This window comes from Bradyrhizobium sp. URHA0013, from assembly GCF_000518345.1.
Classification (GTDB): Bacteria; Pseudomonadota; Alphaproteobacteria; order Rhizobiales; family Xanthobacteraceae; genus Bradyrhizobium.
On record NZ_KI912426.1, the window covers coordinates 57,473 to 114,355 of the forward strand.

53 protein-coding genes (2 of these 53 only partly in view) are annotated in these 56,883 nt (G+C 64.7%); 34 read left to right on the plus strand and 19 right to left on the minus strand.

Annotated elements, in window-relative coordinates:
- The 8 genes from N551_RS0120860 to N551_RS0120895 form a co-directional block, all read left to right on the plus strand.
- Positions 1–2,315: the 3' portion of an efflux RND transporter permease subunit gene (locus N551_RS0120860; protein ID WP_027568524.1), read on the plus strand. Its footprint begins 823 nt before the window's first position; the window shows 2,315 of its 3,138 coding nt (coding positions 824–3,138); its start codon lies beyond the left edge, outside the window; its stop codon occupies positions 2,313–2,315.
- Between the two features lie 35 nt (positions 2,316–2,350).
- Positions 2,351–2,950 (plus strand): TetR/AcrR family transcriptional regulator, encoded by a 600-nt coding sequence (locus N551_RS0120865; RefSeq protein ID WP_027568525.1) that lies wholly within the window; start codon positions 2,351–2,353, stop codon positions 2,948–2,950.
- Between the two features lie 178 nt (positions 2,951–3,128).
- Positions 3,129–3,752 (plus strand): flavin reductase family protein, encoded by a 624-nt coding sequence (locus N551_RS0120870; protein ID WP_027516354.1) that lies wholly within the window; start codon positions 3,129–3,131, stop codon positions 3,750–3,752.
- A 218-nt stretch (positions 3,753–3,970) separates the two neighbouring features.
- Entirely contained in the window at positions 3,971–6,238 is a 2,268-nt protein-coding gene (locus N551_RS0120875) for an acyl-CoA dehydrogenase (RefSeq protein WP_027568526.1), read from the plus strand.
- Entirely contained in the window at positions 6,238–7,521 is a 1,284-nt protein-coding gene (locus N551_RS0120880; protein ID WP_027568527.1) for an acetyl-CoA C-acetyltransferase, read from the plus strand. Before N551_RS0120875 ends, N551_RS0120880 begins: the two co-directional genes overlap by 1 nt.
- Position 7,522: 1 nt before the next feature.
- Positions 7,523–9,619: a 3-hydroxyacyl-CoA dehydrogenase NAD-binding domain-containing protein gene (locus N551_RS0120885; RefSeq protein WP_027568528.1), complete on the plus strand. Its 2,097-nt coding sequence runs from the start codon at positions 7,523–7,525 to the stop codon at positions 9,617–9,619.
- Between the two features lie 51 nt (positions 9,620–9,670).
- Complete coding sequence (locus N551_RS0120890; RefSeq protein ID WP_027568529.1) at positions 9,671–10,081, plus strand: acyl-CoA thioesterase; 411 nt, start codon at positions 9,671–9,673, stop codon at positions 10,079–10,081.
- A 222-nt stretch (positions 10,082–10,303) separates the two neighbouring features.
- Entirely contained in the window at positions 10,304–10,495 is a 192-nt protein-coding gene (locus N551_RS0120895; protein WP_007595173.1) for a hypothetical protein, read from the plus strand.
- A gap of 225 nt (positions 10,496–10,720) precedes the next feature.
- Here N551_RS0120895 and N551_RS0120900 read toward each other — a convergent pair whose 3' ends face one another.
- Positions 10,721–11,116 (minus strand): nuclear transport factor 2 family protein, encoded by a 396-nt coding sequence (locus N551_RS0120900; protein ID WP_027568530.1) that lies wholly within the window; start codon positions 11,114–11,116, stop codon positions 10,721–10,723.
- A gap of 363 nt (positions 11,117–11,479) precedes the next feature.
- Positions 11,480–11,956, minus strand: a complete 477-nt coding sequence (locus N551_RS0120905) for a nuclear transport factor 2 family protein (protein ID WP_027568531.1) — start codon at positions 11,954–11,956, stop codon at positions 11,480–11,482.
- Positions 11,957–12,110: 154 nt separating this feature from the next.
- Here N551_RS0120905 and N551_RS0120910 point away from each other — a divergent pair, with 154 nt between their 5' ends.
- Positions 12,111–12,785, plus strand: coding sequence for an HAD family phosphatase (locus N551_RS0120910; RefSeq protein WP_027568532.1), 675 nt, complete (start codon positions 12,111–12,113; stop codon positions 12,783–12,785).
- Between the two features lie 90 nt (positions 12,786–12,875).
- Positions 12,876–13,718 (plus strand): DeoR/GlpR family DNA-binding transcription regulator, encoded by an 843-nt coding sequence (locus N551_RS0120915; protein ID WP_027568533.1) that lies wholly within the window; start codon positions 12,876–12,878, stop codon positions 13,716–13,718.
- A 2-nt stretch (positions 13,719–13,720) separates the two neighbouring features.
- Here N551_RS0120915 and N551_RS0120920 read toward each other — a convergent pair whose 3' ends face one another.
- Both N551_RS0120920 and N551_RS0120925 read right to left on the minus strand, forming a co-directional pair.
- Positions 13,721–14,146, minus strand: a complete 426-nt coding sequence (locus N551_RS0120920) for a type II toxin-antitoxin system VapC family toxin (RefSeq protein ID WP_027568534.1) — start codon at positions 14,144–14,146, stop codon at positions 13,721–13,723.
- Positions 14,143–14,424, minus strand: coding sequence for a type II toxin-antitoxin system Phd/YefM family antitoxin (locus N551_RS0120925; RefSeq protein ID WP_027568535.1), 282 nt, complete (start codon positions 14,422–14,424; stop codon positions 14,143–14,145). The genes N551_RS0120920 and N551_RS0120925 overlap by 4 nt, the downstream gene beginning before the upstream one ends.
- A 230-nt stretch (positions 14,425–14,654) precedes the next feature.
- Here N551_RS0120925 and glpD point away from each other — a divergent pair, with 230 nt between their 5' ends.
- From glpD to N551_RS0120960, 7 genes are all read left to right on the plus strand, one after another.
- Positions 14,655–16,205 (plus strand): glycerol-3-phosphate dehydrogenase, encoded by a 1,551-nt coding sequence (gene glpD / locus N551_RS0120930; RefSeq protein WP_027568536.1) that lies wholly within the window; start codon positions 14,655–14,657, stop codon positions 16,203–16,205.
- Positions 16,202–17,341, plus strand: a complete 1,140-nt coding sequence (locus N551_RS0120935) for an ABC transporter ATP-binding protein (RefSeq protein ID WP_027568537.1) — start codon at positions 16,202–16,204, stop codon at positions 17,339–17,341. Before glpD ends, N551_RS0120935 begins: the two co-directional genes overlap by 4 nt.
- Positions 17,342–17,353: 12 nt before the next feature.
- A complete protein-coding gene (locus N551_RS0120940; RefSeq protein WP_027568538.1) occupies positions 17,354–18,439 on the plus strand; it encodes an ABC transporter ATP-binding protein in 1,086 nt (361 codons plus the stop codon).
- A complete protein-coding gene (locus tag N551_RS0120945) occupies positions 18,439–19,341 on the plus strand; it encodes a carbohydrate ABC transporter permease (RefSeq protein ID WP_007595151.1) in 903 nt (300 codons plus the stop codon). The genes N551_RS0120940 and N551_RS0120945 overlap by 1 nt, the downstream gene beginning before the upstream one ends.
- Positions 19,341–20,147: a carbohydrate ABC transporter permease gene (locus N551_RS0120950; protein ID WP_018454979.1), complete on the plus strand. Its 807-nt coding sequence runs from the start codon at positions 19,341–19,343 to the stop codon at positions 20,145–20,147. Before N551_RS0120945 ends, N551_RS0120950 begins: the two co-directional genes overlap by 1 nt.
- 67 nt (positions 20,148–20,214) lie before the next feature.
- Positions 20,215–20,544: a DUF2160 domain-containing protein gene (locus tag N551_RS0120955; RefSeq protein ID WP_027568539.1), complete on the plus strand. Its 330-nt coding sequence runs from the start codon at positions 20,215–20,217 to the stop codon at positions 20,542–20,544.
- Positions 20,545–20,671: 127 nt separating this feature from the next.
- Positions 20,672–22,414: an ABC transporter substrate-binding protein gene (locus N551_RS0120960; protein ID WP_035962951.1), complete on the plus strand. Its 1,743-nt coding sequence runs from the start codon at positions 20,672–20,674 to the stop codon at positions 22,412–22,414.
- A 187-nt stretch (positions 22,415–22,601) separates the two neighbouring features.
- Here the strand turns inward: N551_RS0120960 and N551_RS0120965 are convergent, their stop codons facing one another.
- The 3 genes from N551_RS0120965 to N551_RS0120980 form a co-directional block, all read right to left on the minus strand.
- On the minus strand, positions 22,602–23,702 hold the full coding sequence (locus N551_RS0120965) for an alkene reductase (RefSeq protein ID WP_027568541.1): 1,101 nt from the start codon (positions 23,700–23,702) through the stop codon (positions 22,602–22,604).
- A 183-nt stretch (positions 23,703–23,885) separates the two neighbouring features.
- A complete protein-coding gene (locus N551_RS0120970; protein WP_027568542.1) occupies positions 23,886–24,389 on the minus strand; it encodes a DUF1993 family protein in 504 nt (167 codons plus the stop codon).
- A 266-nt stretch (positions 24,390–24,655) separates the two neighbouring features.
- On the minus strand, positions 24,656–25,957 hold the full coding sequence (locus N551_RS0120980; protein ID WP_027568544.1) for a lytic murein transglycosylase: 1,302 nt from the start codon (positions 25,955–25,957) through the stop codon (positions 24,656–24,658).
- A 186-nt stretch (positions 25,958–26,143) separates the two neighbouring features.
- On the opposite strand from N551_RS0120980, the gene htpX reads away from it, so the two are divergent.
- A complete protein-coding gene (htpX, locus tag N551_RS0120985) occupies positions 26,144–27,076 on the plus strand; it encodes a zinc metalloprotease HtpX (RefSeq protein WP_027568545.1) in 933 nt (310 codons plus the stop codon).
- A 134-nt stretch (positions 27,077–27,210) separates the two neighbouring features.
- On the plus strand, positions 27,211–27,852 hold the full coding sequence (locus N551_RS0120990) for a tetratricopeptide repeat protein (protein ID WP_027568546.1): 642 nt from the start codon (positions 27,211–27,213) through the stop codon (positions 27,850–27,852).
- Between the two features lie 194 nt (positions 27,853–28,046).
- On the opposite strand, the gene N551_RS0120995 is transcribed toward N551_RS0120990, so the two are convergent.
- Together N551_RS0120995 and N551_RS0121000 are read right to left on the minus strand one after the other, a co-directional pair.
- Positions 28,047–28,388, minus strand: a complete 342-nt coding sequence (locus tag N551_RS0120995; protein WP_027568547.1) for a hypothetical protein — start codon at positions 28,386–28,388, stop codon at positions 28,047–28,049.
- Positions 28,389–28,551: 163 nt separating this feature from the next.
- A complete protein-coding gene (locus N551_RS0121000) occupies positions 28,552–29,358 on the minus strand; it encodes a hypothetical protein (RefSeq protein WP_027568548.1) in 807 nt (268 codons plus the stop codon).
- A gap of 229 nt (positions 29,359–29,587) precedes the next feature.
- Here N551_RS0121000 and N551_RS38950 point away from each other — a divergent pair, with 229 nt between their 5' ends.
- Complete coding sequence (locus N551_RS38950; protein ID WP_007607017.1) at positions 29,588–29,881, plus strand: antibiotic biosynthesis monooxygenase; 294 nt, start codon at positions 29,588–29,590, stop codon at positions 29,879–29,881.
- Between the two features lie 139 nt (positions 29,882–30,020).
- Here N551_RS38950 and N551_RS0121010 read toward each other — a convergent pair whose 3' ends face one another.
- Positions 30,021–31,466, minus strand: coding sequence for a short-chain fatty acyl-CoA regulator family protein (locus N551_RS0121010; protein WP_027568549.1), 1,446 nt, complete (start codon positions 31,464–31,466; stop codon positions 30,021–30,023).
- Between the two features lie 229 nt (positions 31,467–31,695).
- Between N551_RS0121010 and N551_RS0121015 the strand changes: the two genes are divergently transcribed.
- The 3 genes from N551_RS0121015 to N551_RS0121025 all read left to right on the plus strand — a co-directional run bounded on the left by N551_RS0121015 (position 31,696) and on the right by N551_RS0121025 (position 34,318).
- Positions 31,696–33,327, plus strand: a complete 1,632-nt coding sequence (locus N551_RS0121015) for an isocitrate lyase (protein ID WP_027568550.1) — start codon at positions 31,696–31,698, stop codon at positions 33,325–33,327.
- A gap of 30 nt (positions 33,328–33,357) precedes the next feature.
- Entirely contained in the window at positions 33,358–33,564 is a 207-nt protein-coding gene (locus N551_RS0121020; RefSeq protein ID WP_007595122.1) for a hypothetical protein, read from the plus strand.
- Between the two features lie 199 nt (positions 33,565–33,763).
- The gene (locus N551_RS0121025) at positions 33,764–34,318 is read left to right on the plus strand and encodes a hypothetical protein (protein ID WP_027568551.1); all 555 of its coding nucleotides are present in this window, start codon (positions 33,764–33,766) and stop codon (positions 34,316–34,318) included.
- Between the two features lie 128 nt (positions 34,319–34,446).
- On the opposite strand, the gene N551_RS0121030 is transcribed toward N551_RS0121025, so the two are convergent.
- Positions 34,447–35,328, minus strand: a complete 882-nt coding sequence (locus N551_RS0121030) for a metallophosphoesterase (RefSeq protein WP_027568552.1) — start codon at positions 35,326–35,328, stop codon at positions 34,447–34,449.
- A gap of 80 nt (positions 35,329–35,408) precedes the next feature.
- On the opposite strand from N551_RS0121030, the gene N551_RS0121035 reads away from it, so the two are divergent.
- The 5 genes from N551_RS0121035 to N551_RS0121055 all read left to right on the plus strand — a co-directional run bounded on the left by N551_RS0121035 (position 35,409) and on the right by N551_RS0121055 (position 39,398).
- Positions 35,409–35,900 (plus strand): NUDIX domain-containing protein, encoded by a 492-nt coding sequence (locus N551_RS0121035; RefSeq protein ID WP_027568553.1) that lies wholly within the window; start codon positions 35,409–35,411, stop codon positions 35,898–35,900.
- 62 nt (positions 35,901–35,962) lie between these two features.
- Positions 35,963–36,910, plus strand: coding sequence for a glycosyltransferase family 2 protein (locus N551_RS0121040; RefSeq protein ID WP_027568554.1), 948 nt, complete (start codon positions 35,963–35,965; stop codon positions 36,908–36,910).
- A gap of 67 nt (positions 36,911–36,977) precedes the next feature.
- Positions 36,978–37,493 (plus strand): GNAT family N-acetyltransferase, encoded by a 516-nt coding sequence (locus N551_RS0121045; RefSeq protein ID WP_027568555.1) that lies wholly within the window; start codon positions 36,978–36,980, stop codon positions 37,491–37,493.
- A 37-nt stretch (positions 37,494–37,530) separates the two neighbouring features.
- Positions 37,531–38,208: a methyltransferase domain-containing protein gene (locus N551_RS0121050; protein WP_027568556.1), complete on the plus strand. Its 678-nt coding sequence runs from the start codon at positions 37,531–37,533 to the stop codon at positions 38,206–38,208.
- 32 nt (positions 38,209–38,240) lie between these two features.
- Positions 38,241–39,398 (plus strand): hypothetical protein, encoded by a 1,158-nt coding sequence (locus tag N551_RS0121055; protein WP_245287832.1) that lies wholly within the window; start codon positions 38,241–38,243, stop codon positions 39,396–39,398.
- A 22-nt stretch (positions 39,399–39,420) separates the two neighbouring features.
- On the opposite strand, the gene N551_RS0121060 is transcribed toward N551_RS0121055, so the two are convergent.
- The 7 genes from N551_RS0121060 to N551_RS0121090 form a co-directional block, all read right to left on the minus strand.
- Entirely contained in the window at positions 39,421–41,781 is a 2,361-nt protein-coding gene (locus N551_RS0121060; protein ID WP_027568558.1) for a TonB-dependent receptor, read from the minus strand.
- A gap of 149 nt (positions 41,782–41,930) precedes the next feature.
- Positions 41,931–42,335, minus strand: a complete 405-nt coding sequence (locus tag N551_RS0121065) for a DUF2946 domain-containing protein (RefSeq protein ID WP_027568559.1) — start codon at positions 42,333–42,335, stop codon at positions 41,931–41,933.
- A gap of 228 nt (positions 42,336–42,563) precedes the next feature.
- Positions 42,564–43,490, minus strand: coding sequence for an alpha/beta fold hydrolase (locus N551_RS0121070; RefSeq protein ID WP_245287833.1), 927 nt, complete (start codon positions 43,488–43,490; stop codon positions 42,564–42,566).
- Between the two features lie 369 nt (positions 43,491–43,859).
- On the minus strand, positions 43,860–45,923 hold the full coding sequence (locus tag N551_RS0121075) for a membrane protein (protein ID WP_027568561.1): 2,064 nt from the start codon (positions 45,921–45,923) through the stop codon (positions 43,860–43,862).
- A gap of 7 nt (positions 45,924–45,930) precedes the next feature.
- Positions 45,931–48,744: a DUF4159 domain-containing protein gene (locus tag N551_RS0121080; protein ID WP_027568562.1), complete on the minus strand. Its 2,814-nt coding sequence runs from the start codon at positions 48,742–48,744 to the stop codon at positions 45,931–45,933.
- The gene (locus N551_RS0121085) at positions 48,741–49,685 is read right to left on the minus strand and encodes a DUF58 domain-containing protein (RefSeq protein WP_027568563.1); all 945 of its coding nucleotides are present in this window, start codon (positions 49,683–49,685) and stop codon (positions 48,741–48,743) included. The genes N551_RS0121080 and N551_RS0121085 overlap by 4 nt, the downstream gene beginning before the upstream one ends.
- Positions 49,685–50,683 (minus strand): MoxR family ATPase, encoded by a 999-nt coding sequence (locus tag N551_RS0121090; protein ID WP_027516392.1) that lies wholly within the window; start codon positions 50,681–50,683, stop codon positions 49,685–49,687. The genes N551_RS0121085 and N551_RS0121090 overlap by 1 nt, the downstream gene beginning before the upstream one ends.
- A 280-nt stretch (positions 50,684–50,963) precedes the next feature.
- Here N551_RS0121090 and N551_RS0121095 point away from each other — a divergent pair, with 280 nt between their 5' ends.
- Genes N551_RS0121095 through N551_RS0121115 form a run of 5 tightly spaced genes read left to right on the plus strand, consistent with a single transcriptional unit; the run spans position 50,964 to position 54,533 of the window.
- Entirely contained in the window at positions 50,964–51,575 is a 612-nt protein-coding gene (locus N551_RS0121095; protein ID WP_027568564.1) for a DUF1285 domain-containing protein, read from the plus strand.
- The gene (locus N551_RS0121100; protein WP_027568565.1) at positions 51,572–52,243 is read left to right on the plus strand and encodes a CoA pyrophosphatase; all 672 of its coding nucleotides are present in this window, start codon (positions 51,572–51,574) and stop codon (positions 52,241–52,243) included. Before N551_RS0121095 ends, N551_RS0121100 begins: the two co-directional genes overlap by 4 nt.
- Entirely contained in the window at positions 52,240–52,503 is a 264-nt protein-coding gene (locus N551_RS0121105; protein WP_018454951.1) for a DUF6111 family protein, read from the plus strand. The genes N551_RS0121100 and N551_RS0121105 overlap by 4 nt, the downstream gene beginning before the upstream one ends.
- Positions 52,504–52,512: 9 nt before the next feature.
- The gene (locus N551_RS0121110; protein WP_027568566.1) at positions 52,513–53,769 is read left to right on the plus strand and encodes a CCA tRNA nucleotidyltransferase; all 1,257 of its coding nucleotides are present in this window, start codon (positions 52,513–52,515) and stop codon (positions 53,767–53,769) included.
- Entirely contained in the window at positions 53,766–54,533 is a 768-nt protein-coding gene (locus N551_RS0121115; protein WP_027568567.1) for a sulfite exporter TauE/SafE family protein, read from the plus strand. The genes N551_RS0121110 and N551_RS0121115 overlap by 4 nt, the downstream gene beginning before the upstream one ends.
- Positions 54,534–54,599: 66 nt before the next feature.
- Here N551_RS0121115 and N551_RS36125 read toward each other — a convergent pair whose 3' ends face one another.
- A complete protein-coding gene (locus N551_RS36125; protein WP_245287834.1) occupies positions 54,600–54,917 on the minus strand; it encodes a nuclear transport factor 2 family protein in 318 nt (105 codons plus the stop codon).
- 129 nt (positions 54,918–55,046) lie between these two features.
- On the opposite strand from N551_RS36125, the gene N551_RS0121125 reads away from it, so the two are divergent.
- Positions 55,047–56,883: the 5' portion of a response regulator transcription factor gene (locus N551_RS0121125; RefSeq protein ID WP_027568568.1), read on the plus strand. It continues 1,715 nt past the right edge of the window; only the first 1,837 of its 3,552 coding nucleotides appear in the window; its start codon is at positions 55,047–55,049; the stop codon falls past the right edge of the window.

Sequence of the window (56,883 nt, forward strand, 5' to 3'; positions counted from 1 at the left end):
TTGTGCGCCAGGAAGGCAAGGCCGCGATCGGCATCGGCGTCGTCACCGCCAAGGGCGCCAACATCCTCGATCTCGGCAAGGAAGTCGAGAAGGCGACGGCTGAATTCATGAAGGCGGTGCCGCAGGGCGTCGACATCAAGCTGATCGCCGACCAGCCCAAGGTGGTCGAGCACGCCGTCAGCGAATTCGTGCACTCCTTCATGGAAGCCCTCGTCATCGTGCTGTTCGTGTCGTTCCTGGCGCTCGGCTGGCGCACCGGCATCGTGGTAGCGCTGTCGGTGCCCCTGGTGCTCGGCATCGTCTTCGTCGTCATGAACACGATGTCGCTCGATCTGCACCGCATCACGCTCGGTGCGCTGATCATCGCGCTCGGCCTGCTGGTCGATGACGCCATCATCGCTGTCGAGATGATGGTGGTGAAGATGGAGCAGGGCTGGGACCGCATGCGTGCGGCGTCCTTTGCCTGGGAATCCACTGCGTTTCCGATGCTCACGGGAACGCTGGTCACGGCCGCTGGCTTCCTCCCCATCGGCTTTGCCAATTCCGCGGTCGGCGAATATGCCGGCAGCATCTTCTGGATCGTGGCGATCGCGCTGGTCGCGTCCTGGTTCGTGGCGGTGATCTTCACGCCCTATATCGGCGTCATGCTTCTGCCCAACATCAAGGTGCACCACAATCACGATCCGCACGCGGTCTACGAGACCCGCATGTATCGGGGCCTGCGCGCCATCGTGCAGTGGTGCGTCAATCACCGCATCACCGTGGTGGCCGCGACCGTCGGCGTCTTCATCGCCTCGATCGTCGGATTCGGCCACGTCCAGCAGCAGTTCTTCCCGCTGTCCGAGCGCCCCGAGCTGTTCCTCCAGCTGCGCCTGCCCGAGGGCACCGCCTTCAACGTCACGGAAAAGGCGGTGAAGAAGGCCGAGACCATGCTCAAGGACGACAAGGACATCGAGACCTACACGGCCTATGTCGGGCAGGGCTCGCCGCGCTTCTGGCTCGGCCTCAATCCGCAGCTTCCGAACGAGGCTTTTGCCGAGATCGTCATCGTCGCAAAGGGCGTCGAGGCGCGCGAGCGCATCAAGGCCAAGCTTGAAAACGCCGTTGCCGACGGCGCGCTCAACGAGGCCCGCGTGCGCGTCGACCGTTTCAATTTCGGTCCGCCCGTTGGTTTTCCCGTGCAGTTTCGCGTCATCGGCCCCGACGCCAACAAGGTGCGCGAGATCGCCTACCAGGTCCGCGACGTCATGCGGCAGAACAAGAGCGTCAAGGACGTCCAGCTCGACTGGAACGAGCAGTCGCCTTATCTCAAGCTCGTCGTCGACCAGGATCGCGCCCGCGCCATGGGCCTGACCCCGCAGGACGTGTCGCAGGCGCTGTCGATGCTGATCTCGGGCTCGCAGGTGACCACCGTGCGCGACGGCATCGAGAAGGTCGGCGTGGTCGCGCGCGCCGTCTCGTCCGAACGGCTCGACCTCGGCGCAGTCGGCGATCTCACCATTACCTCGCGCAACGGCGTGGCCGTGCCGCTGCAGCAGATCGCCAAGATCGAGTATGCCCACGAGGAGCCGATCATGTGGCGGCGTAACCGCGACATGGCGATCACCGTGCGCTCCGACGTCGTCGACGGCGTGCAGGCGCCCGACGTCACCGGCCAGATCGCGCCGAAGCTGAAGGCGATCAAGGACAATCTCGAGCCGGCCTACCGCATCGAGGCGGGCGGCGCGTTCGAGGAATCCGCCAAGGGCAACGCCTCGATCTTCATTCTCTTCCCGCTGATGGTCATGGTGATGCTGACGCTGCTGATGTTCCAGCTGCAGAGCTTCTCGCGCCTGATCCTGGTGTTCCTGACCGCGCCGCTCGGCATTGTCGGCGCCTCCTTCGGGCTCAACATCGCCAATGCCCCGTTCGGCTTCGTGGCCCTGCTCGGCCTGATCGCGCTCGCCGGCATGATCATGCGCAACGCGGTCATCCTGGTGGACCAGATCGAGACCGACGTCTCGCACGGCCTGACCCGCCGCGAGGCGATCGTGGAGGCCACCGTCCGGCGCGCCCGTCCGGTGGTGCTGACGGCGCTCGCCGCCATCCTCGCCATGATCCCGCTGTCGCGCTCGGCGTTCTGGGGGCCGATGGCGATCACCATCATGGGCGGATTGTTCGTCGCGACCTTCCTGACGCTGCTGTACCTGCCGGGCCTCTACGCCCTCTGGTTCCGCAAGAGCCTAGATGAGGCGGGTACGCCCGAGCAGCCTGCCGCGCCGCAGCATGGGAGCGATGACCAGAACGCAATTCCGCTTGCTGAGGCGGCTGAATAAGTGAAGATGAACTGCTGATTGACGAGTCCTGACAGATGACACTGGTTTCGGAACATATCGAAGGGGACACCCGGGATCGTATTCTTGAGGTGGCCGAGCGGCTGTTCCGCCAGATCGGTTATCTCAAGACCACGGTCGGGGACATCGCCAAGGAGCTCAAGATGAGCCCCGCCAACGTCTATCGCTTCTTCGAATCGAAGAAGGCGATTCATCAGGCGGTGGCCCGCTCGCTGATGGGCGAGGTCGAGCTGGAAGCGCAGCGGATCGTGGCCAGGTCCGGTCCGGTACTGCCGCGCTTCCGCGAACTGCTCACCACCATCAATCGCATGAACACCGAGCGCTATGTCGGCGACAATAAGCTGCACGAGATGGTCGAGATCGCGATGCAGGAGGACTGGGACGTCTGCGTCAACCACATGGAGTGCATTGCCGGGGTCATCGGCCAGATGATCGCGCAAGGCGTGGCCTCCGGCGAGTTCGAGGCGCCGGACCTGCAACTGGCCGCGCTCTGCGCCTGCACCGCGATGATGCGCTTTTTCCACCCCCAGATGATCGCCCAGTGTGCCACCAAGCCGGGCCCAACCATCGACCAGATGATCGATTTCGTCATCGCGGGATTGTCCCCGCGGCACTGACAGGGCGGCGAATTTCCTCCTATAAGCAGGCCGACTGCGCCGGAATGACGGCTGGTGGCTGGCAAGGACGGATCAACAAACTCCGTCATTGCGAGCGTAGCGAAGCAATCCAGACTGTCTCTGCGGAGGGATTCTGGATTGCTTCGCTGCGCTCGCAATGACGAGAAGGAAAAAGCGCGTGACCGACAAAGACCTGCACTTCTACGAGCCCGCCAAGGGCCACGGCCTCAAGCACGATCCCTTCAACGCCATCGTCGCGCCGCGGCCGATCGGCTGGATCTCGTCGCGCGACACCAAAGGCCATGTCAACCTCGCGCCCTACAGCTTCTTCAATGCGTTCTGCTATGTCCCCCCGATCATCGGTTTCTCCTCCACCAATTGGAAGGACACGGTGGAGAACATCCAGCAGACCGGCGAGTTTGTCTGGAATCTCGCCACCATGGACCTGGCCAGGCACATGAACGCGACCGCGGCCCACGTCGGCCCTGAGGTCGACGAGTTCGAGGTCGCCGGCCTCACCGCCGTGCCCGGCAGGCTCGTCAACGTGCCGCGCGTCGGCGAAAGTCCGGTCGCCTTCGAATGCAAGGTGTCCGACATCGTCCGGCTCAAGGGCGCCGACGGCAAGGAAGCCAATGCCTGGCTGACGCTCGGCGAGGTCGTCGCTGTCCACATCGACAAGGCCATGATCAAGGATGGCGTCTACCAGACCGCCGCCGCCCGCCCGATCGTCCGGGCCGGCCGCAGCGGGGATTATTTCGAGATCAAGCCGGAAAACATGTTCGAGATGGTCCGGCCGGACTGATCTGGTCGCTCTCATAGCCCGGATTGCGCTTCGCTCCATCCGGGTGACCGCTTTTCACAGCGCTCGCCTCCCGGAACTGCCACCACGCCTCGGCCGTTATGGCTCTGGGCGGCTGCCCGGCCGCGTCAATTCGCGTCTTTTCGCAGGCGAAGTGTTCACCGCCGCCGGCCACTTTCCGCTAAAATGCCCGATCACCGCGCCGATGCATGAGGTCCGCCATGAGCTTCCGCCGCGACACTTTGACAAAGCCGATTTTCTCCTGGGCGCGTGGCGTGCTGCCGGCGATGTCGGACACCGAGCGCGAGGCGCTGGAGGCCGGCGACGTCTGGTGGGACGCCGATCTCTTCACCGGCAACCCTGATTGGTCGAAGCTGCTCAAGGTCCCGCAGGCAACGCTGACCGACGAGGAGCGGGCCTTCCTCAACGGCCCCGTCGACGAGCTCTGCGCCATGCTCGACGAGTGGAAGATCTTTTGGGAATGGCGCGACCTGCCGCCCGAGGTCTGGCACTTCATCAAGCGCGAAAAATTCTTCGGCATGATCATTCCGAAGGAGTTCGGCGGCCTCGGCTTCTCGCCCTATGCGCATTCGGAAGTGGTGCGCAAGATCTCGACCCGCTCGATCGCCGCCGCGGTGACGGTGATGGTGCCGAACTCGTTGGGCCCCGGCGAGCTCCTGATGCACTTCGGCACCAAGGAGCAGCAGCAGCGCTGGCTGCCGCGTCTTGCCGACGGCCGCGACATTCCCTGCTTCGGCCTCACCAGCCCTGAGGCCGGCTCCGACGCCGCCTCGATGGTCGACACCGGCGTCATCTGCAAAGGCGGCTTCGAGGGTCAGGAGGTGCTGGGTCTGAAGCTCAACTGGCACAAGCGTTACATCACGCTCGGTCCCGTCGCCACGCTGCTTGGCCTCGCCTTCAAGGCCTATGACCCGGATCATCTCGTGGGGAGCCAGGAGGAGCTCGGCATCAGCGTGGCGCTGATCCCGACCAACCTTCCCGGCGTCGAAATCGGCAAACGCCATTTGCCGTCGATGCAGGTGTTCCAGAACGGCCCGAATTGGGGCCGCGACGTTTTCATTCCGCTCGACTACGTCATCGGCGGCCAGGCGCGGCTGGGGCAGGGCTGGAAGATGCTGATGACGGCGCTCGCCGCCGGCCGCGGAATCTCGTTGCCGTCGCTCTCCGCCGCCGGCGCCGCCTATGCCGCCCGCACCACCGGCGCCTATGCCCGCATCCGCGAGCAGTTCGGTATCTCCATCTCCAAATTCGAGGGTGTCGAGGAGCCGCTCGCGCGCATCGTCGCGACCGCTTATCAGCTCGATGCGGCGCGACGGCTGACCTGCGCGGCACTGAATGCCGGGATCCATCCCGCCGTCATCTCGGGCATCATGAAGCTGCACGCGACCGAGCGGATGCGCACCGCGGTCGACGACGCCATGGACATCCATGGCGGCAAGGCCGTGATCGACGGCCCGCAAAACTATCTCGGCAATCTCCACCGCGCCGTCCCTGTCGGCATCACCGTCGAGGGCGCCAATATCCTCACCCGCAATCTCATCGTGTTCGGACAGGGCGCCATCCGCGCCCATCCTTATCTGCTCGACGAGATGAATGCGCTCGCGGATACCGATCGCGAGCGTGGGCTCGCCGCCTTCGACAAGGCGTTCTGGAAGCATGTCGGCCACAGCTTCGAGACACTGTTGCGCGCGTTCGGCCGGAGCTGGAGCTTTGGCGTCTTCGCGCTTGCACCCGACGCGGGTGACGCCAGGCCATTCTATCGTCAGCTCTCGCGCTACTCCGCGGCGTTCGCCCTCTGCGCCGATATGGCGCTGCTGACGCTCGGCGGCGCGCTCAAGCGCAAGGAGATGCTGTCGGCGCGTTTCGGCGACATCCTGTCCGAGCTGTATCTGCTGTCTGCCGCGCTGAAACGCTGGCAGGACGAGGGGCGGCAGAAGGATGATTTTGCAGCGCTCGAATGGTGCATGGCGACGGGCTTTCGGACCATCGAGAACCGGCTTGCCGAGATTCTCGCCAATCTGCCGAACCGTTTCGTCGCAAGCATTCTCAAATTCGTGGTCCAGCCGTTCGGCGCCCGCGTGCTGGGTCCCTCTGACCGAGTGGTGCATCAATGCGCAAGCCTCGTGCTGGAGCCGTCGGCCGCGCGCGACCGCCTCACGCCCGACCTCGCTTATGTCGATGACGATGGCGGCTTCGCCCGGCTGGAGCGCGCTTTCAACCTGGTCGCAGGCACGGACGCCATCGCCAGGCGCATGCGCGCGGCTCATATGAGCGACTGGAAGGATGCGGTGGCCAAGGGCGTGATCACGCAAGCCGAGGGCGAGCAGCTGGCTGCGGCCCGCGAAGCGGTCGCAAAGGTGATAGAGGTCGACGATTTTGCGCCGGAGGCGCTGTCGCCGATTTACAAGAAAACCGGCGACGTGCATCAGTTCTTCCAGGAACTCGGTGAACAGAGGGCGGCGAGCTGATGGCACGACCGGTTTTCATCGTCGACGGCAGCCGGACGCCGTTTCTCAAAGCGCGTTCGGGGCCCGGTCCGTTCACGCCGGTCGATCTCGCCGTGCAATGCGGCCGGCCGCTGCTGGCGCGCCAGCCGTTTTCGCCCGATACATTCGACCAGGTCATCCTCGGCTGCGTCAACGTGATCGCGGACGAAATGAACCCGGCGCGCGTCGCCGCGCTCCGGCTCGGCATGGGCGAGGACATGGTCGCCTTCACCGTGCAGATCAATTGCGGATCCGGCATGCAGTCGATCGACACCGCTTACCGCTACATCCGCGAGGGCCATGCCGACATGATCCTCGCCGGCGGCACCGAGGCTTTGAGCCACGCGCCGCTGGTCTGGCCCAATTCCGGCGTGCGCTGGTTCGCCGGCCTCGCCACCGCCAAGGGCGTTGCCGCGAAGCTTGCCGCAGCCTTCAAGCTGCGGCCGCGCTATCTCAAGCCGATCATCGGCCTGGAACGCGGGCTGACCGATCCCATTACCGATTTGAACATGGGCCAGACGGCCGAAGTCGTCGGCCATCTCTTCGGCATCACCCGCGCGCAGTCCGATGCCTATGCCGCCGAGAGCCATCGCCGGCTCGCGCATGCGCAGGCGGAAGGTTTTCTCAAGGGCGAAGTCGAAACCGCGTTCTCCCGCGACGGAAAATTCTTCGACCATGATGATGGCGTGCGTCCGGACTCGACGGCCGAGAAGCTCGCCAAGCTGAGGCCGGTGTTCGAGCGTCCCTGGGGCCAGGTCACTGCCGGCAATTCCTCGCAGATCACCGACGGCGCGTCCTGGGTGATCCTGGCGTCCGACGAAGCAGTCGCCAAGCACAGGCTGACGCCGAAGGCGGTCATCGTCGACAGCAACTGGGCCGCACTTGATCCAAGCATCATGGGTCTCGGTCCCGTGATGTCGGCGACGCCGCTGCTCAAGCGCAACGATCTCACCATTCAGGACGTCCAGACCTGGGAGCTCAACGAGGCGTTTGCCACCCAAGTGCTCGGCTGCCTCGCCGCCTGGAATGACGACAAGTTCTGCCGCGAGATTTTGGGACTCGATGGCGCTGCCGGCGAGATCGACCGCGAAAAACTCAATGTCGATGGCGGCGCTATCTCGCTCGGGCATCCCGTCGGCACCTCCGGAAACCGCATCGTGCTGCATCTCGTCAACACCATGAAGCGGCTCGGCACGCGGCGCGGCGTTGCCACCGAATGCATCGGCGGCGGGCTCGGCGGCGCCATGCTGATCGAGGCGGTGTGACATGGATTCCAAGATCATGACCGCGCTCGGCGACCGCGTGATGGAGCTCGGGCCCAAGCCCGCTGCCGATAGTCCCTACAAGCAGTTCAAGCTGACGCGCGACGCCGACGGCGTCGCCTGGCTGCTGTTCGATCGCACTGACTCCAGCGCCAATACGCTGTCCCCGGACGTGATGGAGGAGTTCGACGCCGTGTTGGCGGCGATTGAGACCGAGCGTCCGGCCGGCCTCGTGATCCGCTCCGCAAAACCGTCCGGCTTCATCGCGGGCGCCGACGTCAACGAATTTCGCGGTGCCGATGATGCCGGGATGGTGGAGACGCGGATCCGCGCCGCCCACGCGGTGGTCGACCATCTGGAAGCGCTGAAGCTGCCGACAGTCGCGGTGATCCACGGCTTCTGCCTCGGCGGCGGGCTCGAAGTTGCGCTCGCCTGCCAATCGCGCATCGCCATCGACGGCGCGCGCTTCGGCTTCCCGGAGGTGATGCTGGGCCTGCATCCCGGGCTCGGCGGCACCGCGCGTTTCACCGCGCTGGTCAATCCGACCCAGTCGATGGCCCTGATGCTGACCGGCCGCACCATCGATGCCCGCCGCGCCAAATCGCTCGGCCTCGTCGACACCGTGACGCAGGAGCGCCACGTTCGCAATGCGGTGAAGGACGCACTGTTCGGCCGGCTCAAGCGGGCACGGCCGGGCTTTCTGACGCGTGCGGCGAATTTCGGCCCGGTGCGCGGGCTGTTGGCCAGGCGGATGCGATCGGAGGCGGCGAAGGCCGCGTCCCGCGAGCATTATCCAGCACCCTATGCCTTGATCGATCTCTGGGAGACCCATGGCGGCAGCAAGGCCGCGATGCTCAGGGCAGAGCAGGCCTCGTTCGCCAAGTTGATGGTGACGCCGACCGCGCAGAATTTGATCCGCGTGTTCTTCCTGCGCGAGCAGATGAAGAAGGCGGCAGGCTCCGGCAACACGATCAAGCATGTCCACGTCATCGGCGCTGGCGCCATGGGTGGCGACATCGCTGCCTGGTGCGCGGGGCAGGGGCTGCGCGTCTCGCTCGCCGATATGAAGGCGGAGCCGATCGCGGGCGCGGTCAAGCGCGCCGCCGAGCTCTACGGCAAGATCATTCGCAAGCCGACCCAGGTGCGCGACGCGCTCGATCGCCTGATCCCCGACATGGATGGGGAGAGCGTCCGCAACGCGGATCTTATCATCGAGGCGGTCCCGGAGAAGCTCGAGCTGAAGCAGAAGGTCTATGCCGGGCTCGAGCCGCGGATGAAGCCGGGCGCGATTCTCGCGACCAACACGTCGAGCATTCCGCTCCAGGATTTGCGCACCACGCTGGCGCGGCCGGAGCGGCTGGTCGGCCTCCACTTCTTCAATCCGGTGTCGCGGTTGCAGCTGGTGGAATTCGTCAGCCATGACGGTAACGATACGCAGGTGCTGAAGGAGGCACTTGCTTTCGTCGGCGTGATCGATCGGCTGCCGTTGTCGGTGAAGAGCTCGCCGGGCTTCCTCGTCAACCGCGCGCTGACGCCCTACATGCTGGAAGCGATGGTGATGCTGGACGAGAAGATCGACCAGCGCCTGATCGACGCCGCCGCGGAGCAGTTCGGCATGCCGATGGGGCCGATCGAACTGGCCGACCAGGTCGGGCTCGACATTTGTCTCGACGTCGGCGACATGCTGCGCAGCAAGTTCGGCGATCTGCTGCCGCCGACGCCGGCGTGGCTGCGCGAGAAGGTCGCCAAGGGCGAGCTCGGCCGCAAGACCGGCAAGGGCTTTTACGTCTGGCGCGACGGCAAGGCCGAGAAGGCGCCATTGCCCGAGACTGGTCCGCGCGTCACCGACCAGATGATCGACCGCCTGGTGCTGCCGATGTCCAATGTCTGCGTCGCCGCGCTTCGCGAAGGTATCGTCGATGATGTCGACATGGTCGACGGCGCCATGATCTTCGGCACCGGTTATGCACCGTTCCGTGGCGGTCCATTGCACTATGCGCGCACGCGTGGCGTGGATCATGTCGTATCCACCTTGCGCGCGCTGGCCGGGAGATTCGGCGAGCGCTTTGCGCCGGATCCGGGCTGGGATAATTTCAAGTGAGCAGTTTCAAGTGAGCAATCTTCAAGTGAGCGATCTTCAAGCGAGAGCGGCATGAACGAGCAAGCCAATGCCGGGCCGGGCGGCGATCTCTGCATCCGCACGCTGGCAATGCCTGCCGACACCAACGCAAACGGCGACATCTTCGGCGGCTGGCTGCTCAGCCAGATGGACGTCGGCGGCGGCGTGTTTGCGTCAAAGGTCGCAAAGTCGCGCACGGTGACCGTCGCCATCGAGGCGATGAATTTTCGCAAGGCCGTCTATGTCGGCGACCTCGTTTCGGTCCACGCCCACCTCGTTCGCGTCGGGCGCACCTCCATCACCGTGCATCTGGAAGCGTGGGCGCTACGCCGCGGCGAGCAGCAACCGTTCCTCGTCACCGACGGCAACTTCACCTACGTGTCGATCGACGAGCACGGCCGCCCGCAGCCGGTTCGCCCGGCCGACACCACCATCGCGACGTAATCGCACGCGGCGTTGCGCCTCATCTGACTGATGCGTGCGGCAACGCCAAACGCGGCGCGACTGAGTCACGGCGCCGCGGCTTTGCCAAGAACCAGTCATAAAACGGATGAGGTCCCGGCTTACTCAATCGCGTGTCGATCCGGGGTGGAAACGGCGTCAAAATGCCCAGGAACCTTTGGGCGGAACTGCCGTTATTTGCCCGCACTGAGGAATCCACGGACCATGCCGGACAGCTACATCATCGAAGTCGATTCGCAGACCGCAGGTATCGTCGTTCGTTCCCAGGGAGGCTACTGCTTTTTCGCCTCATCCAACCGCTTCAATCGTCTCGAAGGCCAGCTCTTCCGCAACGCCCGCGAAGCCGAGCGCGCCGCGCGCAAGCTGGTTAACGGTGATGTGAAGGAAGCGGCATAATTTTCCGCCTGTCATTTCGGGGCGCGCTAAGCGTGGTCGGAATCTTTTGCCGACAACTGTCCTTCCTTCTCCCCTTGTGGGAGGAGGTGGCGCGAAGCGCCGGATGAGGGGTTGTTTCGCCGAATTCAATTGTGAGAGGTGCGCTCGCGGAAGCATACCCCTCACCCGTCTCGCCGCTCTGCGGCGAGCCACCCTCTCCTACAAGGGGAGAGGGATAAGCCGCAATCACAACTTGGTTGCTGCCCGCGACAACAGCTTCCAGTCGTCGCCCTGCTTCTGCCAGTTCATCAGGATGTAAAGGCTGTTTGTTACTTTCTGTCCGCCGGTCATCATCTCGGCCAGCCAGTGGAAGCGAACGATCGCGGCGGGGCCGACGATCTTGATGGTCGGATCCTTGTAGGTAATCGACAGGAATTCCGTTTTGCCGTCGGTGGCGTTGGCGACGAAGGCCGCCTTGTCCTCAAGGAAGCCGCTGGAATGGCTGTAGCTCAGATCGTCCGAGCACAGCGCGCTGAGCGCCTTCGGATCGGCCGCGATCTGGGCGAGGCGAAATGCCTCGACGTTCTTTGCCACCGCCTCGTGGTCTGTCGTGGCAGCATGATCGCGATTCAATGTCGTCATATCCTTCGTCCTTGATCTTGCGTCCACTGTTGCAGCCGCACTTGATTTTGTCGAGCATCAGGTCGCAATACGCTGCATTGCGCCAGGCGGAGCGATTTCTGACGCGCAAAGCGTGGTCGGAATTTTTTGCAGTCCCTGGTGCTCCTGCACGTTCCTTCCCTTGTTGGAGAAGGTGGCGTAGGCCGCCTCCAGCGGTCGTTCTTAAGAAGACGCCGAAGCGAGGCTTCGGCTCTGGCGCCGGATGAGGGGTTGTTTCGCCGAATTCAATTGTGAGAGATGCGCTCGCGGAAGCATACCCCTCACCCGTCTCGCCGCTCTGCGGCGAGCCACCCTCTCCCACAAGGGGAGAGGGATAAGCCGCAATCACAACTTCGTCGCCGCCCGCGAGAGCAGCTTCCAGTCGTCGCCCTGCTTCTGCCAGTTCATCAGGATGTGAAGGTTGGTCGGCACTTTTTTCCCATCGGCCGCCATCTCCTGTTCCGCCATCCAGTGGAAACGCACGATCGCAGCGGGGCCGACGACCTTGATGGTCGGGTCCTTGTATTCGATCGACAGGAATTTGGATTTGCCGTCGGTGGCGTTGGCGACGAAGGTCGCCTTGTCCTCGACCTTGCCGCTGGAATGGCTGTAGCTCACCTCGTCGGCGCAGAGTGCGCCGAGCGCCTTGGGATCGGCCGCGATCTGGGCGAGACGGAACGCCTCGACCTTCTTCGCTACGGCTTCCTCGTCCGCCGAGGCCGCCAGCACCGGTGTCGTGAGCGCTGAAACTGCAAGCGTGGAGACGGCAAGAGCTGGGACGGCAAGAGTCGAGAGAGCCAGATCGCGTCGGTTGATCGTCATTGTTTCCTCCTTTTTGATCTTGCACGGAGTGTTGCAGCCGCGCGCGACTTTGTCGAGTGTCGCGTAGTGGTCATGCACGTGCGTCATTGCGCGATTGGCGCTGTATTGATACGGCTTTCGTATTGATGCGTCATCTATTCGGGAAAGTACGGACATGATCGAGGCTATCGGCAGGGCGTTGCTGTTCGACATCGACGGTACGCTCGCCAACACCGATCCGCTGCACCTGAAGGCCTTCAACCAGGTGCTCGGCCCTCGCGGCCATGTCTTCGATCACGCGCGCTTCTCCAGGGAGCTGCAAGGCTTCGCGAATATAGCGATCGGCGAGCGCTTTCTGCCCGACGAGGCGCCGGAACGGCGTGCCTTGATCCTCGATGAGAAGGAGGAAGTCTTCCGCGAACTCGTCGCCGGGCAGATCGAGCCGCTGCCGGGCCTGATGGCGCTGCTCGACAGGGCGGATGCGGCCGGTATTCCCATGGTTGCGGTAACCAACGCCCCGCGGCTGAATGCGGAGCTGCTGCTGTCCGGCCTCGGCATCACGGACCGCTTCAAGGCGCTCGTGATCGGCGCCGAGCTGTTGCACGGCAAGCCGCATCCGCTGCCTTATCAGGAAGGGTTGCGCTTTGCCGGCGCCAGCGCGATGGCCTCGATCGCGTTCGAGGACTCCCGCACCGGCGTGCAGTCGGCTGCGGCGGCCGGCATTCCGACCATCGGCATCCGGACCAGCCTCAGCCATGCTGATCTCGTCGCCGCCGGGGCTATCGCCTCCGCCAGCGCCTTCGACGATCCGGACCTGCTGACGCGTCTCGCCGCTGCGATGGCGTGGTGAAGACCTCGTCCGTTAACCGTGATCGGCGCGCGCATTGACCGAACGCGCGAACCGCCGCACCATGCAGCTTCCTGACTTGAGGCCATCGCCGTGACCGGACTGACCCATCGCCAAGCCGAAATCCTCAACATCGCGCGGGCCTCGGGCCGCGTCATGGTCGATGAGCTGGCGCGCCGGTTCGAGGTTTCGGCGCAGACCATCCGCAAGGATCTCAACGATCTGTGCGAGCGCCGCTCACTGACCCGTATCCATGGCGGCGCCATCATCGCCTCCGGCGTCGAAAACCTCGCCTATGAGGCGCGGCGCTTCGTCGCCGCGGACGAGAAGAAGGCGATCGGAGCTGCGGCCGCCTCCCTGATCCCGAACGGCTGCTCGCTCTTCATCAACATCGGCACCACGACCGAGGAGGTCGCGAGCGCGCTGACCTCGCACGAGGACCTCCTCGTCATCACCAACAATCTGAACGTCGCCATGCTGCTCTACCGCCATCCCCGCATCGAGGTGGTGGTCGCCGGCGGCGCGGTACGACGCGCCGACGGTGCGGTGGTCGGCTCGACCGCAACGCAGCTGATCGGCCAGTTCAAGGTCGACTACGCCATCATCGGGGCGTCCGCGATCGACGAGGAGGGCGCGCTGCTCGACTTCGACTATCGCGAGGTGCAGGTTGCGCAGGCCATCATCGCCAACGCCCGCAGCGTCATGCTGGTCGCGGACTCGACCAAGCTCCGCCGCAGCGCGCCGGTGCGCATCGCACATATCAGCCAGATCCAGACCTTCGTCACCGACCAGGAATTGCCCGAGCGCCTCGCCACCATCTGCCACGGCAAGGGCATCGAGGTGATGGCGGCGATGCCGAAGGGGGCCGATGTCGATGAGGCCCAAGGCGAGATACAAGAAGCGCCCGAGGCCGCGCCGGTGGTGCGGCTGAGGTAGGACTATGGGTCGTCCCACGGGTTCAGCAGCGGCACGCCGAACACCGCGAAATCCTTCACATTGTGCGTGACGAGCATGAGGTTGTTCGCGAGAGCGGTCGCGGCAAAGAAGCCGTCCATGACAGACAATGCGACGCCGCTTCTGCGGCTCTGAGCCATCAGGTCGCCCCAGCGTTCCGCCACCGCGTGGTCGATCGGCAGGGTGCGCCCGGCAAAACGCTCCGGCATATCGTGGGCAAGCCAGGCGGCCAGTGCTGCGCGCCGACGGCCGTCCTCCAGCAATGCGATGCCGCGGCGAAGCTCGGCGATCGATGCCACGCTGATGAACGCACGATCCTCGTCGATCGTATCAAGCCATGACAGGACTTTCGGCGAAGGGGCCGGCCTCTGGACCTCCGACAACACGTTGGTGTCGAGCAGCAGATTCACGGCGTCTCGTCGTGCGGCGCGTCGTGCACGCGTTCAAGCTCGAGATCGGCGCTGCGCAGCGGCGAAGCCAGCAGGAATTCGGCTAGGGTACCCTTGCGCGCCGTCTTGCGCGCCCATTCCTCGGCGGAAACGATCACCGCATTGGGCTTGCCGTGTCGGGTGATGATTTGCGGGCCGGCTTGAGCACGGTCGATCACCTCGGAGAGCCGAGCCTTGGCGTTGGCAAGCGTCCACGAGTCAGTCGCTGGTGAGTCTGGTGCAGTGCTGTGGCCTGTCATGCAGATAATGACCAATATGACTATTGTAACTAATAATGGCCATCGACGACTATTCAAGAGCAATAATGCTGTTCGAATGCTCTCTTGAACTGACATTTCCACGCCCCTGTGCCCGCTTAGAAGTTCCGCTTTCATTTCCTTCCTCCTCTCTTTCATCTTGCTTTCGTTTTCCGGTGTGATCTAATCAAAAGCGAAAGTAACCGCTCGATTGAACGGGCGGTCGCCGGGGGATGCGTCTGTTGGAGCGTATTTTCGACCTCGCCATTATCGGAGGCGGTGTTAACGGCTGCGGCATCGCGCGCGACGCGGTGGGCCGTGGCAACACGGTTTTCCTGTGCGAAATGAACGATCTGGCGAGCGGGACGTCGTCCTGGTCGACCAAGCTGGTGCATGGCGGCCTGCGCTATCTCGAATATTACGAGTTCCGGCTGGTCCGCGAGGCGCTGATCGAGCGCGAGATTCTCTGGGGCATCGCGCCCCATATCATTCGCCCCCTGCGTTTCGTTTTGCCGCACCATGCGGGCCTGCGGCCGGCTTGGCTGCTGCGCCTCGGCCTCTTCCTCTATGACCACATCGGCGGCCGTCATTTGTTGCCGGCGACGCGCTCGGTCGACCTTGGGCGTGACGAGGTCGGCCGCCCGCTGATCCCGAACCGCTACGGCCGCGCGTTCGAATATTCCGACTGCTTCGTCGACGACGCCCGCCTCGTCGTGCTCAACGCGCGCGATGCCGCCGATAAGGGCGCCGAGATCCGCACCCGTACGCGCGCAACGGATATCAAACAGTCCGACGGCATCTGGACCGTCAGCATGATCGACACGCTGACCGGCGCCCGTTCGTCGATCCAGGCCCGTGCGCTGGTCAATGCCGGCGGTCCCTGGGTCGAGGATGTGCTCGGCCGCGGCGCCGGCGTCAACGCCAAAGCCAAGGTGCGCCTGGTGCAAGGCTCGCACATCGTGGTCAAGAAGCTCTACGACCACGACCGCGCCTACATGTTCCAGAATGCCGACGGCCGCATCATCTTCGTCATTCCCTATCAGGACGATTTTACGCTGATCGGCACCACCGACCGCGACTATGACGGCGATCCCGCCAAGGTGAAGGCGACGGCCGAGGAGATCCAGTATCTCTGCACGGCGGCAAGCGAGTATCTGGCCAAGCCTGTCACGCCTGACGACGTGGTCTGGACCTATTCCGGCGTGCGTCCGCTCTACGACGACGGCGCCAGCGAAGCCAAGGCCGCGACGCGCGATTATGTGTTCGAGCTCGACACGCCCGGCGGCGTGCCGCTGCTGTCGATCTATGGCGGCAAGATCACGACCTACCGCCGTCTCGCCGAGGAGGCGCTGGAACGGCTCGCGCCCTATCTTCGCAGTGCGAAAGCGCGCGAAGGCTGGACCGGCAAATGGCCGCTGCCCGGCGGCGACATGGGCGTGTCCGATGTCGACGGCCTGATCGCCGAGCTTCAGCGCGGCTATCCCTTCCTCAGCCACGAGCATGCGCGGCGCCTTGCGCGCGCCTATGGCACGAGGGCGATCAAACTGCTTGGCGATGCGAAATCGGCGGCCGATCTCGGCCAGGCCTTCGGCGCGACGCTGACCGAGCGCGAAGTCCGCTATCTCATGGCCAACGAATGGGCCGTTACCGCCGACGACGTCGTCTGGCGCCGTTCCAAGCTCGGCCTGCGGCTAAGTGCCGACGAGATCGCGGCGCTGGACGACTGGATCAGGACCCACGCCGTACAGCAAAGTCCCCTGCTGGAAGCCGGAGGACGCTCATGACCGTCACACTCGATCACGTGACCCGGACTGTCGACGGTATCCCACATATCCGCGACGTCTCGCTGACGCTCGAGAGCGGCACGCTCAACGTGCTGCTCGGGCCGACGCTGTCGGGCAAGACCTCGATCATGCGGCTGCTCGCAGGCCTGGACAAGCCGACATCGGGCAAGCTGCTGGTCAATGGCAAGGACGTCACCGGTGTCGACGTGCGCCAGCGCTCGGTCGCGATGGTCTATCAGCAGTTCATCAATTATCCTTCGCTCACGGTCTATGAGAACATCGCCTCGCCTTTGCGCGTGCAGGGCAAGCCGCGCGCCGAGATCGAGGCGCGTGTCGCGGAAGCCGCCCGGCTGCTCAGGCTCGAGCCGTTCCTGAAGCGCACGCCGCTCCAGCTTTCCGGCGGCCAGCAGCAGCGAACCGCGATGGCGCGCGCGCTGGTGAAGGGCGCCGACCTCGTGCTGCTCGACGAGCCGCTCGCCAATCTCGACTACAAGCTGCGCGAGGAGCTGCGCACCGAGCTGCCGCGCATCTTCGAGGCATCCGGCGCGATCTTCGTCTATGCCACCACCGAGCCGGCCGAGGCGCTGCTGCTTGGCGGCAACACGGTATGCATGTGGCAGGGAGAGGCGCTCCAGATCGGCGAGACGCCGAAGGTCTACCGCCGCCCGCAGACCTTGCGCGTCGCTCAGGTGTTCTCCGATCCGCCGCTCAACCTCGTCGGCATCGAGAAGAAGAACGGTTCCGTGCAATATGCGGGCGGCATTGCCGCGCCGGCGTCCGGTCTCTATTCCTCGCTCGCGGACGGCGCCTATCGCGTCGGATTTCGCGCCCATCAGCTCGCGCTTGCCAATGGCGAGACTGACCGCCACGCCTTCCATGCCACGGTAACGGTGACCGAGATCACCGGTTCGGAGAGTTTCGTGCATCTGACCCGCGACGGATCGAATTGGGTGGCGGTGCTGCACGGCGTGCACGAGTTCGAGCCCGGCCAGACCATTGATGCCGTGCTCGATCCCAACGACGTTTTCGTGTTCGACGCTGGCGACCGCCTGGTCGCAGCGCCCGGTCCCATGGCGTTTTCAAGCGAAGTGCCGAGCGGTTCGCGTGAAGAAAACGCGTCAAAGAAAAAAGCCTGAGGGGGATGCGACATGGCCCGCATTGACCTCGTCGATCTCGCGCACTCCTACGGCGGCAATGATGCGCCGCAGGACAGTTTTGCGCTGAAGCCCGTCACCATGACTTGGCGGCAGGGCGGCGCCTATGCGCTGCTCGGGCCGTCCGGCTGCGGCAAGACCACGCTGCTCAACGTCATCTCCGGCATCATCACCCCGTCGCGGGGGAAAATCCTGTTCGACGGCGAGGACATCACACCGCTGTCAACCCAGAAGCGCAACATCGCCCAGGTGTTCCAGTTTCCGGTGATCTACGACACCATGACGGTGGGGCAAAATTTGGCGTTCCCTCTGAAGAACCGCGGCGTGCCGAAGGCCGAGATCGACAAGCGCGTCGCCGAGATCGGCCGCCTGCTCGACCTCGAGCCCTATCTGAACCGCAAGGCGACGCGGCTCACGGCCGATGCCAAGCAGAAGATCTCGCTCGGCCGCGGCCTCGTTCGCTCCGACGTCGCCGCCGTGCTGTTCGACGAGCCGCTCACCGTGATCGACCCCGAGCTGAAATGGCAGCTCCGCTCCAAGCTGAAGGCGCTGCATCGCGAGCTCGACCTGACGATGATCTACGTCACCCACGACCAGACCGAGGCGCTGACCTTCGCCGACACCGTGGTGGTCATGCATGACGGCCGCGTGGTGCAGAGCGGCACGCCGGCCGAGCTGTTCGACAAGCCGGCGCACACCTTCGTCGGCTATTTCATCGGCTCGCCCGGCATGAACATCCTGCCGGCCGAGGTGAGGGGCCGTGAGGCCAGGATCGGCGGTCATGTGATCGCGCTCAACCGCAGCTACGACAAGCTGCCCGATGGCGCGAAGATCGAGATCGGCGTCCGTCCGGAATTCGTTGAGGCCGTCGCGCCGGCGCCCGGCCTGCTCAGTGCGAAGATCGAGCGCGTCGACGACCTCGGCCGCATCCGCTTCGCGCGTGCGCGGCTCGGTGATGCAAAGCTCGCCGCCCGCGCACCGGCCGGCTTCACCAGCCCGGACGGCACGGCCGGCCTGAAATTCGATCCGTCGCACGTCCACGTCTATGCCGACAGCCTTCTGGTGGAGGGAGCCGCCTGATGGACAAGACCGTCAACCAAAAAGCCTGGTTCCTGGTGCTGCCGGTGTTCCTGGTCGTCGCCTTCTCGGCAGTGCTGCCGCTGATGACGGTGGTGAACTATTCGATGCAGGATACCTTCGGCAACAACCAGTTCTTCTGGAACGGTGTCGGCTGGTTCAAGGAGCTGCTCGATCCTTCAACCGACCTCGGCGGCCGCTTCCTCGCTTCGCTTGGCCGCAATCTGTTCTTCTCCCTGGTGATCCTCGCGATCGAGGTACCGCTCGGCATCGTCGTCGCGCTGTCGATGCCGCGCCAGGGCTGGACGGTTGCAGCCTGCCTCGTCATCCTCGCGCTGCCGTTGCTGATCCCGTGGAACGTGGTCGGCACGATCTGGCAGATCTTCGGCCGGCCCGACATCGGCCTGCTCGGTTATGTCCTCAATGCCATCGGCATCGACTACAATTACGTCTCCAACGACATCGACGCCTGGGTCACCGTCATCGTGATGGACGTCTGGCACTGGACCAGCCTGGTCGCGCTGCTCTGCTACGCCGGCCTGAAGTCGATTCCCGAAGCCTATTACCAGGCGGCGCAGATCGACGGCGCCTCGCGCTGGGCGGTATTCAAGGCGATCCAGCTGCCGAAGATGAACCGCGTGCTGCTGATCGCGGTGCTGCTGCGCTTCATGGACAGTTTCATGATCTACACCGAGCCGTTCGTGGTGACGGGCGGCGGGCCCGGCAACTCGACGACCTTCGTGTCGATCGAGCTGGTCAAGATCGCGCTCGGCCAGTTCGACCTCGGCAAGGCCGCCGCGCTGTCGCTGGTCTACAATCTCATCATCCTGATCGTCTGCTGGATCTTCTACACCGTCATGACCAATGCCGGCGCCGACCGGAAATCGCATGAAGGAGCCGTGTGATGCATTCGATCCCCGGCCGTCGTCTCATCATGGCGCTGTTTTTGATCTTCCTGCTGTTGCCGATCTACTGGCTCGTCAACATGAGCTTCAAGACCAACGCCGAGATCGTCTCGACGATGACGCTGTGGCCGCACGCCCCGACGCTCCAGCACTACAAGCGCATCTTCACCGACGAGAGCTGGTATTCCGGCTATATCAACTCGCTGGAATATGTCGTCCTCAACACCATCATCTCGATCTCGGTGGCGCTGCCGGCGGCCTACGCGTTCTCGCGCTACCGCTTCCTCGGCGACAAGCATCTGTTCTTCTGGCTGCTGTCGAACCGCATGGCGCCGGCCGCGGTTTATGCACTGCCGTTCTTCAACCTCTATTCGGCGATCGGGCTGTTCGATACGCCCTGGGCGGTCGCGCTCGCGCACTGCATCTTCAACGTCCCGCTGGCGGTGTGGATCCTGGAAGGCTTCGTCTCCGGCGTGCCGCGCGAGATCGACGAGACCGCTTTCCTCGACGGCTATTCCTTTCCGCGCTTCTTCATCAAGATCCTGGTGCCGTTGATTGCGAGCGGCATCGGCGTCGCCGCCTTCTTCTGCTTCATGTTCTCCTGGGTCGAGCTGCTGCTCGCGCGCACGCTGACCTCGGTCTCGGCCAAGCCGATCGCGGCGATCATGACGCGCACGGTGTCGGCCGCGGGCATGGACTGGGGACTGCTGGCTGCGGCCGGCGTGCTGACGATCATCCCGGGCGCACTCGTGATCTGGTTCGTCCGCAATTACATCGCGAGCGGTTTCGCGCTCGGTCGGGTCTAGGAGATGCGCATGATCCCGAAAAGTGGAAACCGGTTTTCGGACCAGATCATGCGCAAGGAGTAAGAGCATGGAAGCTATTGCATGGATGGCCTGGACGCCGCCGACGGCAATCTTCTTTGTCGCGCTCGCCTGCACGCTCGCCGTGATGACTTGGCTTGGGGTGGCCTATCCCGAAGCCGAGCGCGTCGGCGTGCTGCGCATCCCCACCACGCGCGGCGACCGCCTGTTCATCTCCCTCATCACGGCAGCGGTCATCCACTTGCTGTGGATCGCCTTCGCCGGCACTGACGCCCTCGCCACGCTGCCGATCGGCGAGGACGGACTTGAAATTTCGCGCCTTTGGATCGCATCAGGAATTTCGCTGGCCACGGCCGTACTCATTTTCCGCACGGTCTAGCCCGCGAAGGAACGGCCAGATCCGGGACCAACCCGGGCCTGTAAAAAGTTTGTCGCTGCAACGGAGGACTAACATGCGGCAGTTTAGGAGAAGGGAACGTCCATTGACCAAGAATAGCTTTCTGACGATGTCCAGCGTCGCCGCCATCGTCGCGGTGTCGCTGGCCGTCTCGGCGCCGGTGCGCGCCGCCGACGACGCCGCCATCCAGAAGTGGATCGCGGAATTCCAGCCCTCGACGCTATCGAAGGAAGACCAGAAGAAGGAGCTGGAGTGGTTCGCCAAGGCCGCCGAGCCCTTCAAGGGCATGGAGATCAACGTGGTCTCCGAAACCATCACGACCCACGAATACGAGTCGCAGACGCTGGCCAAGGCGTTCTCCGAGCTCACCGGCATCAAGCTCAAGCACGACATCATCCAGGAAGGTGACGTCGTCGAGAAGCTGCAGACCCAGATGCAGTCCGGCAAGAACGTGTACGACGGCTGGATCAACGATTCCGACCTGATCGGCACGCATTTCCGCTACGGCCAGACCATCGCGCTGTCGGACTACATGACCGGCGAGGGCAAGGACGTCACCGACCCCATGCTCGACGTCAACGACTTCATCGGCAAGTCGTTCGGCACCGCGCCCGACGGCAAGCTCTATCAGCTGCCCGACCAGCAGTTCGCGAACCTCTACTGGTTCCGCTACGACTGGTTCACCAACGCCGATTACAAGGCCAAGTTCAAGGCCAAGTATGGCTACGAGCTCGGCGTGCCTGTGAACTGGTCAGCCTATGAAGACATCGCCGAGTTCTTCACCAACGACATCAAGGAGATCAACGGCGTCAAGGTCTACGGCCACATGGACTATGGCAAGAAGGACCCGTCGCTCGGCTGGCGTTTCACCGACGCCTGGCTGTCGATGGCCGGTAACGGCGACAAGGGCATCCCGAACGGTCTGCCGGTCGACGAATGGGGCATCCGCATGGAAGGCTGCCGTCCGGTCGGCTCATCGGTCGAGCGTGGCGGCGACACCAACGGTCCGGCCGCGGTCTACTCGATCACGAAGTACCTCGAGTGGATGAAGAAGTATGCTCCGCCGCAGGCGCAGGGCATGACCTTCTCCGAGTCGGGTCCGGTGCCGGCGCAGGGCAACATCGCCCAGCAGATGTTCTGGTACACCGCTTTCACCGCCGACATGGTGAAGCCGGGCATTGCCGTGATGAACGCGGACGGTACGCCGAAGTGGCGTATGGCTCCCTCGCCGCACGGTTCGTACTGGAAGGAAGGCATGAAGCTCGGCTACCAGGACGCCGGCTCCGTGACGCTGCTGAAGTCGACCCCGGCGGATCGCCGCAAGGCGGCCTGGCTCTACCTCCAGTTCATCGTCTCCAAGACGGTTTCGCTGAAGAAGAGCCATGTCGGTCTCACGTTCATCCGTGAATCCGACATCTGGGACAAGTCGTTCACGGAGCGTGCGCCAAAGCTCGGCGGCCTGATCGAGTTCTACCGCTCGCCCGCGCGCGTGCAGTGGACCCCGACCGGCAACAACGTGCCCGACTATCCGAAGCTGGCGCAGCTGTGGTGGCAGAACATCGGCGATGCGTCGTCCGGTGCGAAGACGCCGCAAGCCGCGATGGACTCGCTCGCCGCTGCTCAGGACTCCGTGATGGAGCGTCTGGAGAAGTCCGGCGTGCAGGGCGCCTGCGGTCCGAAGCTGCACAAGAAGGAGACGGCCGAGTACTGGTTCGCCAAGGCCCAGAAGGACGGCACGATTGCTCCCCAGCGCAAGCTCGCCAACGAGAAGCCGAAGGGCGAGACGGTCGACTACGACACCCTGATCAAGTCGTGGCCGGCCCAGCCCCCGAAGCGCGCTTCGCTGCAGTAAGGCACATCAACATAACGACGAAAGGCCGGGAGCAATCCCGGCCTTTTTTCTTTTTATTGTCGTGGATTTTGCTTCCACCGTCATTGCGAGCGAAGCGAAGCAATCCAGAGTCTTTCCACGGACGTAGTCTGGATTGCTTCGTCGCTTCGCTCCTCGCAATGACGGAGGATAGAGCGACGACGACGCCTTACTCCGCCGGTTCGGCCGCCAGCGCCGGGTAGTCCGTGTATCCCTTCGCGCCGCCGCCGTAGAAGGTATTCTTGTCCCAATCGTTCAGCGTCGCGCCCGTCTTCAGCCGCTCGACGAGATCGGGGTTGGAGATGAACGGCTTGCCGAAGGCGATGAGATCGGCCGCGTTGGCGTCCAGCACCTTGCTGGCGAGATCGAAATCATAGCCGTTGTTGGCGATGTAGGCGCCGGGGAAGCGCTTGCGCAGGCCCGCATAGTCGAATGGCGCGATGTCGCGCGGACCGCCGGTGGCGCCTTCGACGACGTGGAGATAGACGAGCTTCAGCGCGGCGAGACCGTCGACGATATGGTCGTAGAGGGCTTGCGGGTTCGATTCCGAGATATCGTTGGCCGGCGTCACCGGGGAGATGCGGATGCCGGTGCGCTCGGCGCCGGCCTCGGCGACGACGGCCCTGGAGACTTCCAGCATCAGCCGCGCGCGGTTCTCGATCGAGCCGCCATAGGCGTCGGTACGCTTGTTGGTGCCGTCCTTGGCGAACTGCTCGAGCAGATAGCCGTTGGCGCCGTGGATCTCGACGCCGTCGAAGCCGGCCTCGAGCGCATTCTTCGTGGCGCGCTTGAAATCGTCGATGATCCCTGGAATTTCGGAGAGCTCGAGCGCGCGGGGCTCGGAGACGTCGGCGAAGCCGCCGTTGACGAAAGTCTTGCCCTTCGCGCGGATTGCGCTCGGCGCCACCGGGGCTGCGCCATTGGCCTGAAGGTCGACATGCGAGATGCGGCCGACATGCCAGAGCTGGACGAAGATCTTGCCGCCGCGCTGGTGCACCTGATCGGTGACCTTGCGCCAGCCGGCAACCTGCTCCTTGGAGTAGATGCCGGGCGTGTCCTGGTAGCCCTGGCCCTGCTGCGAGACCTGGCTCGCTTCGGTGATCAGAAGGCCCGCGGAAGCGCGCTGGCCGTAATAGTCCGCCGCAAGCGGACTCGGTACGAACGTGCCGGGCGCGGCGCGGTTGCGCGTCAGCGGCGCCATCACCAAGCGGTTGGCCAGCGTGATCGGGCCGAGCTTGTAGGTCTCAAACAATTTGGTCGAACGGCTCATGAGAATGCTTCCAGGCGGTGAGAGATCCGGAACACTTGTGCATCGCGGCAATCAGCGCAAGGGAGGAGCCATACGGAAACTGCAGGCGAGATGCGCAGCAGAGCCGCGCAGCATAAAGCATGTGCAATTTCAGCCGCGGCAGCAGATTCGATCTCCCGCCGCGGCCGCCTGAATAATCGGGTACTAGTTCGCGCCGAGGAAATCGCGCTTGCCGATCTCGACGCCGGCGTGGCGCAGAAGGCCGTGGGCGGTCGCGGCGTGGAAATAGAAGTTCGGCAGCGAGAACGCGCTCAGGAATTGCTGGCCCTTCATGGTGATGGACTTGTCGGGGCCGGCCGGGAAGGTGACGTCCTTGGTGTCGGCGCCCTCGAACTGCTCGGGCTTGAACGATTTCACGTAATCGATGGTCTTCGCCAGGCGCTGCTTCAGCTCCGCAAAGCTGGTCTCGGTGTCCGGTGTGGACGGCACTTCGCTATGGGTCAGCCGGGCGCAACCTTTGGCTGCGAAATCGCTGACCAGCTGGATCTGCTTCGACAGCGGCAGCATGTCCGGAAACAAGCGGGAGCCGAGCAGGACGGCGGGATCGACCTTCTTGGCCGCACAATGCGCCTCGGCTTTCGTGAGCAGGCCGGTGAGGCTGTTCAGCATTTGCAAATAGGCGGGAACGACGGCGTCGTGGAAGGACATGTGATGCTCGCTCTTGTGGTGGGAAATCTCAGGAGAAACCTGAGCCACTCACATGGGAACCTCATGGAAAAATACAATCGCGCGAGCGCCTTGTGCAGTGCGAAAATTCTACCGAGCGGCCTTGTGGTGCTGTCGGCGCCATACCTCGCTGTCATCGTCCGGCTTGACCGGACGATCCAGTACTCCGGGGCAGCTGTGATTGAATGGATAGGCCGCGGCGTACTGGATGCCCCGCCTTTCGCGGGGCATGACAGCGATTCGAGTGCTTAGCGGATCGTGGCCGCCGGCTGCGCCTGCGCCGTGCCACCGCGCATCCGGGCCAAAAGCTCCGCGGTCGGCCAGGAATCGGCCGGCAGACCGTATTTGATCTGCATCGCCTTCACTGCGGCGCGGCTCTGCTGGCCCAGCACACCGTCCACCTTGCCGACGTTGAAGCCGGCCTGAACCAGAAGCTGCTGCAATTGCTTGAGCTCGTTGAACGGCAGTTGCGCGACCGATGTGGACGGCTTTCGCATCGGAGCCGCGCCCGCAATCCGGGTGGCGAGATAACCTGCGGTGGTCGAATAGATCAGCGAGTTATTCCACTCGGTATAGGCCGCGAAATTCGGGTACGCCATGAAGGCCGGCCCGTTCCGACCCATCGGCAGCAGCACCGACGCGGCAAGATTGTCGGTCGGCAGCGGCCTCCCGTCGGGATAGGTCACCCCGAGCTGCGCCCATTTCGAGCGCGGCAGCTGCACCGTGAGGTCGGTCTGATCCCAGGGCAGGTTTTGCGGCACCTTGATCTCCTCCAGCCACGGCTCGCCGCGCCGCCACTTCAATCCGTTGGCGATGTAGTTCGCGGTCGAGCCGATCACGTCGTCCTCGCTGCGGAGGAGATCGCGACGTCCGTCGCCGTCGTAGTCGACGGCATAGTTGACGTAATGCACGGGCAGGAACTGGGTCTGTCCGAGCTCGCCGGCCCAGGAGCCGACCATCTCGTCGGGATGCAAATCGCCGCGGTCGATGATCTTCAGCGCGGCGATGGTCTCGTTCACGAACATCTCCGAGCGGCGGCAATCATAGGCCAGCGACACCAGCGACTTCAGCGTCGGCAAATTGCCCATGTTGACGCCGAAGTCGCTCTCCAGTCCCCAGAACGCGGCGATCACCGCCGGCGGCACGCCGTATTCTTTCTCCGCGCGCGCGAACGCGGCCGCATGTTGCTTGATGTGCTGCTGGCCGTTCTGCATGCGATAGGGCGCCGCCATGCGGCCGGCAAATTCGGTGAAGAGCTGGCCGAACACGCGCTGGCCGCGGTCGCGATTGACGATGCCCTGGTCGTAGACGAGGTAAGGCGAGGCCGCCGCGATCGTCCGCTGCGACACGCCGGCGGCGACGGCCTGCTGTTTCACGTCGGCCAGGAAGCGATCGAAGTTCGCCCCATTGTGGCACGACGCCGCGCGGGGCGAGGGCGCGGTGGCCCTGGGAGCCGCGGGCTTTGCGGGTGGCGGAGCGAATTGGGCAGAGGCGGGAAGGGCGAGCGTGAGCAGGGCGGCGGCCGCGATCGCAAATCGGGTCTGGAACATGAGGTTTCCGCAAGGGGAGGAGACGCTTGGATTCTTGGCCAAGCTTAATGGAACGATTGACTTCAAACCAGTGCCGCGGCTCCGCGACGCACCCGGAAACCTTGCGGGCGGGCCGGGGTCATCCCTACCTCATGCTGGCCGGCCCGCAATCCCTCCAGCGGCCACGGCCGGCCTCGGGAGACGGCCATGAACTATCTTCGTACCGCAATGCTGCTCGCAGGCCTCACCGCTCTGTTCATGGGTGTTGGCTATCTGATCGGCGGTGCCGGCGGCGCCATGATTGCGCTCGTCATTGCCGCGGCGACCAATCTCTTCACCTACTGGAACTCCGACCGGATGGTGCTGTCCATGTATGGCGCCCATGAGGTCGACCGCAGCAGCGCGCCGGAGCTGGTCGGGCTCGTGGCCGAGCTTGCGGGCCGCGCCCGCTTGCCGATGCCGCGCGTGTTCCTGATGGACGAGCCGCAGCCCAACGCCTTTGCCACCGGGCGCAATCCGGAGAATGCCGCGGTCGCGGTGACCACCGGGTTGATGCGCCAGCTCAGCCGCGAGGAGCTCGCCGGCGTGATCGCGCACGAGCTTGCCCATATCAAGCACCACGACACGCTGCTGATGACCGTGACCGCGACCATTGCGGGTGCGATTTCGATGCTGGCGCAGTTCGGCATGTTCTTCGGAGGCAACCGCGACAACAACGGCCCCGGCATCGTCGGTTCGATCCTGATGATGATCCTCGCCCCGATCGGCGCCATGCTGGTGCAGATGGCGATCAGTCGCACGCGCGAATACGCCGCGGACAATCTCGGCGCACGCATCGCCGGTCAGCCGATGTGGCTGGCATCGGCGCTGGTGAAGATCGAAGGCGCGGCGCATCAGGTCCCGAACGCCGAGGCGGAACGAAATCCCGCCACCGCGCACATGTTCATCATCAACCCGCTGTCGGGCCACGGCGTCGACAATTTGTTCGCCACCCATCCCTCGACGCAGAATCGCATCGCGGCGCTTCAGCAGCTCGCAGCCGAGCTTGGCGCGCAGGCGTCGCCGTCGGTCGGCGCCAATGAGAACTATCCGCCTCGGAGCCCGTGGGGCCGCTCGTCCTCGCGCGGGCCTTGGGGCTGACGCAGCAGCGGCTCTAATTTGCGCGCTTTGTGACCTGTCGCACACAGGACGGTCCCGGCCGGTGTTAACACCCTGCCGTGACAGTTTCTGCGAAAGGGGATGCGTGGCCGGCCCTCCGCCTGCCACCGTCGAAAATGACCAAAGCTGCAGTACCATTGTTGATCGTCGTGGGCGTGCTGATTGGCCTCTCCACGCACACCGTCGTCAATTGCGGAGACGAGGACGAGCCCGACATCTGTTCGGCGGTGATCGGCTTCTCGCCGCTGCGCGGCTCGCTGATCGCTTTCGCCTATGAGGGGCGCGGACGGATCGCGCTGCGCCACGGCGATTGGCGGCGGGCGATCGCGGATTTCGACGAGGCCATCCACCTCAATCCCAACCGCGCCTCGCTCTATCGCGATCGGGCGCTGGCGCGCCGGCAGAATGGCGATCTCGAACTTGCCATCGAGGATTACGACGAGGCGATCGCGCATGATCCCAGGCACGCCGCGCCCTATCACCAGCGCGGTCTCGCGCTCGCGGCCGCCGGCGATCTCGATCGCGCGATTCTGAGCTACAACACCGCGGTCCGCCTCGACCCCTCGGATGCGCAGCCTCGGCTCGACCGCGGCCTCGCCTTCCTCGCCCGCGGCCAGGCAAATGAGGCGCGTGCCGATTTCGAGGCTGCGCTGGCGCTGCCCGCCGGCAAGGATGCCCACACCCGCGATGCGGCGCGCGCAAAACTCGCCGAACTGGCGAGCACCGAGCCGACCCGGCTCGCCGCGCCAGGGCGGTAGAGATATCTAGAGCTGCGTGCGCCGCTGCAACCCTCTCCCCTTGTGGGAGAGGGTGGCTCGCCGCGAAGCGGCGAGACGGGTGAGGGGTATCTCTCCGCGCGTGAGCCTGCTGCAGTTGAATTCGCGGAAACAACCCCTCATCCGGCGCTTCGCGCCACCTTCTCCCACAAGGGGAGAAGGAAGAAAGTGCGCGCCTACTTCTTGGCTTTGGCCTTCTTCGCCTTCTTCACCGGCTTCTCCTTGGCGGGCTTCTTCTCCACCTTCACCGCGACCGGTGTGCTGGCGGCAATCCGCATCGACCGCGCGTAGCTGTCGGCGACGTTGTCGGCGGACATCTGCAGGCGCTTGGCGGCGGCGATGGCCTGCTCCATGGTGGCCTTGGCCATCATCTTGAAGCGGTCGCCGGTCTCCTTGCTCTTGGCCTTGGCCGCAAGGCCGTTGAATCGATCCCGCCGCTCCTTGGCGCGGGACATCAGGCCCGTATGCAGCTGTCTGGCCAGTTGCCGGATCACGACATCCAGGTCGGCGTCCGCCATGTTGTTCTATCCTCTTCGAAAACAATATCGATGCGGGCGGACTATGCAGATCGGGCCCCGCCTTGGCAATTCCCGGCCGCGCGTCATCCGCAGCTTCCGGTGACCAAAACAAAAAAGCCGCGCTACGCGCGCGGCTCTCTGGCTTGGTTTGGCGTTTTTTGCCTTACTTCAGCGAGGCGACCGGGCCGCTTGTCGCTGCCGGATCGGGGTCGAAGCCGAACACGCCCACCAGATATTTGTAATAGTCCGGCAGCTTCTCCTTGAGCGCCTCGCGCGACTTCGGGTCGTGGAATTCGCTCTTCCCGGCCAGGAAGATGCTGGCGGTCACGGCAAAGAATTCCATGTGATTCTTCAGCGCGTAGGATTCCTTGGGCAGGAGATCCTTGGACTTGGCGTAGGCGTAATAGCCGATCACGCCCTTGTTGGCGTAGCCGTCCGGCAACAGCCGCGCGTGGTAGGCGTGCAGGAGCTCGTGCAGCAGCACGGCTTCCTTTTCGTACCGCATCATGTCCGGCCGCAGCATGATCACGCCGAGGCCGGAATCGACCGCGAGGTCGACGGCGTTCGGATTGCTCCAACGCTGCTTGTTGGGGTCCCAGACCGTCAGCGTGCGGGGAGCGGTGCGCTGGATGTCAGGCGTGACCCGGCCGTAGCATGCGGTCGCGGCGCCCTCGTCGAGGCAGGCGAGCTCGCTGGCGATGATCGGGACGGTGCGGAAGAAGCGCAGCACGCGCGGTGAGAGGCCGACAGCCTCGACCACGTCGATCTGGCTCTTCACATTGTCGGTGAGCTTGTCGACATCCTTGCGGTCGGAATTCTCCGACAGGTCAAACATGTAGCCGCGGTAGCTCTGGAAGCCCGGCGGTAACGCCTGCGCTGCGCCGGCGGACGCATCCAGCGGTCCGGCATGGGACGGATTGGCAAAGAGCGCGCCGACAATGGTCGCGGTCAGCAGCAACGCAATGCGCATGATGAACCCCCTGATGTCACTTCACGCGGCAGGATAAGCCGCCGTTGTTTGCGAAAAGTGAGTGGGGCGAGACTAAGGCAGCGATGTTGAGGCGTGCTTAATCGATCGTTGCGGATCGCGGAACTGAATTAGCGCCGGGTTAACCAAGCGTGGATTGCCCGCGCGCTTCGGCGTAGCATGCGGTCCGGGCACCAAGCCCTCAAACCAGATAGCCGGAAGGGAGGATGCCATGTATGCCGCCATCCGTCAGGCCAAGGCAAAAAGCGGGAGCGCAGAAGAGCTGGCGCGCCGTATCAAGGAAGGCGCCGTTCCGATCATCAGCGACGTCGACGGCTTCCGCGCCTATTACGTCGTCTATGCCGGCGACGACACGGTCACGGCGATTTCGATCTTCGACAAGTTCGAGCAGGCGGAGGAGGCGAACAGGCGTGCGATCGCCTGGATCGAGAAGGATCTGGGCGCGCTGCTTGCAGGCGACGCGCGCGCCGCCGCGGGTCCGGTGATCGTGCATACGCTGGCGTAGGGATTGGGTGCAGCCGCGCATTCAACTGTCATCGCCCGGCTTGACCGGGCGATCCAGTACTCCGAGACGGCAGGGATTGAACCGATAAGCCGCGGCGTACTGGATGCCCCGCCTTCGCGGGGCATGACAGCGGTGTGCTTTACAACTCCCTTGCATTCGAAAACGCAAACGAGCTCACCCGCCGCGTCGTCTCGTCCAGGATCAGCGTGCGCGTGATCGGCGGCTCGGCGCGCTGGGCGCAGTTTTCGCGCTCGCAGAGACGGCAGTTGACGCCGATCGGCGTGCCCTCCGTTTTCTCCAGATCGATGCCGGCAGCGTAGACGAGGCGCGCGGCGTGACGGATCTCGCAGCCGAGGCCGATGGCGAAGCGCGGCTGCGGCAGCGGGTGCGGCGCGACGGGGCGGCGCACCATCTGCGCGATCGAGAAATAGCGCGTGCCGTCGGAGAGCTCGATCACCTGCTTCAGCAGGCGGTCAGGCGTGTCGAAGGTCGAGTGCACGTTCCACAACGGACAAGTGCCGCCGAATTTCGAGAACGGGAACGTGCCCGATGAAAATCGCTTCGAGACGTTGCCGGCATTGTCGACACGAAGCAGGAAGAACGGGATGCCGCGCGCGTTCGGCCGCTGCAGGGTGGTGAGCCGATGGCAGACCTGCTCGAAACCGGAATTGAAGCGCTGCGCGAGCAGATGGATGTCGTAATTCAACGCTTCCGCCGCAGCCAGGAAAGCCGGGTAGGGCATCATCACGGCGGCCGCGAAATAGTTGCCGAGCGTGATGCGGAACAGGCGGCGCGGTGTGTCGTCGAGCGGGCCGGCGCGGCCGATGATGGTCTCCAGATGCTGCGCGCATTCAATGAGGCCAAGCTGGAAGGCGAGCTGGAACGCGCGACCGGGCGGGTCGACCAGCTCGGAAATCAGGAGCTGGCGCCGGTGGCGGTCGAAGCGCCTCAGCGTCTCGCGCATCACATCCACCGGCATGATGCGGGTCTGGATCGAATGCTTTTCGCGCAGCCGTGTCGCCAGCGCCGCATAAAGCTCTTCGGCCGGCACGTTCAGCTCGTCGCGCAAAGTCTCCGCGGCCTGCTCGAGTTCCGGAAAGTAGTTGCGGTTGGCCTCGATCAGCTCGCGGACGCGCTCGACCGGATTGGCCTCATAGCGGGTGCCGACGTCGCGGTCGGCCATTTGTGCCGCGGCCAGCGTCTCGCCCTGGCGGGCCTCGGTATAGGCGGCATAGAGCCGTTGCAGCGCATGGGTGACGCCGGGGCAAAGCTCGGCGAGATCGCGCAATTCCTGCTTGGGAACGTCGATCTGGCGGAACAGCGGATCGGAGAAGATCTCGTTGAGTTCGGCGAAAAAGCGGTCCTCGTCGGCGCTCGCGAGGTCGCGCAGGTCGAGGTCGTAGGTTTCGGCCAGTCGCAGCAGGATCTGGGCGGTCACCGGACGCTGGTTACGCTCGATCAGATTGACATAGCTCGGCGAGATCCCGAGCCCCTCGGCGATCTGGGTCTGCGACAGCCCCAGTTGCTGCCGGATCCGCCGGAAGCGCGGGCCGACGAAGAGCTTCTTGCTGGAACCGGCGGGCATTCTCGGGTCTCCGGAGAGGGCATCAATGGCAGGCTTACTGACCTAATTATTTACAAGATTTACAAAGTGACATATATTACAAGTACCGATGTTACATGACATCACCATTCAAATGCAAGCCTACTGTACGAGCTGAGCTTTCTCGCGTTTAGCTTCTGACACGCATCTCGCAATGCATTGTCAAGAATGTCGATGGCTGGTGGCCATCGTCAGCGAAAGGATCAGGCACATGAATTACCAGCCCCGTGGCATCAGCACCCTCCAGGCCCCCGCCTCGTACCAGAGTGAGGTCGAGGCGGCCCGGTCGCTCCTGGAGACCCAGCCGACCTGGAACGGGGTGTCGGCCGAGGCCGTCGCCCGCATGCGCCTGCAGAATCGCTTCAAGACCGGCTTGGATATTGCCCGCTACACCGCGGCGCTGATGCGAGCCGACATGGCCGCCTATGACGGCGATCCCACCAAGTACACGCAGTCGCTGGGCTGCTGGCACGGCTTCATCGCCCAGCAGAAGCTGATCTCGGTCAAGAAGCACTTCGGCAAGACCGATCGCACCTATTTGTACCTGTCCGGCTGGATGATCGCGGCGCTGCGCTCCCAGTTCGGCCCGCTGCCGGACCAGTCGATGCACGAGAAGACCTCGGTGCCGGCGCTGATCGAAGAGCTCTACACCTTCCTGCGTCAGGCCGACTCGCGCGAGCTGAACGATATCTTCCGCAACCTCGATAAGGCCCGCAAGGAAGGCGACAAGACCCGAGAGAAGGAGTTGATCGAGAAGATCGACAACTTCCAGACCCATGTCGTGCCTGTCATCGCCGACATCGACGCCGGTTTCGGCAATGCGGAGGCGACCTATCTACTCGCCAAGAAGATGATCGAGGCGGGTGCCTGCGCGCTCCAGATCGAGAACCAGGTTTCGGACGAGAAGCAGTGCGGCCACCAGGACGGCAAGGTCACCGTGCCGCACGAGGTGTTCCTGGCCAAGATCCGGGCCTGCCGCCACGCCTTCCTCGAACTCGGCGTCGAAGACGGCGTCGTCGTGACCCGCACCGACTCGCTCGGTGCCGGCCTGACCCAGCAGATCGCGGTCAGCCACAAGCCCGGCGACCTCGGCGACCAGTACAACAGCTTCCTGGATTGCGAGGAAGTGACGGCGGAGAACGCCCGCAACGGCGACGTCATCATCAACCGCAACGGCAAGATGATGCGTCCGAAGCGGCTGCCCTCCAATCTCTATCAGTTCCGCCCGGGCACCGGCGAAGACCGCTGCGTCCTCGACAGCATCACCTCGCTGCAGAACGGCGCCGACCTGCTCTGGATCGAAACCGAGAAGCCGCATATCGAGCAGATCGCCAAGATGGTCGACCGGATCCGCAAGGTGGTTCCGAACGCGAAGCTGGCCTATAACAACTCGCCCTCGTTCAACTGGACGCTCAACTTCCGTTGGCAGGTCTACGACGCGATGAAGGAAGCGGGCCAGGACGTCAGCAAGTACAATCGCGCCGAGCTGATGAAGGTGGAATACGACGATACGCCGCTGGCGAAGGAAGCCGACGAGCGCATCCGTACCTTCCAGGCGGATTCGGCCAAGCGTGCCGGCATCTTCCACCACCTGATCACGTTGCCGACCTATCACACGGCGGCGCTCTCGACCGACAATCTGGCAAAGGAATATTTCGGGGACCAGGGCATGCTCGGCTACGTCAAGAACGTCCAGCGCGCCGAGATCCGTCAGGGTATCGCCTGCGCCAAGCATCAGAACATGGCCGGCTCCGACATCGGCGACGACCACAAGGAGTACTTCGCCGGCGAGGCTGCCCTGAAGGCGGGCGGCGCCCACAACACGATGAACCAGTTCGGCTAACGCATCACGCTAATCGACAGGAGACTGACAATGACCAACAGCAATTTCTGGGTGATCGGCGGCGAGTTCGGTTCGATGAACTTCCACAAGCTCGTGGAAGGCTCGGCCCAGGTGCAGGGTCCGTTCAAGACCCGCAAGGAGGCCGAGGACGCCTGGCGCTCGGTCTCGGAAGAGAACCGCCACAAGGCCGGCGTCCGCTTCTCGATCGTGGAAGAGCCGTCGCGGGTCTCGGCCTGACAATGTGAACTAACATGACAATCTGAATAAGAAGACGTCCAAGGACGGAGGGTCCCATCCGGCGCAAGCCGGGTGGGATCGTCTGTTTTTGGCACAGGTGAACGACCTGTGGGCACCGTAAGTGACTGGAATTGTAGGGCCTTTGCGGACACTTTGGTTGCTGATAGGTTAATCCGGCCAAGTGAGGACGAGGCCGCCAATGTCAGAGCCCGAGACCAGCGGGATCCATCCCAGCCAGCCGCGCCCGGTGCGGCTGCGCGATGCGCTGTTGCGCGCGCGGATCGAGGCCGCCGACCGGACCGGCGTCGTCGTCGATTTGCGCGATGCCGAGGTGGCGCGGCTCGAGATCCTCAACGATTCGCTCGATCCCCTGTTCGCGCAGGTGCCTGACAAGATCGACCTATTCGACCGCGGCATCAGCCAGGGCGATACGCCCAGGCTCTGGATCGACGTCGTCGCGCACATCTCGATGGGGCGCGACAAGCGGATGTACCGCTTCGTGCAGGACACTCGCTTCGGCCGCATCGTGCTCGCCGAATCGCACGACACCGCTGTGATCGTCGAGGCCGTCACGGACTATGTCGCCCGCCGCATGATCGAGCGCGAGCATGCGATGGTGGTCCCGCCCGAGCCGAAGCCCGAGGCCGCGCAGCCGCGGCGCCGCTCGCGCCTCTGGCCATTCGTGCTGGGGTTCGTGCTCGGCGCCGCCGCGCTGTTCGGGGTTGCCGTGCTCGCGGCCCTGCGGAGCTGGTGAGGCGTCGTCATTGCGAGGAGCCCGCGACAAAATTGCGAAGCAATTTTGCGCTGGCGACGAAGCAATCCAGGCTGCCTCTGCGGAGGGACTCTGGATTGCTTCGCTTCGCTCGCAATGACAGCGTGGGACTAGATCAATCTGACATGCTTGATCTGCCCGATCTGAAATCCAGCCCCCAGGCTCCGCACCGTCTGCTCGCAACGCCAGCCGGTGTTGTCCTTCTCGATCGCGAACAGATTGTAGGCCGCAGCCGGGGTGCGCCCGTGCGCGAGCGCGGAGGCCGAGGGCACGCCGATTGCGGGAATGTTGCCGTTGGGTCCCTCGAACCACATCGTCGAATGAATGTGGTCGTGCCCGTGCAGGATCAGCTCGACGCCGTGACGTTTCAAAAGCGTCAGCAGCCCGGCGGAGTCGGTCATCCGCTTGTGGCGCGCGCCGGACTTCAGTGGATGATGCACCAGCAGCACGCGAAAGACGTCATCAGCCGCAAGCCGTTCGAGCACCTCTTCGAGGGACGCGAGCTGATCGCGTCCGAGCGTGCCTGTCGCCATCAACGGCAAGGTGGGCACCGCCGTGGACAGGCTGATCAGCGCGAGCGGCCCGCGCCGGCGCAGGCTCGGAAAGCCGATACGGCCATCGTCACCCGCAAGATAGGGCGCGAAGGTTTCGCCGAAGCGATGAAAGGTGGCGCGGACATAGGCGTCGTGATTGCCGGGAATCGTGGTGACGCGGTCGGGCGGACCGACGCCGTCGAGCCAGGCGCGCGCAGGCGCGAACTCCGCCTCCAGCGCCAGATTGACGAGATCGCCTGTGACCGCGATGTGATCGGGACCTTGCGCCTTCAAATCGGCGATAAGTGCGTCGAGCACCTCGCGGCACTGGTACTTGTGACGGTTGCGCGTCCAGTTGACATAGCCGAGCGCGCGCTTGCCGGCGAGCTCGATCAACCGCGGCTTCGGCAGCGGCGCCAGATGCGGGTCGGACAGATGGGCGAGCGTGAAGGGGGCCATGGGGGGCGATTGCCTCGCTATTCGCCCGCTGTAATGGCAAGGTCGCAGGCTACGTGCAAGCGGGGCATCAAGGGAGCCCGATGGGAGAACGTCTGAACGGCGTCCGACGGAGATTCGAGCCGCTGCTGCGGCGAATCTTCCACGCCTATTTTCTGCTGATCCGCGGCATGACGCTCGGTGTCCGCGCCGTGGTGCTGGATGCCGACACCAGGGTGTTCCTGGTCAGGCACAGCTACGTCACCGGCTGGTACCTGCCCGGCGGCGGCGTCGATCTCGGCGAGACCATGGAGCAGGCGATGCGCCGCGAGCTCAAGGAGGAGGGGGACATCGATCTCACCGGCGATGCTGTGCTGCACGGGATCTTCCTCAACAGCCACGTCTCCCGCCGCGACCACGTTGCGGTCTACGTCGTCAGGGAGTTCAAGCAGGATCGCCTGCCCGCGCCCAACCGCGAGATCGCCGAGTGCGGATTCTTCGCGGTCACCGCGCTGCCCGAGGGGACCACGCCCGGCACGCGGCTGCGGATCGCGGAAGTCCTACATGACAGGCCGCGGATTGCGACGTGGCGATGATGGCTCCCTGTGCTAGTAAATCGCCGCACCTGCGGTGTCGGCGCATGGACGAGGGATGAAGATTGTCTGAATCGACGAGGTCATGGCCGTTTCGGGTCGCCGTGCTGGTGCCCTGCTACAATGAGGAAGCCGCCGTCGCGACGGTCGTCGCCGATTTCCGCAAGGCACTGCCCGCGGCCGAGGTCTTCGTGTACGACAACAATTCGACCGACCGCACCGCGGCGGTCGCGCGCGAGGCCGGCGCGATCGTGCGCAGCGAACGGCGCCAGGGCAAGGGTCACGTTGTGCGCCGCATGTTCGCGGATATCGAGGCCGACATCTACGTGCTCGTCGATGGCGACGCGACCTACGACGCGCCGAGCGCGTCGCGCATGATTGACCAGCTCCTCGATGAGCATCTGGATATGGTTGTCGGTCTGCGCGTCGATCAATCGCAAGCGGCCTACCGGCGCGGTCATCGCATCGGCAACCGGCTCTTCACCGGTTTCCTGGCATCGACCTTCGGTCACGCCTTCAAGGACATCCTGTCCGGTTACCGCGTGTTCTCGCGCCGCTTCGTCAAATCCTTCCCGGTCCTGTCCGGCGGTTTCGAGATCGAGACCGAGTTCGCGGTCTATGCGCTGGAATTGTCGCTGCCGGTCGCCGAGGTTGAGACGCCCTATTACGCGCGCCCGGAAGGCTCCTTCTCCAAGCTCAATACCTGGCAGGACGGGTTGCGCATCTTCAACACGATGCTGAAGCTCAACCGGTCGGAGCGGCCGCTGCGCTTCTTTTCGGCGATCGGCATCGTCCTCGCGCTGCTGTCGATCGCTCTCGGGCTGCCCGTGGTGATCACCTTCCTCGAGACCGGCCTCGTCCCGCGCCTGCCGACCGCCGTGCTCTCCATGGGCCTGATGATCATGGCGCTGCTTTCGGCTTCGTCGGGGCTCGTGCTCGACACCGTGACGCGCGGCCGGCGGGAAATGAAGATGCTCGCCTACCTGTCCCAACCGCCGCTCGGGCGGACCTGAAATTGCCTCCGGGGCCGGGCGCAATCGTATGGACCGCTGCCCTCCAAGGTGATATCCCGCCGACGCGATGAACGATCTCTCCCTCACCATCCGGTCGGAAGCCGCCGGCGATGCTCAGGCCATCGAGCGGCTGCACGAACGCACCTTCGGACCCGGCCGCTTCGTGCTCAGCGCGTACCGCATCCGCGAGCATGTGGATCATGTGCTCGATCTCTCCTTCACCGCCCGCGTCGGTACGTTGCTGATCGGATCCGTCCGGCAATTGCCGATCTGCGTCGGCGACACTCCGGCACTGCTGCTCGGGCCCCTGACGGTCGAGCCTCCGTTCCGCAGCCGCGGCGTCGGCCGGCTGCTGCTCGAGCGCGCGCTGAAGGATGCGAAGGCGCAGGGCCATCGCCTGGTGCTGCTAGTCGGCGACCAGCCCTATTACAGCCGCGTCGGCTTCAAGCAGGTCGCCAAGGGACGCGTCACCATGCCGGGCCCGGTTGATTACAGCCGGCTCCTCGTCATCGAGCTGGTCGAAGGCGCGTTCGAAGGCGTATCGGGTCCGGTCGGTCCCGACTGGAGCAAGACGCGAACCTGACGCGCCATCGCTTCGAAGCTCACATGAAGGTAGGGCAGTGCCGGTCGATCAGCAATATTACCGGGAAGTGGCGTCCGGGAGCACGGCGGAAAAGCTGCTGATCGCGGCGCGCGACCGGATCTTCCAGGATTTCCTCGCCCGGATGCAGCCATCTGCCTCGGACGCGATCCTGGATGTCGGCGTGTCCGACGTGATCAACGACGGCGCCAACGTGCTGGAACGAAGCTACTTGAATCAGCATAAAATCACGGCCTGCGGGCTCGGCGAAGGAATCGGGTTCAAGGCGGCTTTTCCACTTTGCCGTTACGTGCAGATCGAACCGAATACACGGCTGCCCTTTGACGACAATGCGTTCGATGTCGCGACGTCCAATGCCGTGCTCGAGCATGCCGGCAGCCATGGAAATCAGGTGCTCCTTGTCCAGGAGCTTTGCCGCGTCGCGCGGCGGGTGTTCATCACGGTGCCCAACAGGTTCTTTCCGGTCGAGCACCACACCGCCATCCCCCTGGCGCACTATCTGGATGGCACTTTCAGGATCGCCTGCAGGGTCGCCGGCAAGTCGGAATGGACCGACGAGCAGAACCTGATCCTGATGACGCGAAAACGGCTGCTGGGGCTCGCCGCCAAGTCCTCCACCCCCAAGTCCGCCGCCGTGGGCTACACCGGTTTGTCGCTCGGCCCGCTATCGTCCAATCTCTATCTCGCATTCCGCTAACGCAGCGCCGCCTCCCCCGCAGCATGATCCCGATGAACAAAATCCGCACCAGCAAAGCCGTCTTCGCCGTGTTGTTTCTCGCGGTGCTGGTCGGCCATTTCTGGACCATGATGCGATGGAGCGAGGCGCGCGGCGTCTATGACGACATCTGCTACCTCAGGCAGGCGCATCTATTCCAGAGGTTCGGGCTGGTGGAGGGCTTCGACACCAACCTCGCCCGCGACGACGATGGCTATCAGAAAGCAAAGCTGAAGGAGATCGGCTACCCGGACTGGAACGATACGACCGCTGCGCCCTGTCACAATCTGATGCCGGCCACGGGGAAGGTCGTCATTCAATACCCGCCGGGTGTCGGCCTCGTGTTGGCGTTGTTTCCGCCGGGTCACCAGGTCGTGCCCATGTACATGCTGGCGACCATTATCGTGCTCGGCTTCGCGCTGTTTGCCCTTTCTCTCGCGCGCAGCATGAGGTCGGTCCTGATGGCCGGGACGTTCGCCTGTCTTGCGATCTACCTGATGGTCAATCCGGTCAAGGCGAGCTATTCGATGGCCCCGACCGTCGTCGTGTGCGCGCTCGCCGGATGTCTCACGGCGCGATGGCTGGCGGGCCCGCGATCCCAACCGGGGATCTGGCTGCTGGCGCCCATCGGTTTCCTGCTCGGATTAACCGTCGATTTTCGGTTGGCCAATCTCTTCCTGGCGTCCGGCTATGGCGTGTTTCTCCTCGTCGCGTTCCTTGCGGAGCGGACGTTGTCCCGGTTCTTGCAGGGGGCTGTGTTCGGCGTCGCGTTGCTGGCCGGCGTGATCCCGACCATCGTCTCTTACGCCGTCAACGCCGGCAGTCCGTTCGCGTCGACCTACGGCAACAACCCCGATGTCAGGCCGCTGGATTTTTCGTTCGCGGTGGTCCGGGACTATCTCGCCGATCCGCTCCAGACCTTGCTGATCGTCATCGGAATTGCAGCCTCGATCTGGCTGTTGCGGCAGGCGAACGGCATTCGCCGCGTCGCGCTGCTCACGTTGGCCAATCTGGCGCTCAACCTCGCCTTCTTCTTCACCTATCCGATTGCGACCCCATACTACACGATCCCCATTTCTCTCCTGACATTGTGGACCCTGCTGTTTGCCGTGCTGTTTCGGGAGGCGGCGGAGGACGCCCCTGAAGCGGCCGCCTCAGCCACAGCACGATGAAGTCCGGCTAGCAATCGCGCTTTCAGAACTTGAAGTTCGCAAACGCCCGCACCCCGATGCCGGGCATCAACACCTCGTCCTTGGTGTAGGACACCGAATTGCGGATGTTTTCGTTCAACAGATTGTTGCCGACGAGGCCGAGCAGCATCTCGCGCGCGCCGAATGCATTCGGGTTGAGCTTGGTCTTGTAGCTGACCTCGGCCTTCAAGAGGTTGTAACCCGATGTCGGCGTTTCCGCGATCACAGCGACGTTGTTCTGAGCGAAGGCGTGCAACAGATTGACGCGCATCAGCCAGTTGTCGTCGCGCCAGAACACGCCGCCGCCCAGCCGCACCGGCGGAATGCGCGGCACGTTGGTGCCGTCGGTGAAGGTGGCGCGGACCACATCGAACTGGTTCTCGAGGCCCCAGATGCCGCCCTGGAACGCACCGACGTCGAGCTGCGACTGGAATTCGCCGCCGCGGAAGTTCGCGTCGCGCTGCGAATAGACCGCCTGGTTCACCTCGGCGCCGGGTGCGCCGCACGAGGCAAAATCGTCGTCGCACATCACGCCGGTGAGACGGCGATAGATGAAATTGTTGAAGTGCGTGTAGTAGACGGTCGCTTCGAACCGGAACGGTCCGGTCGCCTTGCGCAGGCCAATCTCGACGGACTTCGCGGTCTCGATGCCGAGGTTGGGGTTGCCGATGTCGAAGGTCGCGGTCGCATCATGCGCACCGCGCGAGAACAGCTCCGCCGCCTTCGGCGCGCGCTCGACATATTGCGCGGTGATGCTGCCGACCAGGCTGCCCGGCAGGTCCTGCAACAGGCCGACGCTGCCGCTCTTCGGCGTGAACGCCGGATTGCGCGAAATCGCCGCCTGCGGTGCGCCGTCGGGCAGGAAGTCCGCGGGAAAATCCGGCGTCGTGCCGTGCAGCTCGACATGCTCGATGCGGCCGGCGATCTGCGCCCGCGTCGCGTCCGTGAACTTGAACTCGTTGAAGGCGTAACCGGCGACGCGCGTGCTGTTGTTCGGGTCCCACAGGCCGTTGAACAGCGTGCCCGGATTGTCCGGGCTCGGTGCGCTCAATTCCTGATGGCCGACCTGGAAGCCCAACGCCGTCGTCACCTCAGCGAAGCGCGCGTTGAACGGCATCAGCTGCACCTCGGTGCGGATCTCCTGCTCCTTGTTGGTGAAGGTCTGCCGCACGCCGTCGCTATTGGGATTGGCAGGATCGGCAAGCCCGATCTCGTTGTGCCGGTAGTCGGTCGCGCCGGCCCAGAAGCGAACGACATCGATCGCGGTAGCGTCGGGATGGTACTCGCCCTTGACGTTGATCTTGGTCTGATGGCCGTCGATCCGCGTGTTGTGGTCGGCGCCGTCGATCCCGGGGATGTGGTAGAGCGCGTCGTTCTGCGTGATCGCCGCACCGATATAGCCGCCCTGGAAAAAGTAGGAGCCGCCGATCGAGGCGCCGTCCGAGCGCGTCGCCGAGTTGGGCTGGCGTCCGTTGGCGACGGGCCGGGTCTGGTCGGTGAGGTACGGGTAGCTCGGGATGCTGTAGTCGGTGGTGTTGCGGCCGTAGACGTCGGCATGGAAGGCAAAATTGCCGCCGCCGGTGTCGAGCAGCACGCCGCTCTCGACGCCGCGGTCGACCGAGCTGAACGCGCTGCGCGTCTCGGCGGTGACGCAAGGCGACGTCGCGGCGCTCGCGAGCGGCGCCTTGGCCGGCAGGCCGAAACTCTGGAACGGCTGGGCACCGCAGTTCGGCAGCGCATCGGGAATCCGGTTGTTGGTGGCGCTGACGACGCCGCCGATCGAGGTCGAGCCGTAGCGCAGCGCAGCCGGTCCGCGCACCACCTCGACCTGGTTGGTCGCGAGCGGATCGATCGGGACGAAGTGGTCCTCGCCGAGATCGGAGGCGCCGCCGGCATTGGTGCCGTTCTCGACGATGCCGACGCGGTTGACGTCGAGCCCCCGGATGATCGGCCGGCTGGAGGCACCGGGCGCGAAGCTCGAGCCGGTGATGCCGGGCTTGGAGAACAGGAGATCGCCGAGCTGGCCGCCGCCCTCGCGGCGGATCTCTTCGTTCGGCACCACCGTGACGGTCGCGAACTGGTTGGTCACGATGGGCAGCACGCCCTGCAGAGGTGCGGCCGGCGCCGCGGCTGCCGGCGTGGCGTCCGCCGCGCGTTCGTGGCTGCGTGCCCGCGCGGTTCGCGTGGGTCGGCCCGGGTTGCGGGTCGGCACCACCGCCCTGCGCACGATGGGACTCGGGGCCGTCACGGTGACGGCGGGGATCTCGGTCAATGATTTATCCTCGGCCAGCGCCGAGGTGGCGGCGCCGAGCAGGAGCAGGCTTGCTCCACCAAGACGCTGCGCGCGCCGCAATTTGAATGACATGGTCCTGATTCCAGTCAGGCGCCGTCCGCAATGTTCGTCTGCTGATCGGAGGCGGCCTGCCGTCGCTGCGCGACGGAATTCGACTTCAACTGCTCCCGGGCACGCGCCGATTTGCGGCGAGCCCGAGCATGATCAAGCGTTGTTGAGAGTCAGGACGCGGGAGGAGCGCGCGGCTGGAATGCCGTGCCGGCCGATTTCAGATGGACGAATTCGGCATCGGTGGTGCGGTAGAGCAGGTCGATCGCCTGCGGCAACAACAACACAGGCGGCGCCGCGAACATGACGGTGCCGGCCATCGCGACCAATGCGCAGATCGCGCAATTGTCCTCGCCCGGCTGCTCCCGGTCGGGAGCCAACGGCGATTGCCTCTCGCCCGCCGCGCGGTCGATCGAGGCCACGCCGTTGCTGCTGTCGGTCTGCTGAAGCGAGGCCTGGGCGAGGGGAGCCGCCTGGGCGAACCAATGGCTGTGGCCGAACGTCAGCGCGAACTGCACCAGCATCGCGAAAATCGCGAGCCGGGCGCCGTGCCTGATATTCGACCGGAACCACTTCATCTGGAAACGTCACCCCACATCGCCAGGTGCCAATCCCCTCGGCATCCTGCTATGTTATAATGTAACATCGCCTGATCGGTCAGCGGATGTCAACCGCTGTCGAGCCGACCCGAGCGGGCCGACTCCTCGCCGTGTCGTGCGGGCAACTGAAAGATCTAGGCTGAGGACCTTTCGAATGGCTACGGGGACGGCGATTGATTGACTCAGTGCCGGCGCGAGGAGGCGGCATCAGAGCTTTTTGCTCTGGAGCCAGGTGCGGATGGCCTCGATGTGTTCTGCCTTGCGCTCCAGCGGCAGCCAGTGCCCTGCGGGCATGCTCGTCACGGTCAGGTCCGGGCAGGCGACGCGCATCGGGTCACCTTGGCGATTTCCGATGATGCTGCAGATCTGATCAAAGTCGCCGTTGACGAACAGCACCGGCTGCGACAGGCGGCCGCCATTGGGTGCTTTGCGCGCATAGGCGATGTTGGCGTCGTCGTTCAGGTACCACGCGCAGGACGGGCGGAATCCATGAGCCTTGAACGACTGCACCAGCACGTCGAAGTCCGCGGGCGGCCAGAGAGCCGGATCGGGCTCAGTCGCCGGTGCGCGGTGCGCGGCGCCAAAGCGCCCTCCATTGCGCGTGACCATCGCATTCGGCGAAACCTTGCCGATGCCGGCGGGGTCGCCTGGCCGAAAGATCGACGCCAGCGATGCGGCCAAGTCTGTATCGAGGTCGGCGACTGCCGCCTCGAAGTGCGTGGTGTAGTAACGGTAGTAATCCCATTGGCCATCCGGATATTGGTCAACCGGATAAATCGTCCGGTCGACCAGCGGGACGACTGTGCGCAGGGCGTGCCCGTCGGGTTGATATGCCAGCGAGGTCAGCACGACTCCGCGGCTGCGCTTTGGCTGATGCGCGACCAACTCACCGACCACAACACAGCCCCAGTCGTGGCCAACCCAGATCGCAGGCTTGCCGCCCAGGTGATCATGGAGTTCGGCCATGTCGGTCACGATTTCCTCGATGGTATAGGCGTCGTTGGCTGCGGGCGTGGAAGAGCCGCCGTAGCCGCGCAGATCGGGAGCGACGCAGTGCCAACCGTCGATGGCAAACGCGTCCATCTGCGCGCGCCACATCAAACTGATGCTCGGCCAGCCATGGACGAAGATCATCAACGGTCCGTCGGCCGGCCCGCACTCGATGTAGCGCGTTGTCTGACGAGGCGAGCTGAACGTGCGCTGGTGAAGTGGGTCTATCATGGTCGAGTAACTCCGCTTCTCATCGAACGCTCGCGCTGTTTGGGTGCTGCGAAGGCTGCGTTCAGAACTGCTCTTGTCCGCTGCGGGCGATGCCTGGACAGGGACACGCCTGCCCACGGTCGAGGAAGAACCGCTTCCAGATTTCACAACGCGCTACGTTCGGCCGGGTTCGGGGGGCGAAGGCGCTCTGGAGCTTCCGGCGAAGAAGGGACGATGGGGTTTATCCAACTGACGGAAGCGAAGGGAGGCGGGTAAGCTCGGCCATGCTGGCCCGTAAGCCGCCTACCGCCCTTCACGGACCCACGTCGCAGCAAACGCGCCGAGCAGCAGCAACAGCCCGATCAGGCCGGCAAAGATCGGCAGCACGCCGACGCCCTTCACGACGCTGGCGTCGCGCATCCGCACGCCCATCCAGCCGTCACCATGGAAGACGCTCGCCGACCGGACCGGCAGGATGCGCGGCAGCTCGACGCTGGCGCCGTCGACCATGCGCACGGCGTCACCGCCGGTCGCCTGGGTCAGCGGCTTCAACGTCTCGGTGGTGGAGGTGACTTCCGAAAACTCCTTCGGATTGGTCGGGCCGACATTGATCAGCGCCTTCAGCGTGCCGTCGGTGGCTTGCCACAGGCCGAGCTCGCTCGCCGGCAGGCTGGCGCGCCATTCGCCGGGATCGCCGGCTGCAAGCGTCAGGTCACGCGACACGCCGGACGGCGAGGTCACGCTCACCGGCTGAACGCTGTCCGCCATGGTCTGGCGCACCACCACGAGATTCTTGCCCTGCACCTGCAGGCGCAACGCTTCCTCGTCCAGATCCGGCTGCTTCATCAGCCAGTGCGACATCCGCCGCAACAGATCGAGATGCGGGCCGCCGCCTTCATAGCCGCGCGCCCACAGCCAGATGTGGTCGGAGAGCAGCAGCGCGACGCGGCCCTCGCCGAAACGCGACAGGAACAGCAGCGGCTTGCCGTCGACGCCCGTCATGACGGGCGGGTTGACCGCATTGCGGGTATCGACGGTGCGGAAGAACCGGCTCCAGCGCGGCGGCTCGGAGGCCGAGCCCTCGAGGCCACGCGTGACGGGATGGCGTTTGCCGACGTCGGACAGATGCGCGTAGAACGGCTTTTCCGTCACCCCGACCGGTTCGGCCGGCAGCACCGAATCCAGCGGCGTGCGCCAGATGCTGGTGTTGGACGCGTAGTCGGGGCCGGCCGAGACCAGCACCGCGCCGCCGGAACGAACGTAGCGTGCGATGTTGTCGAAATAAGCGATCGGCAGCACGCCCTGGCGGGCATAGCGGTCGAAGATGATCAGCTGGAATTCGTTGATCTTCTGCTGGAACAGCTCGCGGGTCGGAAACGCGATCAGCGACAATTCGTTGATCGGCGTGCCGTCCTGCTTCTCCGGCGGCCGCAGAATGGTGAAGTGGACGAGGTCGACGCTGGCATCGGACTTGAGCAGGTTGCGCCAGGTGCGCTCGCCGGAATGCGGCTCGCCCGAGACCAGCAGCACGCGCAGCTTGTCGCGCACACCGTCGATGGCGACGACGGCGCGGTTGTTCACCGGAGTCAATTCCCGCTCGAGCGGCGAGGCCTCGATCTCGACGATGTTCGGCCCGGAATGCTTGATGTCGACGTCGACGCTTGCGGCCTGGCCGCTCGAAAGCGTGCGCTCGTTGATGACCTCGCCGTCTCTGCGGACGGTGACCTTGGCGCGCTCGCCGCTGACGCCCTGGTCGTCGAGGCGGTAGGTGATGGTCTGGGGCTGCCCGACGATGCCGAAGCGCGGCGCGGCGATGACCGCGATACGGCGGTCGCGCTCGTCCTTCTGCCCGGTGATCAGCGCGTGCACCGGCGCCTGGAAGCCGAGCCCGGCGGCGTTGGCCGGAATGTCGTGGACGCGGCCGTCGGTGATCAGGAACGCACCGGCGACGCGGTCGACCGGCACGTCCGACAAGGCCGAGGCCAGCGCCCCGAACAGCTTGGTGCCGTCGGTCTCGCCGTCGGCCTGTCCGGCATCGACGACGCGGACCTCGAGCCCCTTGATCTTCTTCAGGCTGTCGACCAGCGCTTCCTGCGCCTGAGCGGCCTCGCGATTGCGATTGCCGAAATTCTGGCTCGGGCTCTTGTCGACGACGATTGCGGCGACAGAGGTGAGGGGATCGCGGTCCTCGCGGGTGAAGGAGGGATTGGCGAGCGCCAGCAGGAACAGCGCCAGCGCGGCCACGCGCACGGCGGCGCCGCGCGCACGCGCCAGCAGCAGCACCAGCGCGATGACGACGATCGCGGCCAGCGCGAGCCACAGCACGATCGTGGGAACCAGCGGCGTGAATGCAATGCCGTAATTCATATCGATCCTATTGCCCCAGCCGTTCGATCAGGGCCGGTGCGTGCACCTGGTCGGCCTTGTAGTTGCCGGTCAGCGTGTACATCACGATGTTGGCGCCGGCGCGGTAGGCGAATTCGCGCTGGCGGGGGTCGCCGCCGGTCACCGGCAACATGGCCTGGCCGTCGGGCCGCACGGCCCAGGCGCCGGCAAGGTCGTTCGAGGTGATGATGATCGGCGAGACGCCGTCGCCGCCGCGCGCCGGCCGCTGCGCGCTGTCCTCGTCGTCTTCGCGCGGCAAGGTCTCGACCCAAGTCTGGCCGGTTGTGAAGCGGCCGGGGAAGTCGCGCAAGAGAAAGAATGTCTTGGTCAACACGTGCTCGCGCGGCACCGGCTCCAGCTCGGGGACATCGAGCGAGGACAGGATCTCGCGGAGCGTCTGCATGGCGGGAGTCTGTGCGGCGCCGTTCGCGCCGGGCGGGGCTTCGACCGCGTCGCGGGTGTCGAACAGCACGGTGCCGCCCTGCTTCATATAGGCGTCGATCTTGTTGATCGCGTCCCGCGACGGCTTGGGCGCGCCCGGCACGATCGGCCAGTAGATCAGCGGGAAGAAGGCGAGCTCGTCGCGCGCCGGATCGATACCGACGGGATCGCCGGCCTCGAGCGCGGTGCGCTGCGCCAGGAACAGCGTCAGTCCCGATAGCCCGGCCCTGACGATGGAATCGACGTCGGCATTGCCGGTCACGACATAGGCAAGGCGGGTCTGCGACACCGCCTTCATCGCGAACTCGTCGGACGCGCTGTCCGCGTGCGACGGCGTCGGCGCGAACGCGGCGAGGCCTGCGAGCACCAGTCCGACGACGATCATCGCGGGCGCGGCGCGGCGGCGCAGCAGCGCGGCAAGGCCGCCGCCGAGCACCGCGACGATAACGGCGTCGATCAGGAACAGCGCGAGCGCCGTCGACAGCAGCCAGCCGCGCAAGTCCTGCGGCTCGGCATTGGTGTAGGTGGCGTGTCGGGCGTGCAGGCTCGCGGTGTTCAGGGCTGCGATACGGTCGGCGCTGGCAAGCGTGTTCACGGCGAGCGGTCCTTCTGCCGGACCATAGAAGCCCGGCGGATGATCGGGTGTGGCGCGGTCGCGATAATCCGCGGGCAGCGGCTTTGCGGCGGCCGGCGGCGGACCGAAAGCGCCGAAGCCGTCGAGGATGTGCAACGGCGCCACCGTCTCGGCGGTCCCTTCAGTGGCAACGCCTGCGCCCGGCTTGGCGGTATAGCCGGACATGTCGACGACGCGGCGCAGGATTTCGACGAAGGTGCCCGACATGGGCAGATCCGACCAGCGCATGTCGGCGCTGACGTGGAACAGGCTGACGACGCCCTTGCCGCGATGCTCGCCTGTTACCAGCGGCGTGCCGTCTTCCAGCGACGCCCAGCTCTTGGTGGCGAGCACGGCATCGGGCTCGGCGAGCACCTGGCGGCTGATGGTGACGTCCTTGGGGACCACGACGCCGGCAAACGGACCGTCGGCGGCAAAGGAGGCCAGATGTTGCGGCTTTTCCCAGGTCAGGCTGCCGCCGAGCGTCCGGCCGCCCTTGCGCAGCTTGACCGGGACGAGATCGTCCTCGGCCTGCGCCAACCGCGGACCGGCGAACCGCACCAGCACGCCGCCCTGGTCGATCCAGGCATTGAGGCGTTCGCGGATTTCCGGGGCGATGGTGCCGACATCGGCGAGGATGATCATCGGCAGCTTCTGGTCGAGGAACTGCGTGATGCCCTGCTGCGGCGAGCCCTTGTCGGCGAGCCGCACGTCGGCGAACGGCGCCAGCGCGCGGGTGAGATAGAAGGTCGGCGCCAGCAGCGGCTGCGCGGTCTCGCTGGTCGAGCCCGAGACGATGCCGATGGCGCGGCGGCGCCAGCGCTTGTCGAGCAGTTGCACTGCGCCTGCGGAGCGCTCACCGGCAATTTCAAGGCGCGTGATGTCGTTGCGTAGCTCGACCGGCAGATCGAACGACGCTTCGGTTTCCTTGTCCTGCGGGCCGAACGAATAACGCGCTTCGCCGATCGGCGAGGCCTTCTGGTCCAGCGCGCGCACGGTGCCGATGGCGATGCCGCTGTCGGTGCGCAGCACCTTCACCGTCATCCTCGCTGCGGCGTTCTCGGCCGCGACCAGGGCCAGCGGTGACGAGGTGCCGCCTTCGAACACGGTCAGGCTGCGGTCGCCGACGGTCTTGCCGAGGCCAGCCACGAATTCCTCGCCGCGACCGGTATCGACGCTGTCGGAGAGCCAGGCGATCTCGCAGTCGCCGGTCGCCTTCAGGAAGCGATCGATTGCGGTCAGGGTCTCGACGCGCTCGATCGAATACGGCTTCGGCGTGAGCTGCCGCAGCGCGACGCGCGCGGCGCCCGCCGGCATCAATGTGATATCGCGGTTCGGCTCGGACAGCGGCACCAGCGCAATCGCACGGCGGTCGTTCTCGGCACTCGCGATCAACTCGTCGGCGGCCCTGATCCGGATGTCCCAGTTCGAGGCCGCGCTCCAGCCGTCGTCGAACATGATCATCAGCGGCGCCTTGCTGGCGGCCGCGCCTGTTTGCGGATTCCAGATCGGACCGGCGGCGGCGAAAATGACCAGCGCGGCAGCCAGCAGCCGCAATGCGGTCAGCCACCACGGCGTCCGCGACGGGGTCTCGTCGCGCGGTGCGATGTCGAACAACAGGCGCGTCGGCGGAAACTCGATGCGGCGCGGCCGCGGCGGCATCACGCGCAACAGCCACCACAGCACCGGCAGGCTGACGAGGCCGATCAGGAGCAGCGGTTCGGTGAAGGCGAGCGGCAGTCCCATCATGCTGCCGGCCCCGCCTTGATCGTGGTGGTGCGGGCGCCCGACTTGCTCACCTGCATGCCGGCATGCAGGAACAGCAAGAGCTCAGCGGCCGAGCGGTCGGTGGCGTGCGTCGTGAACAGCCAGTCGAGCTTGTTGGTCTCGGCGCGGATCTGGTCGCGGTGCAGCGCGAGCCGCGCGGTGTAATCCTGCGCCCAGCTCTCGGCGCGGCCGGCGGTGATCACGCCGAACCCTTCCGGCTCGACGAACTCGACGCGGCCGGAATACGGGAACGATTCCTCGGCGGGATCGACGACCTGGACCAGCGTGCCATGCGCACCGGAGCCGGACAGGCCGGCGAGCGTGGTCCTGATCTCGGAGATCGGCGACCAGAAGTCCGACAGCACGATCGTCTCGGCCAGCGCCGCGGGCACGAAGGACGGCGGCAGGCTCAAGCGGTCGGCATCGTCATGCAGCATCGCCTGCGCCATCTTGTCGATGACGCTGCGGCTCGCGGTCGGTGCCATCAGCCCGGGAATGCCGACGCGTTCGCCGCCGGAGACGAGTAGCTCGGCCAGCGCGAAGGCGACGATCAGCGTCCGCTCGAGCTTGGATTCACGCGCGTGCTTTGAAGCGAACGCCATCGAGGGCGAGCGGTCGGGCCAGATCCAGACCGTGTGCGAGGCTTCCCATTCGAGCTCGCGGACGTAGAGGAGATCGTCGCGCGCCGAGCGCCGCCAGTCGACGTTCTGCGACGGCTCGCCGGAGACGAAGCGGCGGTATTGCCAAAAATTTTCGCCGGAGCCGGCGCGGCGACGGCCGTGCAGGCCGTGGATGACGTTGGCGGCGATGCGGCGGGCCTCGAGCACCAGGCGCGGCAGCGAAGCGGCGAGCGTGCGGCTTTCGCCATCGGCACGTCGGATCGCGATGACCTCCTTCGCTGCGTGCCCGTTCTCCGCCGCCATCAACCGATCCGTGTCTTCAATTGCCGGATCACGTCCGGAATCGTGCGGCCTTCGGCGCGCGCCTGGAATGTCAGCGCCATGCGGTGCTTCAGCACGGGCTCGGCGAGGTCGAGCACGTCGTCGATCGAGGGCGCGAGGCGGCCGTCGATCAGCGCGCGTGCGCGCACCGCGAGCATCAGCGATTGGCTGGCGCGCGGGCCCGGTCCCCAGGCGATGAACTTGCTGGTGTCGCCGCCATCCGGACCCGGACGGGCCGAGCGCACCAGCGACAGGATCGCCTCGACCACGGAATCGCCGACCGGCAGCCGCCGGATCAGTCGCTGCGCGGTGATGAGTGCATCAGGGGTCATCGCGCCCTTTGCCAGCGTCTCGTCGGCGCCGGTGGTCTCGAACAGGATGCGGCGCTCGGCGTCACGATCGGGATAGTCGACGTCGATCTCCATCAGGAAGCGGTCGAGCTGGGCTTCAGGCAGCGGATAGGTGCCTTCCTGCTCCAGCGGGTTTTGCGTGGCGAGCACGTGGAACGGCTTCGGCAGATCGTGACGCGCGCCGGCAACGGTGATGTGCTGCTCCTGCATCGCCTGGAGCAGCGCAGATTGCGTGCGCGGGCTGGCGCGGTTGATCTCGTCGGCCATCAGCAGTTGCGCGAACACGGGGCCGGAGATGAAGCGGAAGGCACGCTTGCCGGAGGTGCTCTCGTCGAGCACTTCGGCGCCGAGAATGTCCGACGGCATCAGGTCGGGCGTGAACTGGATGCGCTTGGCATCGAGGCCGAGCGTGATGCCGAGCGTCTCGACCAGCTTGGTCTTGGCGAGACCGGGGACGCCGATCAACAGCGCATGGCCGCCGGAGAGGATGGTGACCAGCGTGTTCTCGATCACGCGATCCTGACCGAAGATGACGGACGCGATTGCATCCTTTGCCGCACGAATCTGGCTCGACACCTGCTCGGCTGAACGGACTACTCCGTCTTCGAGCTTCTCGACACTCTCAGCCATCCGTTAGCTCCTTCAGCCTGCCATGCGGCTCGCTTGCGTCGTCATGTCATCACGTCCTCAACTCAAGACGTGGGCCCTATGCTAGACTTGCAGGAAGGCCATGTATTCGTTGAATTAACCTATCCCCACCTTATCGGCTTAGGGATATGTAGGGCATCACGAAGTGGCGACCTCCACACCGGACGAATGCGGGGTGGAACCGAGCACCCGGATACAACGTAAACCTGCACCAATCGTGCCAAATGACCGATCGTGCCAAATGACAAAGTCAGGGCAAACCATGGCGAACCAAGGGCAGAGCGCCGATCGCGGTCTTGAGGGGCTGACTGCCGCTGCCAAAACTGCTGCCGATGCCGAAGGCGCCAAAAAGGGCCTGCCTCCGGTGCATTTGTGGAATCCGCCGTTCTGCGGCGATCTCGACATGCGAATCGCGTCCGACGGTACTTGGTTCTATTTGGGGACGCCAATCGGCCGTCATGCTTTGGTTCGCCTGTTCTCGACCATCCTCAAGCGTGAAGGCGACAAGCATTTCCTCGTCACGCCGGTGGAGAAGGTCGGCATTCGCGTCGATGACGCGCCGTTCATGGCGGTCGAGATGCAGACGGACGGCGAGGACAACCACCGCGTGCTCCGCTTCCGCACCAATGTCGACGACTGGGTCACCTGCGATGCGGCGCACCGGCTGCGCTTCGAACAGGCCAAAGACGGCGGGCTGACGCCCTATCTGCATGTCCGCGCCGAGCTCTGGGCCAAGGTCACCCGCGCGCTCTATTACGATCTGGTTGACATGGGTGAGGAGCGGATGGTCGATGGCCAGCCGATGTTCGGTGTCGAATCGGCCGGAGAATTCTTCGCCATGGCCGATGCGGAGCAGGTGAGGGCCGCGCTTTGAACAAGCCTATCTCCAGGAACGATCCCGCCGTGATTGGTGCGGCCGACTTCTTCGCCCGCTCCGCCGCGCGGCTCGGCTTCGACGTTCCGCCCGGTCTCTACGATCCCAACATCATTCCGGCCTCGGGCGATCCCGGTACCGACAAGATGCTCGAGATCATCGCGCGCGAGCAGCCGGTGCGTCCGGCGGCGGTCCTGATCGCAGTGGTCGATCATCCCGAGCCGACCATCCTCCTGACGCAGCGCTCGGCGCATCTGAACGACCATGCCGGCCAGATCGCCTTTCCCGGCGGCAAGATCGACGCGACCGACCGCTCGCCGCTCGATGCGGCGCTGCGCGAGGCCGAGGAGGAGGTCGGGCTGTCCAGAGACTTTGTCGAGCCGATCGGCTATCTCGATCTCTATGGCACCGGCTTCGGCTTCCGCATCCTGCCCACGGTTGCCAGGGTGCGCCCGGGTTTTGAGCTGACGATCAACCATTCCGAGGTTGATGACGCGTTCGAAGTGCCGCTATCCTTCCTGATGAACCCGGCCAACCACCAGGTGCACAGCAAGGAATTCCGCGGCATGGAGCGGTCCTACTACGCGATGCCGTTTGCCGAACGCTACATCTGGGGCGCGACGGCCGGCATGCTGCGCGTACTCTACGAGCGGATCTATTCCTCATGATCCGCCCGATCCTGACCGAGATCGGAATCTTCCTCGTTCCCTTTGCCGTCTATGCGCTGTTCCTGGCCGCCACGCGTTCCGGCCTGTTCGTGCAATCGTCCTGGCCGATCACCATCGTCGCGCGCCTCATGCTGGCGGCGCTCGTGCTGGTGATCGCGGGGCTGATCGGCTTTGCGCATTTCTCCGGCGCCGCGCCGGATTCGACCTATGTCCCCGCCCATGTCGAGAACGGCAAGCTCGTGCCGGGCGTGGAAAGATAGGGCCGGCCGATGAGCGCGGTGCCCATGCTCGCCGATGCGCCCTGGCTGATTTCGGGCGGGACCGCGCGCGTCCTGCAATTGCTCAACGCGGATGGCGAGGAGGCGCGGGTTGTCGGCGGCGCCGTGCGCAACGCGCTGCTCGGCCTTATCCCCGGTGACATCGACATCGCGACCACGGCGCTCCCGCACGAGGTGATACGGCGCGCCAAGAGCGCCGGCATCAAGGCCGTGCCGACCGGCATCGACCACGGCACCGTCACCCTCGTCATCGACAGCCAGCCTTACGAAGTCACGACGCTGCGCGAGGATACCGAGACCTTCGGCCGCAAGGCCAAGGTCGCGTTCGGCCGCGACTGGGTGAAGGACGCCGAGCGTCGCGACTTCACGATGAACGGGCTCTCGGTCGATGCTGACGGCGTCGTCCACGATTACGTCGGAGGCATCGCGGATGCGGCGGCGCGGCGCGTGCGCTTCATCGGTGATCCCGACCAGCGCATCGCCGAGGATTTCCTGCGCATCCTGCGCTTCTTCCGCATCCACGCCGCCTTTGGCGCCGGCGATCCCGATCGCGACGGTTATCTCGCCTGCATCCGGGGACGCGCCGGCCTTGCGAGCCTGTCGGCCGAGCGGCTGCGCATGGAGATGCTGAAGCTGCTGGCGGCTGGCGGCGCCTCTGCCGCCGCGCTCGCCATGGCGGATGGCGGATTGGTGCAGGCGCTGACCGGCGGCGTGGTCTACACCGGGCCGCTCTCGGCGATGATCGCGATCGAGCGCGAGCTTGGCCTCGCCGCGAGCAGCACGCGGCGGCTCGCCGCGCTGACGGTCGCGGTGACCGAAGACGCCAAGCGCGTCGCCACGCGTTTGAGGCTCTCCAATGCGGAAACCAAGGCGCTCGATTCGATGGGGCACCGCTGGTGGCGCTTGGCCACCAAGGGCGAAGCCGATGCGCGGCGATTGCTCTACCGGCTCGGCGCGGAGCGCTATCACGATCGCGTGTTGCTGGGCTGGGCGCGAGCCGGCGGTGACGTCGGCTCATCGCGATGGCGTGCGCTCGCCGAGCTGCCGCAGCGCTGGACTGCGCCGAAATTTCCGCTCCGCGCCGCCGACTTCATCGCGCGCGGCATGGCGGAAGGACCTGCGCTCGGACATGTCTTGACGCTCGCCGAGGACGCTTGGCTTGCGGCGGATTTTCCCCTAGAGGAAGCCGCACTCGCTTCCATCGCCGATCAAGCTGCGGCACGAATCAGCCGCGACGAGAGAACGTGACCATCGTCTCAGGCTTCGCCGACATCTCGATCTTTCAGCTCCTGCTGGTCGCGTTGATGGCGCTGTTTGCTTCGATCATCGGTGGTCTCGCCGGCTACGGCACCGGCGCCTTGATGCCGCTGGTGCTGGTCCCTCTCGTTGGCGCCGAGCCCGTGGTGCCGATCATCGCGATCTCCGCGATCTTCACCAATTCCAGCCGCGCGGTCGCCTATCTCCGCTATGCCGATCGCCGCCGCGCGCTGATCGTGCTGGCCTGTGCGGCACTGACGACCGCGCTCGGCGCCTACGGCTATACGCGCCTCACCAATGCGGGCGCGGCGCTGGTGATCGGCTCCATGCTGATCCTGAGCGTGCCGCTGCGCCGTGTGCTCCGCCGCCGCCAGGTCAAGATCGGCGACACTGGTCTCGCGGCAGGCTCGGTCGGCTATGGCGTGCTGGTCGGCGGCACTTCCGGCTCCGGCGTGATCCTGCTGTCGCTGCTGATGGCCGCCGGCCTCGAAGGCGCCGCCGTCATCGCGACCGATGCAATGATCTCGCTCGGCACCGGCCTGATCAAGATCTCGGTGTTTGGACTGGCCGGTGCCGTCACCGCGCAGGTGCTCGCCTTTGCGCTTCTGATCGGTGCCATCGCGATTCCCGGCGCGTTCCTGGCCAAAGCCTTTGTCGAGCGGATGCCGGTACACATCCACACCGCGATCCTCGACGTCGCCGTCATCACGGGCGGCCTCGTGATGATCTCGGCTGCGGCGAGGCAGCTCATCTAATCAAGTCGGATGTGGCACGCGTCCCGCTGCGGGGTTTGGATCACGCCGCAGGCCTAGTGTGAGGGACTACAGCTCCAGTTCCTTGATCCTGCCGGCGGCGTCAAACGCCAAGAGTGCACTCATCACGCCGGCACTGGTGATGTACGAGATAATGGTGCCGTCGTTGCGCCAGGGATTGAGATCATCCAACGTGCCCGCCGGATATTTTCGGAGGCGATCAACCCAATAGGCACGAAGTGCCTCGCGCCCGGTAATGGTTTGGCCGCCGGCGCAGCCGCAGTGGACCACGGCGTCCTCGGCATAGAGTTCCAAAATCGCTTCGATGTCGCCCGCGCGGTAAGCATCGAGCCAGTCGACTGCAACGGCCATGGGATCAAAGGACATATTTTTCACTCACATGCGTCCAAATCTGGTTCAGGCCGGGGAACCACCGAGCCTCCTATGATTTTAATATCCCACCCGGTCACGGCCATATGCCGAAGGACATAGGGGACCGGGCCGAGGGCAAGATCGATGTTGGACGCGTCCGCCAGGCAGGGGATACTCAAGCCCATCCGGCTTTTGCTCGTCGATCCACAGCCGATCGTTTTGCAGGGACTGAGGTCGGTCCTCGGGACGCAGCCGGATTTCGACGTTGTCGCAGCGTCCAGCGATCGGACAAGCTGCCTCCAAGCAATTCGGAAGCTGACGCCTGACGTCGCGCTTCTTGCCGACAAGGTGCCGGATCTCACGGTCTCCGAGATCCTCGCGATCGTGAAGGCTGAGAAGCTCTCCACCCGCCTGGTGTTCTTCACCGAGTCCGACACCGACCACGATCTGGCTTCCGCCATCGCAGCCGGCGCCTGCAGCGCAATTTCGAAATATGCCTCTCCCGCCACGATGCTGCGATCACTGCGTCTGATGACGAAGAGCGGTGTGGCACTGGAGAAGTCCGATCTCTCTGCAACCGGCAAGGAAGCGGACGGCGACGGCAAAGTCGAAAAGATGCTGGAGCTGTTGACGCAACGGGAACGTCAAATTGCACGACTCGTGGCGGAAGGACTATCGAACAAGGAGATCGCGCGCCAGCTCAACGTTTCCGACGGGACGGTCAAAGTCCACCTGTACAATATTTTCCAGAAGCTTGAGATCACCAACAGGACTGTGCTCGCGACCATCGCGTTGCTGCAACGCCCCTCCGGCCTGGCCGCGCTCTCGCTGGCCTTTCTGGCGTTCGCTATTGCGGACGAACTCAAGGCGTCGGAAGCGAGCGACATCTTTCCGGATCAGAACGGCAACGGCCATGCGGAAGAGCACGCCGCCTACGAGCCCTGGAAAAAAGGGATTCTCCGGCACCTCGTCGTCTGGGAATCCGGCGAGACGCCCACGCAAGCCCAGAGAGATCTGTTCGCCAAGGCCGCCCAAATCACGAACCCGGCGGCCGCAATGGAAGCGCTGCGCACGGCCGAGCAATCTGGAGGCTCGAAAGCGTGGACACACCACGGTCCAGCAGGATCGGGCGCGCCCGATCTTCCGCGCTTACTGCGCGAAGTAATCGACATACAAATCGGTGACGACCCGGCCCCGGAACATCAATTCCCGCGGCTTCTTTCCAATGCGATGTCGATGCACGGAGGGTATGGCAACTTTGCTATTCTCACCGGTGCGTTGATCTACGCACTGCAGGACCCCCATCTCGCCGTCCACGCGCATGACCTCCGTGAAGCCTCGCTCGACAGCATCCTGGCCGCCACCGAAGAGAGTGCGACCACAAAACTGGCCGCGATCACCCATGCTGCTGCCAATCCTGACGACCATTCAGCCCCAAGTTTTCTTTCGCAGGATGTCCACCTGTCTTCCGCCGTTGTGACCGCTGGACACGACAATGCCGCTCAAGAAGGCGCTCTGGTTCAAAAAGGCGCAGGCGATGCGGGTGACAATCTCCATACACCTGTTGGCGCGGACCCTGGTCACGATGCCGGTAGCGGCGTAGGCGGCAACGTTGAAAAAATTGTTTATCGCTCCCCGATCGACTCCGAGTCTGACCATTTCAACTCGACCTCACCCGACACTGTGTTCGATTTCGCGTCGGGGCCGGGCAGGATCAATCTTGCGGCTTTCGGAGCGCTTGCCTGGCTGCATATGACGGCGGCAACCAAGTCTATACCGCCACATACACTCGCCTGGGTCTACGACTCCGCAAGCAACGAAACGATCGTCTATGTGAATGCGACCGATCGTGTCCTTGATGTCGGCGATCGCGGCCTGCTGGAAATCCATCTCGAGGGGATTGTGGCCGTTGCGGAGGCGGATGTCGGCTCCGAGCCAGATGGTGCGGCTGTTGCGACCACCTTGGAGCAGCTCGAAGCAG

What these genes read in the sequence shown, in the direction of transcription:
- N551_RS0120865 (WP_027568525.1), top strand. Translation starts at nt 2,351, where the DNA reads ATGACACTGGTTTCGGAACATATCGAAGGGGACACCCGGGATCGTATT.
- htpX (WP_027568545.1), top strand. Translation starts at nt 26,144, where the DNA reads ATGAACTATCTTCGTACCGCAATGCTGCTCGCAGGCCTCACCGCTCTG.
- N551_RS0120945 (WP_007595151.1), top strand. Translation starts at nt 18,439, where the DNA reads ATGGACAAGACCGTCAACCAAAAAGCCTGGTTCCTGGTGCTGCCGGTG.
- glpD (WP_027568536.1), top strand. Translation starts at nt 14,655, where the DNA reads ATGCGTCTGTTGGAGCGTATTTTCGACCTCGCCATTATCGGAGGCGGT.
- N551_RS0121010 (WP_027568549.1), bottom strand. Translation starts at nt 31,466, where the DNA reads ATGCCCGCCGGTTCCAGCAAGAAGCTCTTCGTCGGCCCGCGCTTCCGG.
- N551_RS0120965 (WP_027568541.1), bottom strand. Translation starts at nt 23,702, where the DNA reads ATGAGCCGTTCGACCAAATTGTTTGAGACCTACAAGCTCGGCCCGATC.
- N551_RS0120910 (WP_027568532.1), top strand. Translation starts at nt 12,111, where the DNA reads ATGATCGAGGCTATCGGCAGGGCGTTGCTGTTCGACATCGACGGTACG.
- N551_RS0121025 (WP_027568551.1), top strand. Translation starts at nt 33,764, where the DNA reads ATGTCAGAGCCCGAGACCAGCGGGATCCATCCCAGCCAGCCGCGCCCG.
- N551_RS0120900 (WP_027568530.1), bottom strand. Translation starts at nt 11,116, where the DNA reads ATGACGACATTGAATCGCGATCATGCTGCCACGACAGACCACGAGGCG.
- N551_RS0120935 (WP_027568537.1), top strand. Translation starts at nt 16,202, where the DNA reads ATGACCGTCACACTCGATCACGTGACCCGGACTGTCGACGGTATCCCA.
- N551_RS0120995 (WP_027568547.1), bottom strand. Translation starts at nt 28,388, where the DNA reads ATGGCGGACGCCGACCTGGATGTCGTGATCCGGCAACTGGCCAGACAG.
- N551_RS0120950 (WP_018454979.1), top strand. Translation starts at nt 19,341, where the DNA reads ATGCATTCGATCCCCGGCCGTCGTCTCATCATGGCGCTGTTTTTGATC.
- N551_RS0121015 (WP_027568550.1), top strand. Translation starts at nt 31,696, where the DNA reads ATGAATTACCAGCCCCGTGGCATCAGCACCCTCCAGGCCCCCGCCTCG.
- N551_RS0120925 (WP_027568535.1), bottom strand. Translation starts at nt 14,424, where the DNA reads ATGACAGGCCACAGCACTGCACCAGACTCACCAGCGACTGACTCGTGG.
- N551_RS0120905 (WP_027568531.1), bottom strand. Translation starts at nt 11,956, where the DNA reads ATGACGATCAACCGACGCGATCTGGCTCTCTCGACTCTTGCCGTCCCA.
- N551_RS0121045 (WP_027568555.1), top strand. Translation starts at nt 36,978, where the DNA reads ATGAACGATCTCTCCCTCACCATCCGGTCGGAAGCCGCCGGCGATGCT.
- N551_RS0121020 (WP_007595122.1), top strand. Translation starts at nt 33,358, where the DNA reads ATGACCAACAGCAATTTCTGGGTGATCGGCGGCGAGTTCGGTTCGATG.
- N551_RS0121105 (WP_018454951.1), top strand. Translation starts at nt 52,240, where the DNA reads ATGATCCGCCCGATCCTGACCGAGATCGGAATCTTCCTCGTTCCCTTT.
- N551_RS0120890 (WP_027568529.1), top strand. Translation starts at nt 9,671, where the DNA reads ATGAACGAGCAAGCCAATGCCGGGCCGGGCGGCGATCTCTGCATCCGC.
- N551_RS0121075 (WP_027568561.1), bottom strand. Translation starts at nt 45,923, where the DNA reads ATGAATTACGGCATTGCATTCACGCCGCTGGTTCCCACGATCGTGCTG.
- N551_RS0120875 (WP_027568526.1), top strand. Translation starts at nt 3,971, where the DNA reads ATGAGCTTCCGCCGCGACACTTTGACAAAGCCGATTTTCTCCTGGGCG.
- N551_RS38950 (WP_007607017.1), top strand. Translation starts at nt 29,588, where the DNA reads ATGTATGCCGCCATCCGTCAGGCCAAGGCAAAAAGCGGGAGCGCAGAA.
- N551_RS0120970 (WP_027568542.1), bottom strand. Translation starts at nt 24,389, where the DNA reads ATGTCCTTCCACGACGCCGTCGTTCCCGCCTATTTGCAAATGCTGAAC.
- N551_RS0121095 (WP_027568564.1), top strand. Translation starts at nt 50,964, where the DNA reads ATGGCGAACCAAGGGCAGAGCGCCGATCGCGGTCTTGAGGGGCTGACT.
- N551_RS0120990 (WP_027568546.1), top strand. Translation starts at nt 27,211, where the DNA reads ATGACCAAAGCTGCAGTACCATTGTTGATCGTCGTGGGCGTGCTGATT.
- N551_RS0120895 (WP_007595173.1), top strand. Translation starts at nt 10,304, where the DNA reads ATGCCGGACAGCTACATCATCGAAGTCGATTCGCAGACCGCAGGTATC.
- N551_RS0120955 (WP_027568539.1), top strand. Translation starts at nt 20,215, where the DNA reads ATGGAAGCTATTGCATGGATGGCCTGGACGCCGCCGACGGCAATCTTC.
- N551_RS0120980 (WP_027568544.1), bottom strand. Translation starts at nt 25,957, where the DNA reads ATGTTCCAGACCCGATTTGCGATCGCGGCCGCCGCCCTGCTCACGCTC.
- N551_RS0121035 (WP_027568553.1), top strand. Translation starts at nt 35,409, where the DNA reads ATGGGAGAACGTCTGAACGGCGTCCGACGGAGATTCGAGCCGCTGCTG.
- N551_RS36125 (WP_245287834.1), bottom strand. Translation starts at nt 54,917, where the DNA reads ATGTCCTTTGATCCCATGGCCGTTGCAGTCGACTGGCTCGATGCTTAC.
- N551_RS0121030 (WP_027568552.1), bottom strand. Translation starts at nt 35,328, where the DNA reads ATGGCCCCCTTCACGCTCGCCCATCTGTCCGACCCGCATCTGGCGCCG.
- N551_RS0121065 (WP_027568559.1), bottom strand. Translation starts at nt 42,335, where the DNA reads ATGAAGTGGTTCCGGTCGAATATCAGGCACGGCGCCCGGCTCGCGATT.
- N551_RS0120940 (WP_027568538.1), top strand. Translation starts at nt 17,354, where the DNA reads ATGGCCCGCATTGACCTCGTCGATCTCGCGCACTCCTACGGCGGCAAT.
- N551_RS0121080 (WP_027568562.1), bottom strand. Translation starts at nt 48,744, where the DNA reads ATGATGGGACTGCCGCTCGCCTTCACCGAACCGCTGCTCCTGATCGGC.
- N551_RS0120880 (WP_027568527.1), top strand. Translation starts at nt 6,238, where the DNA reads ATGGCACGACCGGTTTTCATCGTCGACGGCAGCCGGACGCCGTTTCTC.
- N551_RS0121090 (WP_027516392.1), bottom strand. Translation starts at nt 50,683, where the DNA reads ATGGCTGAGAGTGTCGAGAAGCTCGAAGACGGAGTAGTCCGTTCAGCC.
- N551_RS0120960 (WP_035962951.1), top strand. Translation starts at nt 20,672, where the DNA reads ATGTCCAGCGTCGCCGCCATCGTCGCGGTGTCGCTGGCCGTCTCGGCG.
- N551_RS0121070 (WP_245287833.1), bottom strand. Translation starts at nt 43,490, where the DNA reads ATGATCTTCGTCCATGGCTGGCCGAGCATCAGTTTGATGTGGCGCGCG.
- N551_RS0121085 (WP_027568563.1), bottom strand. Translation starts at nt 49,685, where the DNA reads ATGGCGGCGGAGAACGGGCACGCAGCGAAGGAGGTCATCGCGATCCGA.
- N551_RS0121110 (WP_027568566.1), top strand. Translation starts at nt 52,513, where the DNA reads ATGAGCGCGGTGCCCATGCTCGCCGATGCGCCCTGGCTGATTTCGGGC.
- N551_RS0121055 (WP_245287832.1), top strand. Translation starts at nt 38,241, where the DNA reads ATGAACAAAATCCGCACCAGCAAAGCCGTCTTCGCCGTGTTGTTTCTC.
- N551_RS0120885 (WP_027568528.1), top strand. Translation starts at nt 7,523, where the DNA reads ATGGATTCCAAGATCATGACCGCGCTCGGCGACCGCGTGATGGAGCTC.
- N551_RS0121060 (WP_027568558.1), bottom strand. Translation starts at nt 41,781, where the DNA reads ATGTCATTCAAATTGCGGCGCGCGCAGCGTCTTGGTGGAGCAAGCCTG.
- N551_RS0121000 (WP_027568548.1), bottom strand. Translation starts at nt 29,358, where the DNA reads ATGCGCATTGCGTTGCTGCTGACCGCGACCATTGTCGGCGCGCTCTTT.